The organism is Polaribacter sp. IC066, assembly GCF_007997085.1.
Classification (GTDB): Bacteria; Bacteroidota; Bacteroidia; order Flavobacteriales; family Flavobacteriaceae; genus Polaribacter.
The window spans coordinates 1-57,671 of the sequence record NZ_VORR01000022.1; the positions used below are offsets into that span (position 1 = coordinate 1).

General features: G+C 32.4%; 43 protein-coding genes (1 of these 43 running past the window's edge). 17 read left to right on the plus strand and 26 right to left on the minus strand.

Features of this window, described 5'->3' with window-relative positions; genetic code table 11:
* A partial coding sequence (locus ES044_RS19485; RefSeq protein WP_223269181.1) for a DUF6444 domain-containing protein occupies positions 1 to 209 on the minus strand: 209 nt, incomplete at its 3' end.
* A gap of 219 nt (positions 210 to 428) precedes the next feature.
* Here ES044_RS19485 and ES044_RS09115 point away from each other — a divergent pair.
* The 4 genes from ES044_RS09115 (at position 429) to ES044_RS09130 (ending at position 5,084) form a co-directional block, all read left to right on the plus strand.
* Complete coding sequence (locus ES044_RS09115) at positions 429 to 1,241, plus strand: helix-turn-helix domain-containing protein (protein WP_147120664.1); 813 nt, start codon at positions 429 to 431, stop codon at positions 1,239 to 1,241.
* Between the two features lie 455 nt (positions 1,242 to 1,696).
* A complete protein-coding gene (locus tag ES044_RS09120) occupies positions 1,697 to 2,398 on the plus strand; it encodes a pentapeptide repeat-containing protein (RefSeq protein WP_223269277.1) in 702 nt (233 codons plus the stop codon).
* 311 nt (positions 2,399 to 2,709) lie between these two features.
* Positions 2,710 to 4,479, plus strand: coding sequence for an AMP-dependent synthetase/ligase (locus ES044_RS09125; protein ID WP_147120666.1), 1,770 nt, complete (start codon positions 2,710 to 2,712; stop codon positions 4,477 to 4,479).
* 341 nt (positions 4,480 to 4,820) lie between these two features.
* On the plus strand, positions 4,821 to 5,084 hold the full coding sequence (locus ES044_RS09130; RefSeq protein ID WP_189663351.1) for an alpha/beta hydrolase: 264 nt from the start codon (positions 4,821 to 4,823) through the stop codon (positions 5,082 to 5,084).
* A 467-nt stretch (positions 5,085 to 5,551) separates the two neighbouring features.
* Here the strand turns inward: ES044_RS09130 and ES044_RS09135 are convergent, their stop codons facing one another.
* From ES044_RS09135 to ES044_RS09145, 3 genes are all read right to left on the minus strand, one after another.
* A complete protein-coding gene (locus ES044_RS09135; RefSeq protein ID WP_147187040.1) occupies positions 5,552 to 6,160 on the minus strand; it encodes a thioredoxin family protein in 609 nt (202 codons plus the stop codon).
* A 3-nt stretch (positions 6,161 to 6,163) separates the two neighbouring features.
* The gene (locus tag ES044_RS09140; protein ID WP_147119203.1) at positions 6,164 to 6,685 is read right to left on the minus strand and encodes a TlpA disulfide reductase family protein; all 522 of its coding nucleotides are present in this window, start codon (positions 6,683 to 6,685) and stop codon (positions 6,164 to 6,166) included.
* Between the two features lie 103 nt (positions 6,686 to 6,788).
* Positions 6,789 to 7,571 (minus strand): S1/P1 nuclease, encoded by a 783-nt coding sequence (locus ES044_RS09145; protein ID WP_147119201.1) that lies wholly within the window; start codon positions 7,569 to 7,571, stop codon positions 6,789 to 6,791.
* 125 nt (positions 7,572 to 7,696) lie between these two features.
* Here ES044_RS09145 and ES044_RS09150 point away from each other — a divergent pair, with 125 nt between their 5' ends.
* From ES044_RS09150 to ES044_RS09200, 12 genes are all read left to right on the plus strand, one after another.
* A complete protein-coding gene (locus ES044_RS09150; RefSeq protein WP_147119199.1) occupies positions 7,697 to 8,557 on the plus strand; it encodes an SPFH domain-containing protein in 861 nt (286 codons plus the stop codon).
* A 60-nt stretch (positions 8,558 to 8,617) separates the two neighbouring features.
* Positions 8,618 to 9,103 carry a hypothetical protein gene (locus ES044_RS09155; RefSeq protein WP_147119198.1) on the plus strand — a complete coding sequence of 162 codons (486 nt, stop codon included), beginning with the start codon at positions 8,618 to 8,620 and terminating at the stop codon, positions 9,101 to 9,103.
* Complete coding sequence (locus tag ES044_RS18530; RefSeq protein WP_189663264.1) at positions 9,104 to 9,274, plus strand: hypothetical protein; 171 nt, start codon at positions 9,104 to 9,106, stop codon at positions 9,272 to 9,274.
* A gap of 3 nt (positions 9,275 to 9,277) precedes the next feature.
* Positions 9,278 to 9,436, plus strand: a complete 159-nt coding sequence (locus ES044_RS09160) for a DUF4177 domain-containing protein (RefSeq protein WP_147119197.1) — start codon at positions 9,278 to 9,280, stop codon at positions 9,434 to 9,436.
* Position 9,437: 1 nt separating this feature from the next.
* Complete coding sequence (locus ES044_RS09165) at positions 9,438 to 9,605, plus strand: DUF4177 domain-containing protein (RefSeq protein ID WP_147187042.1); 168 nt, start codon at positions 9,438 to 9,440, stop codon at positions 9,603 to 9,605.
* 1 nt (position 9,606) lies between these two features.
* Positions 9,607 to 10,131, plus strand: a complete 525-nt coding sequence (locus tag ES044_RS09170; protein WP_147119194.1) for a hypothetical protein — start codon at positions 9,607 to 9,609, stop codon at positions 10,129 to 10,131.
* Positions 10,128 to 11,051 carry an alpha/beta hydrolase gene (locus tag ES044_RS09175; RefSeq protein WP_147119192.1) on the plus strand — a complete coding sequence of 308 codons (924 nt, stop codon included), beginning with the start codon at positions 10,128 to 10,130 and terminating at the stop codon, positions 11,049 to 11,051. Before ES044_RS09170 ends, ES044_RS09175 begins: the two co-directional genes overlap by 4 nt.
* 1 nt (position 11,052) lies before the next feature.
* Positions 11,053 to 11,217 carry an Arc family DNA-binding protein gene (locus ES044_RS09180; RefSeq protein ID WP_147119190.1) on the plus strand — a complete coding sequence of 55 codons (165 nt, stop codon included), beginning with the start codon at positions 11,053 to 11,055 and terminating at the stop codon, positions 11,215 to 11,217.
* Positions 11,218 to 11,649: 432 nt separating this feature from the next.
* Positions 11,650 to 14,904 (plus strand): WD40/YVTN/BNR-like repeat-containing protein, encoded by a 3,255-nt coding sequence (locus tag ES044_RS09185; RefSeq protein WP_147119188.1) that lies wholly within the window; start codon positions 11,650 to 11,652, stop codon positions 14,902 to 14,904.
* 46 nt (positions 14,905 to 14,950) lie between these two features.
* Positions 14,951 to 15,595 carry a DUF2490 domain-containing protein gene (locus ES044_RS09190; protein WP_223269179.1) on the plus strand — a complete coding sequence of 215 codons (645 nt, stop codon included), beginning with the start codon at positions 14,951 to 14,953 and terminating at the stop codon, positions 15,593 to 15,595.
* A gap of 2 nt (positions 15,596 to 15,597) precedes the next feature.
* Positions 15,598 to 16,902, plus strand: coding sequence for a DUF819 domain-containing protein (locus tag ES044_RS09195; RefSeq protein ID WP_147119187.1), 1,305 nt, complete (start codon positions 15,598 to 15,600; stop codon positions 16,900 to 16,902).
* A 39-nt stretch (positions 16,903 to 16,941) separates the two neighbouring features.
* Positions 16,942 to 17,649 (plus strand): DUF4369 domain-containing protein, encoded by a 708-nt coding sequence (locus tag ES044_RS09200; RefSeq protein ID WP_147119185.1) that lies wholly within the window; start codon positions 16,942 to 16,944, stop codon positions 17,647 to 17,649.
* Between the two features lies 1 nt (position 17,650).
* Here the strand turns inward: ES044_RS09200 and ES044_RS09205 are convergent, their stop codons facing one another.
* From ES044_RS09205 to ES044_RS09305, 21 genes are all read right to left on the minus strand, one after another.
* Positions 17,651 to 19,765, minus strand: a complete 2,115-nt coding sequence (locus ES044_RS09205; RefSeq protein ID WP_147119184.1) for a thioredoxin domain-containing protein — start codon at positions 19,763 to 19,765, stop codon at positions 17,651 to 17,653.
* Between the two features lie 132 nt (positions 19,766 to 19,897).
* Positions 19,898 to 21,763: a T9SS type A sorting domain-containing protein gene (locus tag ES044_RS09210; protein WP_189663263.1), complete on the minus strand. Its 1,866-nt coding sequence runs from the start codon at positions 21,761 to 21,763 to the stop codon at positions 19,898 to 19,900.
* A 255-nt stretch (positions 21,764 to 22,018) separates the two neighbouring features.
* The gene (locus ES044_RS09215) at positions 22,019 to 25,312 is read right to left on the minus strand and encodes a VCBS repeat-containing protein (RefSeq protein ID WP_147187044.1); all 3,294 of its coding nucleotides are present in this window, start codon (positions 25,310 to 25,312) and stop codon (positions 22,019 to 22,021) included.
* Positions 25,313 to 25,594: 282 nt separating this feature from the next.
* A complete protein-coding gene (locus tag ES044_RS09220; protein ID WP_147119181.1) occupies positions 25,595 to 26,536 on the minus strand; it encodes a glycosyl hydrolase family 17 protein in 942 nt (313 codons plus the stop codon).
* Between the two features lie 35 nt (positions 26,537 to 26,571).
* The gene (locus ES044_RS09225; protein ID WP_147119180.1) at positions 26,572 to 28,932 is read right to left on the minus strand and encodes an MFS transporter; all 2,361 of its coding nucleotides are present in this window, start codon (positions 28,930 to 28,932) and stop codon (positions 26,572 to 26,574) included.
* Positions 28,933 to 28,955: 23 nt separating this feature from the next.
* Positions 28,956 to 30,452: a glycoside hydrolase family 30 protein gene (locus tag ES044_RS09230; RefSeq protein WP_147119179.1), complete on the minus strand. Its 1,497-nt coding sequence runs from the start codon at positions 30,450 to 30,452 to the stop codon at positions 28,956 to 28,958.
* Between the two features lie 11 nt (positions 30,453 to 30,463).
* The gene (locus ES044_RS09235; RefSeq protein ID WP_147119178.1) at positions 30,464 to 31,480 is read right to left on the minus strand and encodes a glycoside hydrolase family 2 TIM barrel-domain containing protein; all 1,017 of its coding nucleotides are present in this window, start codon (positions 31,478 to 31,480) and stop codon (positions 30,464 to 30,466) included.
* 12 nt (positions 31,481 to 31,492) lie between these two features.
* Positions 31,493 to 32,779, minus strand: coding sequence for a glycosyl hydrolase family 17 protein (locus ES044_RS09240; protein WP_147119177.1), 1,287 nt, complete (start codon positions 32,777 to 32,779; stop codon positions 31,493 to 31,495).
* Positions 32,780 to 32,808: 29 nt separating this feature from the next.
* Complete coding sequence (locus ES044_RS09245) at positions 32,809 to 34,542, minus strand: glycoside hydrolase family 3 protein (protein WP_189663262.1); 1,734 nt, start codon at positions 34,540 to 34,542, stop codon at positions 32,809 to 32,811.
* Positions 34,543 to 34,616: 74 nt separating this feature from the next.
* Positions 34,617 to 38,072 (minus strand): hypothetical protein, encoded by a 3,456-nt coding sequence (locus tag ES044_RS09250; RefSeq protein WP_147119175.1) that lies wholly within the window; start codon positions 38,070 to 38,072, stop codon positions 34,617 to 34,619.
* Between the two features lie 253 nt (positions 38,073 to 38,325).
* Positions 38,326 to 39,156, minus strand: coding sequence for a family 16 glycosylhydrolase (locus ES044_RS09255; RefSeq protein WP_147119174.1), 831 nt, complete (start codon positions 39,154 to 39,156; stop codon positions 38,326 to 38,328).
* Positions 39,157 to 39,183: 27 nt separating this feature from the next.
* Positions 39,184 to 40,578 carry an Ig-like domain-containing protein gene (locus ES044_RS09260; protein ID WP_147119173.1) on the minus strand — a complete coding sequence of 465 codons (1,395 nt, stop codon included), beginning with the start codon at positions 40,576 to 40,578 and terminating at the stop codon, positions 39,184 to 39,186.
* 52 nt (positions 40,579 to 40,630) lie between these two features.
* Positions 40,631 to 42,031: an Ig-like domain-containing protein gene (locus ES044_RS09265; RefSeq protein WP_223269178.1), complete on the minus strand. Its 1,401-nt coding sequence runs from the start codon at positions 42,029 to 42,031 to the stop codon at positions 40,631 to 40,633.
* 13 nt (positions 42,032 to 42,044) lie between these two features.
* Positions 42,045 to 45,191, minus strand: a complete 3,147-nt coding sequence (locus ES044_RS09270) for a glycoside hydrolase family 2 TIM barrel-domain containing protein (RefSeq protein ID WP_147119172.1) — start codon at positions 45,189 to 45,191, stop codon at positions 42,045 to 42,047.
* A 470-nt stretch (positions 45,192 to 45,661) separates the two neighbouring features.
* Entirely contained in the window at positions 45,662 to 46,576 is a 915-nt protein-coding gene (locus ES044_RS09275; protein WP_147119171.1) for a glucan endo-1,3-beta-D-glucosidase, read from the minus strand.
* Positions 46,577 to 46,610: 34 nt separating this feature from the next.
* Positions 46,611 to 48,599 carry a carbohydrate binding domain-containing protein gene (locus tag ES044_RS18880; protein ID WP_223269177.1) on the minus strand — a complete coding sequence of 663 codons (1,989 nt, stop codon included), beginning with the start codon at positions 48,597 to 48,599 and terminating at the stop codon, positions 46,611 to 46,613.
* A 12-nt stretch (positions 48,600 to 48,611) separates the two neighbouring features.
* The gene (locus tag ES044_RS09285) at positions 48,612 to 50,108 is read right to left on the minus strand and encodes a RagB/SusD family nutrient uptake outer membrane protein (protein ID WP_147119170.1); all 1,497 of its coding nucleotides are present in this window, start codon (positions 50,106 to 50,108) and stop codon (positions 48,612 to 48,614) included.
* 10 nt (positions 50,109 to 50,118) lie between these two features.
* The gene (locus tag ES044_RS09290) at positions 50,119 to 53,166 is read right to left on the minus strand and encodes a SusC/RagA family TonB-linked outer membrane protein (protein WP_189663261.1); all 3,048 of its coding nucleotides are present in this window, start codon (positions 53,164 to 53,166) and stop codon (positions 50,119 to 50,121) included.
* 207 nt (positions 53,167 to 53,373) lie between these two features.
* On the minus strand, positions 53,374 to 56,181 hold the full coding sequence (locus tag ES044_RS09295; RefSeq protein ID WP_147119169.1) for a triple tyrosine motif-containing protein: 2,808 nt from the start codon (positions 56,179 to 56,181) through the stop codon (positions 53,374 to 53,376).
* Between the two features lie 190 nt (positions 56,182 to 56,371).
* Positions 56,372 to 56,674, minus strand: coding sequence for a helix-turn-helix domain-containing protein (locus ES044_RS09300; protein WP_147119168.1), 303 nt, complete (start codon positions 56,672 to 56,674; stop codon positions 56,372 to 56,374).
* Complete coding sequence (locus ES044_RS09305; RefSeq protein ID WP_223813550.1) at positions 56,661 to 57,059, minus strand: type II toxin-antitoxin system RelE/ParE family toxin; 399 nt, start codon at positions 57,057 to 57,059, stop codon at positions 56,661 to 56,663. The genes ES044_RS09300 and ES044_RS09305 overlap by 14 nt, the downstream gene beginning before the upstream one ends.
* A 197-nt stretch (positions 57,060 to 57,256) precedes the next feature.
* Here ES044_RS09305 and ES044_RS09310 point away from each other — a divergent pair, with 197 nt between their 5' ends.
* Positions 57,257 to 57,445, plus strand: coding sequence for a hypothetical protein (locus ES044_RS09310; protein ID WP_147119167.1), 189 nt, complete (start codon positions 57,257 to 57,259; stop codon positions 57,443 to 57,445).
* Between the two features lie 106 nt (positions 57,446 to 57,551).
* On the opposite strand, the gene ES044_RS09315 is transcribed toward ES044_RS09310, so the two are convergent.
* On the minus strand, positions 57,552 to 57,671 hold the 3' end of the coding sequence (locus tag ES044_RS09315; protein WP_147119166.1) for an alpha-amylase family glycosyl hydrolase. Its footprint extends 1,536 nt past the window's final position; the window shows 120 of its 1,656 coding nt (coding positions 1,537-1,656); its start codon lies beyond the right edge, outside the window; the stop codon is at positions 57,552 to 57,554.

A 57,671-nucleotide genomic window follows, 5' to 3' on the forward strand; every position in this document is an offset into this window, starting at 1 on the left:
CGTAAACTTTGGTTTTTTAAAGGTCTATTTTCATCTTTAGATGGTGGAACGGAACTATTTCGACTATTTTTACGATGCGTTAAGTCCTCGATTTTATCAAGTAGAGTCTCAATTATTGATTCTAATTGTATAATTCTTGACTCTAATTCTGCAATACGTTTTTTGTCGGAGTTCAATTTATAATGCTTTGATACAAAGGAAACAAACACAATTTAAAAGCACTAAAAATCAAACATGTAATTGTTACCTAGTAACTAACAAATGTTAACAAGAACGTTCTTTTTCCTAAAAGCAAGGATAGAATTGTTAATAACTAGCTCTTTTTTGAAATCTAGGCTGAATAGTTACCTTTTATCAATATTTTAAATAGTACATTTCACTACTTTAGAGTAGCTCTACGTAATACCCCCTAAACTAAAAGCCACAAGATGGAATTCAACTATTTAGAAAACCAAAAAGATAAAAATCATCATTTAATAGACCATTTTTATCAATTAAAAATAACAAAAGAAGACCTGCCTTTTAAATCTGTAATACTTTCTGTAGGCTTAATAAGTATTACTTGTGTTTTTGGAGAGCAACAATATGCATTGCAAAACAGCATTAAAACACCTCTTAAAGACCTAACTGTTGCAGGGCAGACCCTGGGTGGTTATCAGTATCTTATAAATGCCTCTGGATACTCTATAGCTTTCTGTCTAAAACCAAGTGCTCTTTATAAAATAATGAAAATAAATGTTTCTACAATTACCAATAAACATGTTTCTTTAAAAGAACTAAATATCGATTTGTACAACCAATTAAATCCGTTATTTTTAACGTATAAAGATGATATTTCTGCACTGATACCTTTAATTTATGAGGTATTTGACGCGATTCCTTGTATACAGGATAAAAGTTTAATTCATATTGATAAGGCTGTCGATTTAATTATCGAAAAAGAAGGTTTAATTAAAGTAAATGAATTGCTTAAAATAGTTCCTTTTAGCCAAAAATCTCTTGAAAATAAGTTTAAAATAGCAATAGGGCTAACGCCTGGGAAATACATACGTCAATATCGCTTTATGAAAATGATGCGCAAATATGAGAGTAAGCAAATGGATTTTAAAGATTTAATGTACCTGTATAACTATTACGATCTTTCGCATTTTTTAAAAGATTTTAAACTTTTTATGGGACAAACACCTAACTCCTATTTTAAAAAAGAATATCCGCTTTTAAAAAAATACCTTAAAGAATAAATACTAAATTTCATCTTGTTTAATGGGTAAAAATTATAGCGTTCTTAAATAGTTCCTTGCCATATTTTAGAAAAAATGTAATTTATACTTACCATAGTTCAAGAAGTAGTTCAAAAACGCGTAAATAATAATAATTAATCGCCCTTTTTATTTTTTTTGCCATAAAACTTACGATTTTTTACCGTTTTTATCAATACATATAGGTTAAATTTGAAGAGTTAATTATATTTACAGTTTTGGGGGAAACTAATAATTAAGTATTTTAAGAGAACTAATTTCATTTAATTAGTTCTCTTTTCTTTTTAAAAAACTGTCACAATTATATTTTTTTTAAGTCTTTAGATTAAAACCCATTAATTCTTATTAAAATGATGCTTAAATTTACTTTCTTCAGTTGTTTACTTTTATTGACAACCAGCTTCTTTGCTCAACAAAATATTGAAGCATCTGCTATTATGAAAAACATAAAAGCAGGTAAGTCTATCTCCTATCAAAATGCCACAGTAATAGGGGTACTAGACTTTACTTTTATGGATGACGCTTTAGAAAAATCACCAAAAAAGAAGAAAAATAGTTGGTGGAATAATGGCGGATCTGATAATACGATTCAAAAAATGATTGAAGTAGAAATCTCTTTTGCAAACTGTAGGTTTAAAGATGATGTTTTAGCTTATATTCCGGATGAAGATTCTGGCTATACTTTTACGGCAAGTTTTGGCGATACAGTCGTTTTTAAGAATTGCAAGTTTGAAAAAAAAGCAATGTTTAAATATTCTATTTTTGAAAAAAATGCAGATTTTTCTGGGACTATTTTTAACGATGATAGCACTTTTAAATATGCTAAATTTGATAGCAATACCAGTTTTTTAAATACTAAATTTTCTGAAACATCTACTTTTAAATATGCTGTTTTTAGTAAAAATGTAAGTTTTGCCGATTCAGTTTTTGAGGATTCTGCAATATTTAAATATACCAAATTTAAAAACGGTGTTTCTTTTAAAAACGCAAATTTTAAAGAAGATTTAAATATTAAATATATGGAGGTATCTGGTGATTTTAATATTAGTAAAATGAAGGTTGGTTTTGAGATAGACTCAAAATACACTAAAATTAATGGCCAAAGTTTTAATAAAAATCTGTTAGAAAATAGACGCTAAAATACCGCTACATTATTTAAAAAAGGATGACTTTGCGTCATTTTTTTTTTAGTTTAGAGAACTTTATACAGTTCCAAAAAATAAACGACCGATAATCATTGCCAAAAAAATACAGCGTTAAAAATAAAATGTTAGTAATCGTTTAGCAAACTAAATATTTACTCTTTTTATAGCGATCAAAAAGCTAATATGTTAAGGAAAACATAAAAAAAAGGATTAAAGCTTATATTATTCTTAAAATATCAAGTATATTAATAACTATTTGTAAAATTAAAGGATTTTTACTATTTTGCGATACAAAAATAGATTTTATGCCAACAGAAATAACTAGGATATTTGACTTTCCATATTATCAATTAGAAAAGTACAATCTTAAAAAAGCTTTTTCAACAAAATATGATGGAAAATGGGAATCTATCTCCTCTCAAGAGTATATAGACCAATCAAATCAATTAAGCAGAGGATTGTTAAAATTAGGAATACAACCTGATGATAAAATAGCCATAATTTCTACGAATAATAGAAACGAATGGAATATTTGTGATATTGGTGTTTTACAAACTGGTGCGCAAACCGTGCCGATTTATCCAACGATTTGCAAAGATGATTATGAGTATGTAATCAATCATTCTGAAGCTATCTATTGTTTTGTTTCTGATGTAGATGTTTTAGATAAACTAAATCAAATAAAAGATAAAACAAAGTTAAAAGGAGTTTATACCTTTAATGATATTAAAGGAGAAAAGAGCTGGAAAGAAATTTTAGAGTTAGGAAAGGACACAAGCAACCAGAACGAAGTAGAACAAAGAAAAGATGCCGTTAAAGCAAACGATTTGGCTACTTTAATTTATACTTCTGGCACAACAGGCACACCAAAAGGTGTTATGTTATCTCATAATAATATTGTTACAAACGTGTTATCCTCTAAAAAAAGAGTTCCCTTAAAATATGGCGATGCCAAAGCATTAAGTTTTTTACCTGTTTGTCATATTTTTGAGCGTATGATTTTGTATTTATATCAATATTGTGGTGTAGACATCTACTTTGCTGAATCTATAGAAAAACTTACCGAGAATGCACAAGATGTAAAACCAGATGTAATGACGGCAGTACCTCGTCTTTATGAAAAAATATATGATAAAATTATTTTAAAGGGCGAAGATTTATCTGGAATTAAAAAGACGTTGTTCTTTTGGGCAGTAAATTTAGGCTTAACCTATAAACCTTATGGAGAAAATGGCTGGTGGTATGAAAAGCAATTAGGCTTGGCGCGCAAACTTATCTTTTCTAAATGGCAAGCAGCTTTAGGTGGTAATTTAAAATTGATGGTTTCTGGAAGTGCAGCGCTACAACCAAGATTAACGCGTGTTTTTGCCGCAGCAGGAATGCCAATTATGGAGGGCTACGGACTTACCGAAACCTCACCAGTAATATCTGTGAATGATGTAGAAAGCGGCGGTTTTAGAGTAGGAACCGTAGGTAAGGTAATTGAAAATGTAGAAGTTATCATTGCCGAAAATGGTGAAATTTTAGTAAAAGGACCTAATGTAATGTTAGGCTATTATAAAGATGCTAAAAAAACAGCCGAAGTTCTTAAAGACGGTTATTTTTATACGGGCGATAAAGGGCAAATTGATAAAGATGGTTTTTTACATATTACAGGAAGAACTAAAGAAATGTTTAAAACCTCTGGAGGTAAATATGTAATTCCGCCTTTATTAGAAGGAGAATTAAAACAATCTTTATTTATAGAACAAATAATGGTTGTTGGTGAAAATGAAAAAATGCCTGCCGCTATTATTCAGCCAAACTTTGAATATTTAAAAGACTGGGCAAAAGACCATAATATTGTTTTTAGTTCTAATGAAGATTTAATTAAAAACGAAAAAGTAATTGCAAAAATTCAAGAAGCAGTAAACAACTGTAATTGTCAATTTGGTAATTGGGAACAGATTAAACGTTTTGAGTTAACGCCCGATGAATGGTCTATAGACGGTGGTCATTTAACACCAACCATGAAAATGAAACGTTCTATTATTAAGAAGACGTACCAAAATTTATATGATAAAATATACCGATAAATTCTTTGAATAAATAGGTTTAAAAAAGACAAATCCCAAGCTAAAACTTGGGATTTGTCTTTTTTAAAAAATTGAACTATAATTATATTGAGAAAACGAATCTCAATTAAATCATATAAAATGGCAAAGAAAAATTGACTGTTAAAAAGCTTTTAGTGCAAATTGCATCCAACTTATTTCTGAAACAAGTAACGGCATATGCTTGCAACCAATTAACAGATTCGCAAGTTAGAAAACCTCGAGAAAATGAATTCGCTGCATTCAAAAAAGCAGCGAAAGAAAAATATCTATTTAAAGATTTTGAAATTCAACTGTAAATATGGAAAGGTGGCGACAAAAAAGTGCTTTTTATTCACGGTTGGGGAGAACAGGCAGGAAATTTTTCTGATTTAATAGAAAGCCTTTTAACAAACGGGTTTACTGTCTATTCTTTTGATGCGCCATCGCACGGCTATAGCTGTAAAGGAGATACTAGCTTATTTAAATTCTCTGATTTAGTTAATGTTTTAATAAAAAAACACGACTTTAAACTTTTAGTGAGTGATTCTTTTGGAAATGTAGCAACTATTTATGCGCTTTTTAAAACCAAACATACACATTGCTAAATACGTTTTAATTACAACCCCAGACAAATTTATAGAACAAATAGATGCTGTTTCAGAAATGATTGGGATCAACGAAAAAGTAAAAACCAACTTCATAAACCGGTTAGAAAAAAAATAGGCAATGATGTAAAAAATCTAAACGTTAGCGAGTTTGTAAAGTCTATAAACGTAAAAAAAGCGCTCATAATTCGTGATATCAAGGATACAATAATTCCTATTGCGCGCGTCAAAAATGTACATTATAATTGACCAGTATCTAAATTTATAGAAATTGAAGGAACAGAACATTTTCGTGTTTTACGCACAAAAAAAAGTGACCGACAAAATCATAGATTACTTAAATAAAGAAGAAAGCTTGCGCATACAAGATGATAATATCGTTAAGTTACCAACGAACAGAATTTAACCCATAAAAAAATCTCAAGCAAAACTTGAGATTTTATTTTGTTACACAACAAACACTATAATTATAAAACCTTTATAGAACAACCAATTGCTCTTGTAGTCGTTTTTGTTGGTTTTTTCCCTGCCAATAGATAATCCACTGTATTTTCTACATATTTTTCTGAAACAGCATCAGAATTTTTAGAATTATTATCAATAGCGCCGATATATTGTACTTTCATATCATTTTTAGTTACAATATATACATGCGGAGTTTTTGTTGCTCCGAACTTCGGATACACTTTTTGTCCCTCATCAAATAAATAAGGAAAATTAAACCCTTTTTCTTCAGCTCTAGCTTTCATATCTTTAAAACTGTCGCCAGCAGATGCTTTTGGATCATTCGGGTTTATTGCAATTACTTGAAACCCTTTAGATTTGTATTTTTTATCTAACGCTATAACTCTGTCTTCATTCGCCACTGAATACGGACACATATTGCAAGTAAAAATAATAATAAAGCCTTTAGCGTCTTTATAATCGGCCAAAGAAATCATTGTATCATTTATATTTTTTAAAGAAAAATCTTCTATGGTATCTCCAACCAGGTAACCAGAATCAGTTTTGAACGTAAAAGCTGCGGTAGAGATTGCCACGACTGCTAACAATAGGATTGTTTTTATATTTTTCATAGTTTACAGTTTTAAAAAATTCTTAAGTTCGTTTTCTAAAGTTTCATACTCAAAAGATTGCTCATAAAACTTTCTGTTTTTCTTATTATAAATAAGAGTTGCTGGCAATGCGCCAGTCCAAGATTCATCAATTGCTTGTATCCAAAAATCTTCATTTGCATCATCTAATAACACAACTTCAGCTTGTAGTTTTTTCTTGTTGATAAAAGGAATTAATTTTTTATCCACTTGTTTCGGAAAATCTAAACTAACTAGTAAAACCTCTACATTTTTAGTAGCATATTCTTTCTTTATTTTTTCGAAATAAGGCAACTCAACTACACAAGGCGCACACCAAGTTGCCCAAAAATTTACAATATAAGTTGTATCATCATCCTTCTCTAATAGCGGTTTTAGTTGCTCGTAATTGTAATTTTTCACAACCTTAACGGGTTTAAAATCGTCAACAACTACTATTTTTTCAGCATTCTTTTTACAAGAAAAAAAAACTAAAAAAAAGGATAAAACTAAAATTGATTTTTTCATCGAACTAAAAATATAAAAAAACGGACTTACTGAAACCAAAATCCATCCAAAATTAACTTTTAAACTACGTTTTATTTCCTTTTGGGGGAATTAAAAGAGCTTTTTAATCATAAATTTCATTCAATACTTTTGCCAAACGAATTCCCCCTTTTTGCAATTGCATTCTTACGGTTCCAAAATGATCATAAGAGTATTGATACCGTAAATTCTCTCCCTTTTCTACAGAATTGTAAACCTCTTTTGTAATTTTATGTACTTCGTGTACCCAATCTATAATAGTTCCTTGCTCGATGGCTTTAATTTCTTCTTTAGATAGATCTGCGGCATTATTGGCCAACTCAACATAACTCATCTCCCAATCATCAATCATTTTAGAATCCCAAACGGCGTGTAAATTAGTTCCTTTTCCAAACCATTCTACCTGAACTGCATTACCCCCTTTATCTTCTTTTTGACCAATATGCATCGGTTGGTGTAAATCGCCCACAAAATGAATCAGTAATTTTAAATGAAAAGCCTTGTCTTCTTCGCTGCTTGTTTTGTCCTTTAGAATCTCGATGCAGGCGTTAATTCCGGTTACCAAATCTCCTTTAGGATTCTTCTCTGCTTCTTGATACGTTTGATCTAAATTCATATTTACATAATGCCAAGGATAATATTTACTATATTTTCTATCCGATTTTATTTCATCTGCAAACGTAGATACAAAGGCTAAACTTTGTCCTTTTAACAATTTATCAATTTGCTTTTTAGCTTTTCTTGTTAAATGCTTTTCAGCGATTTTACCAGTAACTCGATGTCCGTTTTTACCCCAAAAAACTGCTTCTTCAGATTTGGTATGCATCATTAAAAAAAAGGGTAGTAATAAAAGTAATTTAATTTTCATGGGTATGATCTTGTGTTTATTATTTTGCTAAATTATAAAATTAATTGACCAACTGTTTGTTAATTACAAAAAAAATAATATATCTTTACGATATCAATTTAATATCATTTTAAAACATCAACCAAATGAAAGTAGAAAAAATTATCAAACCCGCAAATGGGTATTTAATGTTATTCGTTGTTTTTGTGTTATTCTTTGGCGGAATTGCCATCTCTATAATTCAGGAAACAGCCCTTTATTTACCCCTTATATTTTTAAGTTTTATAGGGTTTTTCGGGTTTATTTTAGTGAACCCAAACACCTCTAAAGTTATTCTTCTTTTTGGCAAATATGTGGGCACTATTAAAGAAAACGGTTTGTTTTGGGCAAATCCTTTTTTCACTAAAAATAAAATTTCTTTAAGAGCAAGTAATTTTGATAGTGAGCGTTTAAAAGTGAATGATAAGTTAGGAAACCCAATTATGATTTCTACAATTTTGGTTTGGCGAGTTACCGATACGTACAAAGCTGCTTTTGATGTAGATAATTATGAAAACTTTGTGCGCGTACAAACGGATGCCGCCGTTAGAAAATTAGCAAGTATGTACCCTTATGATAATTTTGCAGATGAAGGCAGCGATGAAGACATCACCTTGCGTTCTAGTGTTAACGAAGTTTCTGAAGCGTTAGAAAAGGAAATTGACGAACGTTTATCGATAGCAGGTATTGAAGTTTTAGAAGCGAGAATTGGTTATTTGGCATATGCGCAAGAGATTGCATCTGCCATGTTAAAAAGACAGCAAGCTACTGCAATTGTAGCAGCAAGACATAAAATTGTACAAGGTGCTGTAGAAATGGTAGAAATGGCTTTATTCGAATTAAATAAAAGACAAATTGTGGAGTTAGATGATGAGCGGAAAGCGGCAATGGTTAGTAACTTATTGGTTATTTTATGTGGTGATAAAGAAGCTTCACCGGTTGTAAATGCGGGAACTTTGAGTCATTAAAAAAACCCACCCTAACCTTCCCGAAGGGAAGGAACTTATTGCGAATAAAAAAATATAGCATTGAAAAATACTCAAACATATCAAATAATTAATGGCGTTTTAGAAATTAACAATTCTGAAATTAAAATTAAGTATAAAAAATTTAAATATGGTTTAGAGATCTTTAAATTTTTTGCAGGGGTTGCTTTTATTTCATCTTTTATAAAAAAAATAGAAAATTATAAAAATCTACATAAAACCTACGAACTAGTACTCTTTTGGTTTTTTGGATTAGCTTCTTGTATTTTAATCTATTTCTTTATTCGCTCAATATTTAAAAAAGTTTGGACTAATACAATTGAGTTAAATGATTTAATAAAAATTGAAATTGGCTATGATCTTGAAAAAGAAATAGAAATAGATGAAGATAGTAAAATTGAAATAACACTCCTCAAGAACAACGGAAGAGAAAAAAAAATTGAATTAAAAAAAGAAAATGGCCAATTAGAAAATTTCTTGAGCGAAATTAAACAAAGAAATACGAGAATTAAAATTGAACATCCATAAATGAAAAACAAACAAATTTATGCATTTGCTATTAGTGCCGGTTTAGGAACTTCTATAGGAACAACTATTGGCGCAATCGTTAATAATGTTGCCATGGGTTTAATTTATGGCTCTTTAATTGGAACTATAATTGGAGTTATTGTTGGTCTTGTTATTTTAAAGAAAGAATAAATTATGAAAGAATATAAAGTAGTAGAACTAAAATTAGGTTTAAGAAATCGTGTTCAAAATTTTGAAGATTTGCTAAATCAATACGGAAGAGAAGGTTGGAAATATGTTGAAGTTCCTCCTGGTTGGAATTCTGTAGTTTTCGAAAGAGATAAAAACCGATAAAATGAAAGAATATAAATTTTTAAAACAGAAAATGACTTGGTCTAAAAGTCAAGATAATTTTGAAGACGAAATCAATTCGCATGCAAAACAGGGTTGGCGCGTAGTTAATGTCTACGCAAATACCAGCGGGGGCGTTTATGCGTTGTTAGAAAAAGATAAAAATAGGTAACATGAAAGTTTTTAAAGAGGAGCAACGTTTTACACAAACTTGGTTAATTCTCATTCTAATAATTGCACTTATCGTTCCACTAGGAATTGGTATTTATGGGATTATTCAACAACTAATTTATAGCATACCATTTGGAGATAAACCAATGTCAGATTTAGGATTAATAAGCTTTACAATTGGTATGTTTTTGTTAACACTGCTTACTTTCTTTATAAAGTTGGTAACAAGAATTGACGAAAAAGGAATTCATTATCAATTTTTTCCTTTTCATTTTTCTATGAAAACAATTTCTTGGAATGAAATTTCTAAAATAGGTGTTAGAACCTATTTGCCAATAAGCGAATTTGGTGGTTGGGGATTAAGAGGCGGCTTTTTTTTCAATAAAGGAAAAGAAAAGGCAGTAAATATTTCTGGTAATATTGGTATTCAACTGATTTTTAAAAATAATAAAAAATTATTAATAGGAACGCAACAAAAAACAGCTGTAGAAAGCGTGCTTAAAACCTATCAACATAAAATACAATGATCAAATTTATTACATACCTTATCATTAGCATTTTCGGAATAACAATTTCTTTCGCGCAAGTAAAATCCGAAGAAATAATTATCAAAAACCAAGCAATTCAATTGGCTGGAACGCTCACTTATGTGGCACAGGAATCACCTTTAATTATTTGGGTACATGGTTCTGGCCCAGTTGATAGAAACGGAAACCAACCTGCACAAAATATAAAAGCGAATTACATTAAACAATTTAGGGAGGCAGTAAATGCAGAAGATATTGCTTTTTTTAGTTATGATAAACGCACCGCAAATTCTAAAAACATTGCTTTATTAAAAGATGTTCTAATAACTGATTTTATCACAGACCTTGAACAAGTTATACATCATTTTAAAAACGACACAGGCTTTTCAGAAATTATTTTAGCCGGCCATAGTCAAGGTTCATTAATTGCCATGATGGCCTTAGAAAATGTTGATAAATACATTTCTATTGCAGGTGCAGGAGAAACGATCGATCAAACATTAATCAGACAAATAACAGCACAAAATCCACCATTTGGAAAATTGACAGAAGGTTATTTAAAAGAACTGAAAGAAACAGGAGAAATTAAGCAAGTAGATCCTAATTTAGCATCACTTTTTGCAAAACAAAATCAAGCTTTTTTAGCTTCTTGGATCGCAATAGATCCGTTAAAAGAAATTAAAAAAATTACAATCCCTGCGCTACTTTTAAATGGTGACAAAGATGTACAAGTTGAAGTTTCTAATGCACAAAATTTAAAAAAAGCAAAACCCGATGCAAAATTAGTAATCATTAAAAACATGAACCATGTTTTAAAAGATATTCAGAAAGATGAAGACAACATGAAATCTTATTATTCATCTGAATACCCAATATCAAAACAACTAATCCAAACAATCCTCGAATTTGTAAAACAATAAAATGGCGAAGAAAAAAGCTTTCGCGTTGCGAGTTAATGAAGAGATGATCAAAGCTATTGAAAAATGGGCTGCTGATGAGTTTCGTTCTACAAACGGGCAAATAGAATGGATGTTGATGCAGGCTTTAAAAGATGCCAAACGCGAGCCTAAAAAGAAAGAAGAGTAAGTTTATCTCCTGCAAGGTTTTCGAAACCTTGTAGGTTTATTTTTAGTATAATATTTTTCTATCATTCAAAATCATTCTTGTCCGATAAAAGACTCAAGATTGCTACGCTTTTAGAACCAAGACTTAATCCTAACTACCTGACAAACAAGCATAAATTGAAATAAAATTGTTTACTTTACTTTTATAAAATTATTTTTAAAAAAGTAAGGTGTCATTTAAAAAATTCGCTATATCCATTATTTAAGAAGGTTTATCAAACTAAAGCTAATTTTAATCGGACACCAATGATTCAAAATACCGACAAGGTTAAAAAGAAACCTTGCAGGATTAGGATTTTAAAAAACAAAACTGTTAAATTAAACACTCAATTTTTATTGAGTGTTTTCTATTTTGTATATTGTTCGCGTTTAATAAACCCAACAAATTTTTATCATGAGAAAACTACTAAGCATTTTATTTTTATGCGCTGCTACCCTATCCTTTTCACAAGAGTTTTCAATGGATTTAGTCAAAAACATGAAACCAAGAAACATTGGACCTGGCGGAATGTCTGGACGTGTAACGGCTATTGATGTTGTAGAAAACAATCCAGAAATTATGTACGTCGGTACTGCCTCTGGTGGTATTTGGAAATCGACTTCTGGCGGTATCAAATGGGAACCTATTTTCGAGAAAGAATTAACAGCTTCTATCGGTGCTGTTGCCATTCAGCAATCGAATCCAAGTGTAATTTGGGCAGGAACTGGTGAAGGGAATCCAAGAAATAGTTTAAACGGTGGTTTCGGAATTTACAAATCTTTAGATGCAGGTAAAACTTGGAAGTCTATGGGTTTAGAAAAAACACGACATATTCATAGAGTCGTTATCGACCCAACAAATCCTGATGTGGTGTATGTTGGCGCGATTGGTTCTCCTTGGGGAGAACATAAAGAACGTGGTGTTTATAAAACGACAGATGGTGGAAAAACTTGGAAACAAATTTTATTTACGAACATAAGATCTGGAGCTGCAGATTTAATTATGGATCCATCAAATCCGAATAAATTAATCGCTTCTATGTGGGAGCACAAGCGCGATCCTTGGTTTTTTAAATCTGGAGGAACAGGCAGCGGTGTTTATATTACGCATGATGGTGGTGAAAATTGGAAACAAATTACAGAGAAAGAAGGTTTCCCAGCGGGTGAATTAGGTAGAATTGGCGTTGCAATTGCACCTAGCAACCCAGATATTATTTATGCATTGGTAGAAGCAAAAAAGAACGCATTGTATAAAAGTGAAGACGGTGGCTTTGCATGGAAAAAAATAAATGATAAACCAGGTATTGGCAATCGTCCTTTTTATTATTCAGAAATATATGTAGATCCGCAGAATGAAAATAGGTTATATACTGTTTTTACATACATCAATGTTTCACAAGATGGAGGAAAATCGTTCAAAGAATTAATGCCTGCGTATGGTGTTGATAATGGTGTGCATCCAGATCATCATGCTTGGTGGATTCACCCGAAGAATGGTAAATTTATGATTGATGGCAATGATGGCGGCTTAAATATTACTCGAGACGGAGGTAAATCTTGGCGCTTTATTGGCAATATACCTGTTGCTCAATTTTATCATATTAATGTAGATAATGAATTTCCTTACAATGTTTATGGCGGCATGCAAGACAATGGTTCTTGGAGAGGCCCTGCCTATGTTTGGAAAGCGCAAGGAATTAGAAACTCTTATTGGCAAGAAATTAGCTTTGGTGATGGTTTCGATGTAATACCCGATAAAGATGATTCTCGCTTCGGTTGGTCTATGAGTCAGCAAGGTTCTGTTTTAAGATATGATCATATTACAGGAAATAATTATTCTGTAAAACCAACCCATAAAGATGCCAATGTACAGTTGCGTTTCAATTGGAATGCAGCCATTAATATGGACCCTTTTGATAATAATACCTTGTATTTCGGAAGTCAGTTTGTGCATAAATCAACAGATAAAGGACTGACTTGGTCTGTGATTTCGCCAGATTTATCAACCAATAATCCAGAAAAATTAAAGCAATCAGAAAGTGGTGGTCTCACGATGGATGCAACCGGTGCAGAAAATCATTGTACCGTTTTAGTGGTAGAACCCTCTTCTTTAGAAAAAGATGTTTTATGGGCTGCGACAGATGATGGACAAGTTCACCTTACAAAAAACGGTGGCGAAAGCTGGACAAATGTTGCAAAAAACATCAAAGGATTGCCCGAGTTTAGTTGGATTACACAAATAAAAGCGTCCAACAAAAATAAAGGAGAAGCACTTTTAATTGCTAACGATTACAGACGTTTTAACTATACACCTTATGCCTACAGAACAAAAAACTACGGTAAATCTTGGGAACGGATTGTTGATGAAAATGACGTAGAAAGCTATACACTGTGTATTGTAGAAGACCCAGAAAATGCAAATTTATTATTTTTAGGGACTGATGATGGTTTGTATATTTCTATAAATGCAGGCGAGAAATGGACAAAATGGACGGAAGGTTTTCCTACAGTTCCCGTAAAAGATTTGGTAATTCACCCAAGAGAGCATGATTTAGTAATTGGTACTTTTGGTCGTGCCGCTTGGATTTTAGATGATATTCGTCCGTTAAGAGCCATGGCAAAACAAAACATCATTAAAGAAAAACTTGTTTTATTTGCACCGCCAACAGCCTATCAAGCAGCAACGCAGCAACCAACAGGAAGCAGGTTTGGCGGAGATGCCTTATATCAAGGAGAAAACAGAAAAGGGGGTGCTCTTATTTCTTATTATATTGATAAACCAGAAGTTGATGAAAAAGATGTAAAGGGAGACACGAAACAGGAAGATAATGAGGATAAGGATGATATCGATGAAGAGGATGGTATAAATGAGACCCTGAAACAAGTTCAGGGTGAGAGCAAAAATGTTGTTAAATATGATTCTATTCAACTAGAAATTTTTGATGGGGAAAGACAAATAAGAACTTTAAAGTTTAAAACTCCGAAAGAAAGCGGAATTCATAAAACAACTTGGTATTTAAGAGAAAAAGGAGTTGCAAGAGCTTCTAGAAGCATCAGCAAATCTAAAAGAGAGCCAAGTGGTACAGAAGTAAAACCGGGTGTTTATAAATTAAAAATGACCTTTGGTAATGCAGTGTCTGAACAAACTATAAAAGTTGAATTTGACCCAAGATTACAGATTTCTGATGAAGCCATCAATCAAAAATACAAGGCGAGCAAAGAGCTTGAATCCTATCAAGAAAAAATTGCAGGCATTGTAGAACAATTGGTTGAAAGTAAAAATGCAGTAACTTCAATTAAAGCAGATTTGTCAAAAGAAGATAAAGTAAAGTATAAAGCTGAAATAAAATCATCTACGGTTATTCATAAAAAAATTGATACATTAATAGCTTCCTATTTGGGTTCTATAGATAAAAGACAAGGAATTACTAGAAATAAAGAAATTACCGTAAACCAACGTTTTGGACAAGCAAGTTCCTATATTCGTTCTCGTTTTGGAACGCAAACTGAAACCGAAAAAATATTAATGAGTCAATTTGTTGAAGAGTTTAAAAAAGCAGTTTCAAAAACAAATACGTTCTTTAATACGGATTGGATTGCCTATAAAAAAGCTATAGAAAGCATTAAAATTCCTCCTTTTAAAGAAACTAAAATTTATTCTATTGACTAAAAAAAAATGGATTAATAAAAGAATACTTTTTTTGTGCTTGAGTTTTATGATCTATCAAACTCAAGCACAAAAATCTGCAGAAAACCAACTAGGAACCTGGTATATGTATAATGGTTCTCATAAATTATCAGAAAAATATGCCTTAAAAACAATGGCACATTTTAGATATTTTGAGTTGGTGTCAGAGTTTCAGCAAGAGATTTATAGACTAGGCATCAATTATAGGTTCACAAAAAAAATAGATTTAACTTTAGGAGCTAGTTACTCTACAGGAGATTTAGCTTATGATATGCCTTCGCCTCACCTCTACGAATGGCGATTGTACGAAGATTTAAATATAAAATCTAATTGGGGAAAATTTAATGCGCGTCATCGTTTTCGATTAGAACACCGATTTATCCATAAAAATATTGTGACAGACGAAACTAGAAACTGGTTTCGATATGATTTAACCGTAAACTATCCGCTTTCAAAAAAATGGAGCGTTTATGCCTTTAACGAACTATTTTTAAATATTGATACATCAAAAAGATTTGCTCAAAACTGGTCAGGTGCCGGGCTCTTGCATCAATTAAACGAGCAAGTAAAATTAAAAATGGGTTATTTTCAGATAAAATTACCCAATAGAGTTTTAAAAAGAATACAATTAGGGATTATTTTAAATACAGACTTTTCACAGAAAACAATATAAGTATGCAACCAATATTTACAAATGATGCAATCGTTTTTGGTATCTTAATGACCTCATTAGGATTCGTTTTTTATACAGAAAGCATTAAAACTGGCTTTTGGGCTAAATTTTATAAATATGTTCCGGGTCTTTTTATGGCCTATTTTATTCCTGCGCTTTTTACAACTTTCAGAATAATAGCCCCAGAATGGGAAACTGAAAATACTTTAGGTGAAGTTGTTAAAAATAAATCGCAATTGTATTTTGTAGCAAGTCGATTTTTATTGCCCGCTGCGCTCGTTTTAATGACTTTAAGCATCGATTTAAAAGCAATTTTTAATCTAGGCTCTAAAGCCCTAATTATGTTTTTTACAGGAACTATTGGTATTGTGATCGGTGGACCGATTGCTATTTTATTAATCTCAATTTTTTCTCCAGAAACTGTTGGCGGTTCAGATTTTGATGCGGTTTGGCGTGGACTTTCTACATTAGCTGGAAGTTGGATTGGTGGTGGTGCCAACCAAACTGCGATGCTTGAAATTTACAAATACAACCCTTCAAAATATGGAGGCATGGTTATCGTAGATATTGTGGTCGCCAATATTTGGATGGCTATTTTATTAATCGGAATTGGTAAAAAAGATAAAATAAATAAGTGGCTGAAAGCAGATACTTCTGCCATTGAAAAGTTAAAAGAAAAAGTGATTCATTTTTCTAAAAAGGTAAAGAAAAATCCGACATTAACAGATTATATGATTATGCTTGCTATCGCATTTGGAACGGTTGGTTTTGGTCATTTTGCCTCAAAATATTTAAGTGCTTTTTCGGCAAGTTTTATTGCGTCTATGGAGTCGCAAAGTTGGCGAAATATATTTTCTTTTTTAGGCTCTAGCTTTTTCTGGTTGATTAGTGTTTCTACTATAATTGCCATCATTTTATCGTACACAAAAGCAAAAAATTACGAAGGTGCAGGTGCTAGTAAATTAGGAAGTATTTTTATTTATATTTTAGTTGCTACTATTGGTATGAAAATGGATTTAAATCAGGCTCTTGAAAATCCTGGTTTAATGATTATTGGTTTAGTTTGGATGACCATTCATGCAGTATTATTAATTATAGTTGCTAAAATTATTAGAGCTCCGTATTTCTTTTTAGCAGTCGGTAGCCAAGCAAATGTTGGTGGCGCAGCTTCTGCCCCGATTGTTGCGCAAGCATTTCATCCTTCATTGGCCAGTGTAGGGGTTTTACTTGCTGTTTTTGGGTATGCCATTGGTACCGTAGCGGCTATTGCTTGTACAATTTTAATGGAATTATCAGCTACCTTTTAAAAAAAATCAGCATATTTGCAAACCTAAATTTTAATCAAAATGAAAAAAATTCTTTCTATTCTAATACTTTCTATTGTATTACATTCTTGTTCTTCTAAAAAAGAAGGAAATATGATTGTTCAAGGACAAATTAAAGGTTTGAAAAAAGGAAAATTATACCTTCAAAAAATGGTAGATACTGTTTTAGTTTCTGTAGATTCGGTTACTCTATTAGGCAAAGACACTTTTACTTTGACGGATAATGTTGATTCGCCTGTTTTGTATTACTTAACTTTAGATGGAAACACGATCGATAAAAGAATTTTATTTTTTGCTGAAGCAGGTATTATTACCATTAATGATCAAGTTGATCAATTTGGGTTTAATCCAAAAATTACGGGCTCTAAAAATCAAGAAATTTTAGATCGATATAATGTTATTAGCAAAAGATTTCAAGATGAGCGATTAGACTTTATCAAAAAAGATTTTGAAGCAAAACAATCTAAAGACACTGACTTGATTGAAAAAGTACAAACAGATTATAAAAGAATGGTGCGAAAAAGAGTTTTATATACGACCAATTTTGCACTGACCAATGCAGATTTAGAAGTTGCTCCTTATCTTGCACTTACCGAAATGTATGATGCTAGCTTAAAAATGCTTGATACTGTAAATAGTAAATTATCGCCAAAAGTTAAAAACTCTATTTACGGCCAACGTTTTCAAGAATATTTAGAAACTATTAAAAAAGCAGAAGCAGCAAAATAAGTTATTTTTGAATGCTGTTGATGGCTTTTGTAACCGCTGTTTGAGGTAGTTTACAAGTGCCATTTACGCAAACATATATAAAAGTTTCGTCTTCATTAAACTTATTAGCAAGCAAAGGAATCATAGAATTGTCTTTGGTTGCGCCAGCAATAATGATATTTGGTAGGTATTTATTTATTAAAATAGCATTTACCTCATGCGCATTTTTACCAGCTACTACAACTTCATAAAACGGTTTTGTATAATTGGTCATTACTTGTAACCAATTAGTATAATTATAAGGATTCATTTTAATCGTATCCTTTAAATTATTCAGCATTTGTTCTGAAGTCTTCAAATACGTATTATCCGCAAAATAATGACCTAATTTAAAAAGATTATTTGCCATCATTGAATTAGATGATGGTATAACGCCATCTATAATCTCATATTTTTTTGCGATTAAACCTTCGTCTTCATCCGAAGTAAAAAAGAATAGACCGCTTTTTTTATCGTAAAAGTGTAGTAATAAGTAATTGGTCATTTTTTTTGCATTGAACAGCCACTTCTCATCCAAAGTAACCTCATATAGAGAAATAAAAGACTTAATTACAGTCGCATAATCTTCTGAATAGGCATTTATAGTGCTTTTGTTATTTTTAAAATTCCGAAACAATCTACCTTTAGTATTCAATTGTTTTTCTAGAATAAAATTAGCGTTCTTTAAAGCAATCTCTAAATACTCTTTAGTCTCAAAAGACTTGTAAGCGTCTACATAACCCTGTATCATTAAAGCATTCCAAGAAGTTAAAACTTTATCATCTAAATTTGGTTTGCTTCTTGTATTTCTAGCAGTATTTAGCGTTTTTTTCCAATATTTTATTTTTGAGTTCAACGCTTCTAATTCAATTTCATGCTGTTTTGAAAAGGCTTGCTTTGACGTATTTTTAATCAAAACATACTTTTCGTTTTCCCAGAAACCGAACGAATTTATATTATAAAATTCTTTAAATAAACTATAATCAGTACCTAGTAATTTTATAAGTTCTTCTTCTGTCCATTCATAAAATGCACCTTCTTCTCTTTCACCTACTTTATTTGTACTATCTGCGTCTAATGAAGAATAAAAAGCACCATTATTGGCGGTTAATTCACTTTTAATAAAACCTAAAGTCTCTGTGACCGTCGTTTTATACAACTCGTTTTTATTTTCTGCATAGGCTTTTGAATATAAACTTACCAATTGAGCATTATCGTAAAGCATTTTTTCAAAATGTGGTATGTGCCATTTTTCGTCTACAGAATATCTCGAAAATCCGCCGCCCAGATGATCGTAAATACCGCCGAAAGCAATTTTAGTTAACGTCGTTTCAACATAACTACCAATTAAGGAATCCTTAAATTGATAACTATACCTTAACAAAAATTCTAATGAATTTGGCATTGGGAATTTTGGAGCACCTTTGGTGCCTCCATAAAGCGTATCTAGCTGCTCTTTTAAGATATCTACAGATGTTATGATATCTGTATCCAAAAAAATGGGAACCTCTTTATTTACCGTGATTAATTGAGATTCTTGAATTCCTTTTGTTAAATTTTCTGCAAACTCAATGACTTTTTCTGGTTCTTCTTTATAAAGTTTAGAAATACTACTTAAAACTTTAGACCATTGTTCTTTGGTAAAATACGTTCCGCCATAAATTGGTCTTCCATCTGGCAATGCAATACAGTTTAAAGGCCAACCACCGCTCCCTGTCATTAATTGCACAGCATTCATATATACTTTGTCTACATCGGGTCTTTCTTCTCTATCTACTTTTATATTGATAAAATTAGCGTTCATAATTTTAGCAATAGAATCGTTTTCAAAACTTTCCTCTTCCATCACATGACACCAATGACAGGCGGAGTAGCCTACAGAAATAATAATTAGTTTATTTTCTTTCTTAGCTAAAGCCAATGTTTTAGGATTCCATGCTTTCCAATCTACAGGATTGTAGGCATGTTGCAATAAGTAAGGACTCGTTTCATGAATTAATTCATTACTTTTTTTAGAATTCGTGTTTTCTTTTTGAGCACAACTAGCAAGAAAGTTGATACATAAAATAAAACTAAAAATTTTACAGATAGATTTCAAATGGAATAATATTTAAGAATTAAAGATATCAATTTTTAACTGATAACATCTGCAAATACTTAAAACTTTAGCGCACAAAAAAACGCTCAAAAACTAATTTGAGCGTTTTAATTTTTAAAGAATTAAATTTGTTTATTCTTTTACAAATTTAGCAGTACCAACAGCACCATTTGATTGATATTTAATTAAATAAATACCAGAAGATAAACTTGAAACATCAATAGACTCGCTATTTTTGTTAATATTTAAACTCATTACTTCTTTACCTAATACGTTAAAAATTTGAGCATTTTGAATCGTTTCTTTCGCTGAAATATTTAAGATGTTAGATGTTGGGTTTGGATACATAGAGAAACCTAATAACTCGTTGCTGTTTGCGCTAAGAGTAGAAGCTTTATAAAAATATAAATTATCAAAATAACCTAATTGTGTACGTATATCCGATTGAGCACCAATTTTAAATTGAAGAAAATTCGTTGCATCAAATCCTTTCCCTACGAAAGTTGCTAATGGAATATCAATACTCTGCCAAGCGTCAAAAACTACAACTTCATCAATAACACCAGAATCTGCACCACCTACAGTTGTACCAAATCCATAAAAAGCTTCTGTATTGCCACCGTTAGTTTGAGAAATTAAATCTAAATAAAATTGATGACCATTACTGCCTGCCTCTACACTACTAGGTATAAAGTAATCAATATGAACAGTATCATATTCAGAAACGTCTGTTAGAACATCAGCATTATTGCCATCTTTAGCACCGCCTCCCCAGCCAATTTTTAAATTGATTCTAGCAGCAATATTTACACCATCAGTTTCATCTAAGTCTAGCAATTGTGGAGCCTCTCCAAAAGTATAAGTAGTATTCCAAAAATTTGTAAATGTACCTGTATCTGTTAAACCATCAAGCAAAGCTAAATGAGTACCATAAGATGAAGGAGTAGCAGAAGCTGTTGTTGGAATAGAGGTATCTGCTGGAGGTGTAACTCTAATTCCTTTAATATTGTCAGCATAAATAACTCTTGCAATAGCTGGATCTATAAAACCGTTGTCCCAAAGATAATAAATAACAAATTGTGAATAAACGCCTTCAGCCGTATCATCACCATTTGAACCGGTGTTAAAGGTTATTGTTAATGTTTCCCATCCACTACCAGTATGAGAAACTACTGCTGTAGATACCGGAGCTCCATCCAATCCACCCTGAACTCTAGGCGCAATTGTAACAGCTTCATTAGAATAGATATCTATTTCCATTGTTTTATCAGTAGTTAATCTAACATTACTTGTCATATTAACATTAAGCCCCTGCCAAACGTTACCTGTTGCAGAAGATATTAGTTTTGCTACTTGACCTCTTGTTCCTCCAGTTTCTGGATCTGCTACAATTTCTGCTGCTGCACCACCAAATGGCTCTCCAAGACCTTCTGTTCCTGTTTCAAAATCTTGCACTAATTGCTTCTCTACAATTCCTGTAATATTATCAGCATAAATAACTCTTGCAATAGCCGGGTCTATAAAACCGTTATCCCAAAGATAATAAATAACAAATTGTGAATAAACGCCATTAGCCGTATCATCACCATTTGAACCTGTATTGAAGGTTATTGTTAAAGTTTCCCATCCACTACCAGTATGAGAAACTACTGCTGTAGACACAGGAGCTCCATCCAAGCCACCCTGAACTCTAGGCGCAATTGTGACAGCTTCATTAGAATAAATGTCTATTTGCATTGTTTTATCAGTAATTAATACAACATTACTCGTCATATTCACATTAAGTCCCTGCCAAACGTTACCTGTTGCGGAAGAAATTAGTTTTGCAACTTGACCTCTGGTTCCTGCAGTTTCTGGATCTGCTGCAATTTCTGCTGCTGCCCCGCCAAATGGCTCTCCAAGACCCTCTGTTCCTGTTTCAAAATCTTGCACCAAAGATTGCTGTGCATATCCAATTGACATTGCAAGCAAGAAAATAAATAAAGTAATTTTTTTCATGATTAAATATTTTATACGATTAGTTAACAATATTAATCTTAATCTGTCGAATATTAACATTTAAGACCCAAACATGATACATACAGCTTGTTAAATCTTGTCAAATAGCTTCAATGCCTTTAATTATATGATTTAAACAGAGGTTAAATTTTTACTAGAAAAAAAGTAATTCAATTAAAAATTAATTATGTAGTGGGATTGTTGTGTTGATTTATCTTAATGTATTGGATACTTAACAAACTCTTCTTCTGAAATTTAGTTTTTTGTAAACAAAAACAAGGAGTCATTATTGTTGGTAATAATTAATGATTCCTTATTACGAATTTTAATACCCTTTATATTTCGTGTATCTTTTGGTATGTAAAACCCGCTTTCGGATGGAGAAATATATTTAAAGTTATTCTTTCCATCTCCAATTAACACAGCACCAAAACCAGCGTCATATCTTACCGTTTCAACTTCCACTCCATAATGATTACCCACAAGAATAATATCTTTGAATCCGTCTGAATTTACATCTTTTACAATACTACTTTTTATTGGGCTAATTTGCGCCTGTATTGGTAAAGGTGAAGACGCCAACTTACCTTTATTATTGATTAAAATAATACTTTCAAAATTACTAATTTCATAAATCACTGCACTTTTCACTTTTTCTTCTGGCAAAATCTCTAATAATGTTGATGAAGCAAAACTATGATAACTTTTAAATTTTTCGCTAACGTAAGGCATTTGCTGACTAGTGCATTCTTTTCCTCTAACGGGAACATAATTGTCTTTATAAAACTTTGCTAACACAACATCATTTGTTCCGTTATTATCAAAATCATTAGCATACACTTTAAAGGGGTGCTCTTTGGTTGCTTTAAATTTATTGTTTTCCCCTAAATTTCCTATTATGTAATCGTCATCACCATCATTGTCTAAATCTTCCGCTGTAATAGACCACCAAAATCCTCTGCTGTCTTTAGAAATGCCAAATTCTACTGAACTGTCTTTAAAAATTCCATTTTGATTTTCAAACACTTTAATATGCATCCATTCACCAACTAAAAGTAAATCATGATCCCCATCTTTATCTATATCAGAAAAAACAGCATCGGTGACCATTCCTAAATTTTCTAAATCAGGAGCTATACTGTTCGCCGATTTTTTAAACACTCCATTTTCATTTATCAATAGATAGCTACTAGCCGGAAAAGCATATTTACCTGAAATAAGCCGAACTCCTATAAATAAATCTAAATCACCATCATTATCAATATCTGATGATTTAACAGTTTGTGTACTTTCTAAAATATCAGGAATTGCCTTTGAATCTTTTATAAAATTACCTAAACCATCGTTTATATATAATCTGTCTTTTAATAATTTGCTTCCTTGTTTAAATTCAGAGCCTCCGCTTGTAACATAAAGATCTAAATCATTATCATTATCTACATCCACAAATAATGCTCCCAAATCTTCAGATTCTTTGTCCTTAACCCATGGCTGCGTATTGCTTTTAGTAAAATTTCCTTGATTATTCTGGAGGTATAAAACTCCCTCTTGATCTGCAGAACCTCCTATAAATAGATCTTCAAAACCATCTTTATTTACATCGGCAACAGCTGAAAAAGGTCCATTATTTGATAATTTATGAGGCAATAAAACTTCTTCTTTAAATTCATCAAATTCATTTTCTCGATGTTTGTAGTCTAATCCAAAATTTTCTGGGTTTGCTTTAGTAAACAGTTGTTTACTAAAAGTACTTTCTTCTTTTTTATTTACCGCTTCAGAATACTGAATTTCAAGAGTTTGATTGACATCAATATTTTCTAAATAGCTAACTTTTTTATTATTCCAAAGAACTTCAATTTTGTCAACTTTTTTATCGTTCGCTAAACCAAATAAAAGACCATTTTCTACGGAAGAAAAATAACCTCTCGTTGTTGTGTTTTCTAAAATTTGCTGTTTTTTATTGTGATATATTTTAACTTTAGCTCCGATACCAAATTTATTTTTTTCTGAGCCTATTAATTTAATTTTTAAAAAATTTGCTGTTGCCTTATTTTTATAAACAAAAGCTTTACCATCTATATTATTAACCACAATATCTAAATCGCCATCATTATCTAAATCTGCATAAGCCATACCATTAGAAAAACTTGGAGTATTAAAATTCCATTTTTTACTTACGTTTGTAAACTTAAAATCTCCATTATTTTTAAAGGCATAATTCCCTACGGGATTAGATGGTGTATTTTGGCTATATTTAAATAATTCTTTATAGGTTATATCTTTAGAGTTTTCGCTAACTTCTTTTTTATAATCATTATTATCAATATCTTTTTTGATACCATTTGTAACTAATAAATCTTTAAACCCGTCATTATCTATATCAACTAATAGACTTGCCCAGCTCCAATCTGTATTTGCAACACCCGCTATATTTGCGATGTCAGAAAACATACCAAGACCTGTATTAATTTGCAAAGTATTTGTCATGTACTGATAACTATCGGTTGCTTTAACCATCTCCTGAAATGTATCAGAATTCATAGATGCCATATTCATTTTAGATCTGTAATGATCATTTGGCGTCATATCTGTTGTTACTAAATCGATAAAACCATCATTATTAATATCTCCTGTGTCGGATCCCATACTATATTGGGAGAAATGCTTCAGCTTTTCTTTGGTTACATTTCTAAAAGTACCATCACCATTATTATAATACATGAAATCTGGAGCAGCATAATCGTTTGAAACATACAAATCTATAAACCCATCGTTATTAAAATCTGATGCATTCACACTTAAACCATACCCTAGATCTCTAGAAATACCAACCTCCTCTGAAACATCTTCAAATTTGTTATTTGTATTTCTATATATTTTATCTTTAAAGGATTCATAATCTTTGGGTGATACTTTGTTAACTAAAAGTACTTTATTGTCTGCTGGCTGATTTACTTGATACATGTCTAAATCGCCATCATTATCCATATCAAAAAAAACTGCCTGTGAAGAAAAACCGGTATCAGCTAAACCATAAGCAATAGCAGATTCGGTAAAAGTGAGGTCTTTATTGTTGATAAAAAGCATATTTCTTCTCTTTGTAAGTTCTAGAGAATTACCGTTTCTACTCACATAAATATCTAAATAACCATCTGCATTTACATCTGCCATGGTAACGCCCCAAGACCATCCTGGGCTTCTAGCAATTTTTGAAGATTTAGAAATATCGTCAAATTTAAAATTACCTTTATTAAGGTAAAGTCTATCTCCTACTTGATTTCCACCAAAAAAGACATCTGGTAAACCATCATTATCAAGATCTCCAATAGCCACCCCAGAACCTACATATATTTGACCAAAAAAATAATGATTGAGATATTCTGATTCTTTTATTGAATTATTAAAATCTATACCTGTTTCATCAGAAGCTAGAAGCTGCAAACCTCCCAATAATTCTTTAGGATTTATATCTCTTTTAGAATTATTACAAGAAAAAAGTAAGAAGTTTAAAAGCGCTAGAAAAACAATATATAAATTAGGTTTGAACATATATTTTTAAGATTACCGGCTATTAAAAGAGCCTACAATTTATAGTAAGATAACAAATCAAATTTATTGATTTTTAACTTAAAATCGTAAAATTTATTCATAAAAGAGGGTTTCTAAAATTTAGAAACCCTCTTTTTAATTGTTTTACCTGTAATGAACAACCTCGAGGCAGAGCCATCGAGGTATCAAGCTGAAAAAAACCTTATTTTTAGTTTGATAAAAACCCAGGTTTTCAAACTTTCCTCTTGACCACCGACGCAGAGCGTCGGGGAATTCTATCGATTAAAACTTCAATTTCTCATGTTTATCCCATAATCCCCAATAAGCACCAACGACTCCTTCGGCTCCTACTTTCCAAGATTCATCAAAAGAAGAAAAATAGAAAATTTCCACATTATCTTTAGCGGCCCATGCCTGTGAGTTAATAAAGTATTTCATAGCATTCTCTTCTGTAGAATGTGCTCCTCTTAAACTTTCTCCTTTACTTGGCCAACCAGTTTCTGTAATAATTACTTTTTTTCCGTTTCCGGCGTCTGAAGCTTGTCCAAACATTTGTTGCATATGGCTTAATGAATGTTCGATACTACAACCTTCCCAATAAGGATAGCAATTAGATAATATTACGTCGCAAGCTTCTGTAATTTTTGGTCTGTGTGAAAATTCGTAATAGGCGTCTACGTAACCCACAGGAATATCCATTCCTTTTAAAGCATCTTTAACCCTGTGAATGTATGCTAACAATTGCTCTTCTGTTAAATCTTTACGATACATCACTTCATTACCAACCGCGGCAATATCTACACAGCCTTCTTTCGCTAATTCTATTAAACTTTCTATTTCTAGTTCATTTTTCTCTAAATCATCACCTAACCAAGCACCCACTAAATTTTTAATTCCGTGTTTTTTTGCCATTCTAGGAATATGCTCATTTCCTTCAATACAAGAAAAAGAACGAATCCATTTTGTGTATGGTTTTAAAATCTTAACTCTTCTTTCTACTTGTTCTTGGGTAATGGTGTCTCCTGGTTCTTGCCCATCTTCATATAAACTAAAACAAATTCCGTGCATACCTTGTTCTAAAGTATCTCTCCATAGCGCTACTAAATTTTCTGTAGCCTTATATTCACTAAAATCTACTCCTTTACTTTCACTAAAATTAGACTTTTCTAATGAAGCCTTGCGTTCTTCGTTTAATGAAAACTTACGTTCTTCCCTATATGACATTTTTTACTTTTTTAATATTGATTACGCTACTGCTTTTATGAATTATATTTTAATTTTTCATCTTTATCCCATATTCCCCATCTTGCACCTAATTCTCCTTCTGTTTTAACTTTCCATGATTCATCAAAAGATGAGAAGTGGAACATTTCTACCCCTTCTTTATTCGCCCATTCTTGTGTTTGAATAAAATATTTCATGGCATTTAGTTTCGTTGGGTCTGCTTTTTGAACAGCCTCTCCTTGACTTGGCCAACCCGTTTCTGTAATAATTATTCTTTTACCGTTTGCCGCTTTTAGCGTTATTGCATGTATTTGTCTTAATTGAATTAAAGAGTTTTCGATGCTTGAACCTTCCCAGAATGGATAACAATTTGTTAGAATAATATCTGATATTTCTACCAATTTAGGGCGTTTAGAATACTCATAATAGGTATCTACATAACCAACAGGAATGTTAAAATCCTTTAATTCATGTTTTACTCTAATGATATAGGCTATTACTTCTTTTTCTGATAAATCTCCTCTTAATAATACCTCATTACCAACGGCAGCAATATCTACAAAACCAGATTTTGCCAAACGAATTAATCCTTCAATTTCTTTTTCATTCCGTTTTTTGTCACTACTTATCCAAGCACCCACCAACGTTTTTAGTCCTTTCTGTTTTGCTATTTGCGGAATTAATTCATTACCATTTGTACAAGAAAATGAACGAACAGATTCTGTATACGGATTAATAATATCCATTCTACGACTAATTTGAAGCTCACTTAAAACATCATTTGCATCTTGCCCCTCCACGTAAGGACTAAAACATAAACCTCTTAATCCATTATGTAAAGTTTTAGCAAACAAACTAGTAATTGCTATTTCGTCAAGATTAGATAAATTTACACCAGCATATTCTTTTAAAGTGATTGTATTTGCCAACGGAAACAAATTGCCAGCACCATACCCTGATGATGTTGTAGGCGCGTTTCTTATTTCTTTTCTTCTTGCTAACTCTGCACTAATCTCTAAAGCTCTTTCTTCTGTTAAACTATAATCTCTCATAATCCACATAGCCACAAGTGTACCCACTATTGGTAAACCAGAATAAAATAAACGTATCCCTGTAATTGACGCCTCTGTATTTATGGTATCTGGCACAAAACCAACTAAAGACATAATAGCACCCGTTAGTAACCCTGCAATTGCGAAACCAAATTTTACCATCAACCAATAAATAGCTCCAAAAACGCCTTCTCTTCTTTTGCCTGTATTTAGTTCATCGATATCAATAACATCTGAAGTCATAGACATCATTAAGGTGAACAAACTACCGATACCAAAAGAGAAAAATGGCAACGCGAATAAAAACATATACGGTTTTCCTGGAATAAATAAGAACCAAAGCATTACATATCCTAAAACGGATATTCCTTGCGAAACTATAAAGGCTTTCTTTTTACCAATAGTTTTAGACATTCTTGCCACTATCGGGATAACTAAAAAGGTAGTTGCCAATGCACCAATACTGCCCAATAATGTTGGCCAAAGACCTGCAGCCCCAGCATCCCCATTAAATAAATAATAAACTACAATAAAAAATGAAAAACCAGCAACAACATTAAAAGCGTTAAAAATTAAAAATGTTGAAAAACACAATTTTCTAAACTGTTCTATTTTAAAAGCTTCTTTAAAATTTTCTACAATCTGTTTTAAGCTTCCTCCAATCGTTTTAATCGTTAAAGGGGTTAAACTTTCATCGTCTATCGTTGACTTACTTTTGATAAAAAAAGCAGGTACCATTGCTAAAATAGCGCAAATAACCGCCACCCAAACACCTAAAGTTCTTGTAGTTTCTGTTGTATCTCCAAACCAATCTTCATCATACATCACAACCCAAAACCACGGCGCAATCACCCAAGCCCACTGACCAATCCATTGGGCAGTTGCCATAATATTTGTACGTTCATGAAAATCATCACTCATTTCATAACCCATCGCCACATAAGGCACACCAAAAATGGTAAGCCCCAAATAAAAAGCTAAAGACCAACCTAAAAAGTATATGAAATTATAAGTTACGCCATTATCTACATAAAGTTGCCACAACAAAGCAAAAGAAACTCCCATGATGATAGCGCCTAAAAGCACGTATTGCTTGCGTCTGCCCCAAATAGACCTTGTATTGTCTGAAATAAACCCCATGATTGGGTCTGTTATTGAATCGAAAATACGCGGAAGAAAAAATAGAATTCCCCACAACGATGTTGAGAAACCATAATCTTGAATTAACACCACCATAAAAATACCCATTGCTGCTGGAAACATCTGATTTGCAAGCATTCCTAATCCGAATGCAATCTTTTGTCCCAATGGAACTTTGCTAGAACTTGTTTGATTATTACTCATAGTTTATGGTTAAGTTTGGTTTGTTAGTTCGGAATTATAACAGTCTGTATAGCCTGGCCTTGTATTTTTATCTTGACACTTTTATCCTTTAGTGATACGTTTATCGTTTTAGCAATCGTCCCTTCATTAAATACAACAACAGCAATTGTACCATCTAAATTTTCTGCGGCGGTTACCATTAATTCTGTATCAGAATTTTCTAAATTAATAACTTTAGCTTCTGGTCTTATATATTTGCTAAAATGTGCCAATGTATAATATAGTGGTGTTAAATAAATTTCGTCTTTTTCAGGATCTACAATTACAGGCGCAACACACCAATTTTTAAACCAATTTGGTCCTCCTTGGGTGTCTAAAACCATGTTCCAGTCTATCCAACCATCCACATAATTATTTAAACAACCAATAATATCTCTAGCATATCTATTTACAGGCGCATATTTTGGGTGCAAATGTTTGTCTTTTTCTGGTGCCCAATCCCAACCCCAATCGGTTGCTTCTTTTCTCCAATACCAAGCATCATCTTTCCATTTCGGAATTTCTGAATCTACACAAGCTTCTGACTGAATTAAGTATTTGTTGGGTGCTTTTTTGTGCGCGTATTGCAATTCTTCGGGAAAATAATCATAGGTACTTGCATACCAATGAATGGCTGTGCCATCAAAATATTTTGAAGTTTCTTCGTTTTTAAATTGCGAATCTACCCATTCTTTTAAATGTTCTCTATTTTGATCGTAGCCTAAAATTTTAGTTTCGTGACCATCGGCTTCTAACTTTGGCCCTAAATGATGTTGTACAAAATTGGTCATTTCATCGGGCGTATAATGCATGCTTTCCCAATTATTACCATTTCCTAAAGGTTCGTTTTCTACTGTAAAACCCCAAATATCGATTCCTTCAGCTTTATAAGCAGTGGCATATTTTGAGAAAAATAACGCCCAAGTATCATAATATTTTGGCAATAATTTACCACCAACCCATTCATTATTATCTTTCATCCACGGAGAAGCCGTCCAGGGTGATGACAAAATTTTAAATCCGTCTTTAGATACCGCCATGGCATCTTTTATGAACGGAATAATATCATCTTTATCTTCTTCAATTGTAAAGTGTTCTAATGCCATATCTCCTGCTATAGGAGCATACGAATATTGACTTAAAGAAAAATCGCAAGAATTCATATGCGTTCTCGTTAAAGAATATTTTGCACCGCTTTCGCCAAAATATGCTTCAATAATAGAATCTCTATTTTTTTTACTGATTTTATTTAATAAATACGCAGATGATTCTGTAAAAGAGCCTCCAAAACCTGTAATTGTTTGTTTGGTTTGAGCTGGTAATAATTTTATTTGTACAATTTCTTCTTGACTTGCATCCGAAGAAAAATTATCTAATTTGGTTAAGCTATTTCCACTGGCAGAAGTTTCATACACTTCTACAGCTAACTGTTCTTTATTTTCTGTGCAACTCATGGCCATTAAAACTAAAAAAAGATAGGTGCTATATTTAAATGTCTTCATGCTGTATCTTTTTAATTACTTTGTTTATTTAAATTCAAATAGTGCTCTTTTACAACCGTATAAGCTTCTTTCTTTTTTCTATCGATATCTACAATTCCCCAAAACTCTTCATTTGGCGTTCCGTCATAAGGAACACCAGAACTATTTGGCGCCCAACCACCCATATCTTGAGTAGTATTGCTTCCTGATTTCCACCATCCATCCGTAAATGAAAACAATGTTACCCCCGAATTGATCTCTGTATTCCCAAAAGATTTCTGTAAAATTTTTAGAGTAGCAGCAGCTTGTGCTTTTTCATTAATTCCTTTTTCAAAACCTGCTTTTGTAATTGTCATATAACTATCACCACCAGCTTCCGATAAATACATTGGTTTATTACTAATGGCTTTCCATTCAGAAAAAATTCCTTCAGGATTGTCCCATCGATATACATTCATTCCCCAAACATCAATATTCTGACTCATAGAAAGTACTAGCGCATCTGGTAATTCTCCGTGTGCAGTTGTTGTGGGATGATTTTTGTCATTTTCATGAATTAAACCTGCCGCATTGTTCATGGCTTTATACCAATTCTTAATATCGCCATCAAACCATTCTGGATGGTAATTATATTCATTGCCCAACTCCCACATCAAAATTGCTTTATGACTCTTAAATGTATTTACATAGTTGATAAAGGTGCCTGAAAGAATATCATTTTTACCAGCTTGATTATATCCAAAACCAATAATTACTTTTATCCCTGCATCGTTTATTTCATCTAAAACTTTCACGTCTTCTATAGGAGCATAAACTCTAATAGTATTGATACCAGCTTCAATCATCAACGCCAAATCTTGCGTAAGATTTGTAAAATCTACAGAATCGCTTCCTATTGGTACTGGATGATAACAGATTCCTTTAATGATATAAGGTGTTTCATTTACCAGTATTTTTCTACCAGAAACCGACACAAAATCATTTTTTAGCTCGCTTTTACAAGAAGTAAAAACGAGCGCAAAAAGTACGAGTGTAATACATTGTTTCATCTTGACTATTTTTTATCTTGGATACTCTGTATTTGGCACCAAAACGGCCTTCATCAAAGCCTCTTTGTCTCCATTAAAAGTTTTGGTAATAATTTTACCATCTCTCTTTAAATCTTTGAAAGCGCCGTTATCAACCAAGTTCCAAATAGGATATTTAGCTTCCCCTTTTAAGGTAAATAACCCAAAATGATTTTCAGAACCATTCGGGTTTGCAGCATCTTTCCATTGCTCATCAAACGCTTCAAAATAGAAACAAGAAATACCTGCTTTTTTTGTCCATTCTCTTAAATGTTTATAATACAAACCTTGCTTATACTCATCTGTAGCTCTAGATCCGTTTTCGCCGTAATGACCACTAGACGTTGTTGCCCAACCTGTTTCACCAATATGAACTGTCTTTGTAGCATCGACACTTTTAACGTATTTAGAGACTTCTTTGTATTGTGTTTTTGCAAAATTTACAGCGCGCGCCATGGCATGATCAATTTTTTCTAAATCTGATAAACCTTTTTCATGCGCTGGTACTTTCCAAAATGCAGGATTGTAATGAGAATTATGATATGCGTATGTGTGCATAGAAACATAATCTACTGCCTTTATAATATCTTCTAAATCTTTAACTCTATAACTTGGATCTCCGCCACCCCAAGATGCAAAATCATCTGAACAAGTAACCCATAAGTCTTTAGATAATGCACCTGTTTTCTTTAAATCTTGTAAATGGTTTACCCATTTTAAAATAACATTTGGTCTTACAAAGTAACTCGTTGCCCAACGAATCATCGCTTCATTACCAACCGCAATTACTTTTACAATATCTGGATATTTATTTGCCAACGCCACAGCCCTTGCAATTTCACCTTTATTTTGAGCACTTTCTACTTCATGGTTCGGTGTTTTCTCTGTCCAAGCATTTAAACAATCTATCCAAGCACCCAACATTACATACATTTCAAAACTTGCATCTTCATTTTTAAGTTGATGAATTGCTTCTAAAACATTGGCAGCATGCGGTAATTCTGGCTGTACATTATAAGTTCTAATAATGCGAATACCCATGGCATGCATCAATTTTAAATCGTCTTTTAATTGTGCAATTGTTGGTTGTTCTGCTCTTAATTTTTCTCTATAACCACCATAAGAAATAGCTACATAATCTGGATTTCCTAGAATATCTTTCGCTGTTAATTCTTTCTTCATTTCTGTCTTAACTTCTGTTTTATTTTCTTTTTTTGAACTGCACCCAAAAACAACAATCAATGCTAAAATGGTCACTATATTTTTTATTTTTGATGTCATTTTTATTAATTTTAAAACTGTTCTTTTTCTTAATATGTTAATCCGTACCCAAATTTGAATAGTGGTTCTTTACTCTGATCCCAAAAATTAGGACCATATTTACTTTGATAATCTTTTACGCCTTTGGGCCAAGAGTGCGGTAATGTACCTGAAAAATTAAAATCTCCGAAAAGCACTTCTGCAACACCCTCACCTTCTGACCCTAATAACCAAGCGGCTATAAAAGCATCTGATTTTTCTATTTGATTTGTAACCACCAATGGTCTTCCGGAAACTAAAACTACCACCGTTTTTATTCCTTTTTCTTGATAGGTTTTTATATATTTTTGATGTGCTTCAGTTACTGTTAATTTAAGTTGATTTGATTCGTGACCAATATCTCCAAAAAACTCTGCATAAGGTATTTCACCAATAACAATGATAGCGACATCTGCATCAAAATGTTTTTGAGTTGCATCTTTATCGTACACAACTTCTCCTTTAGACTGCTTTTTAATTCCGTCTAAAATAGTCGACGCCCCTTTATAATTTTCTTTAGTTCCTTGCCAATTCACTGTCCATCCGCCAGATTGTAATCCAGAAGAATTTGCATGTTCGCCAACCACCACTATTTTTTTTATTTCTTTTGATAAAGGCAAAACATTCTTTTCATTTTTTAATAAAACTAGAGACTCTCTTACAGCTTGCCTGGCAATATCTCGATGCGCTTTACTTCCTATTTCTGAAATTAAACTTGCGTCTGGAAAAGGATTTTCAAAAAGTCCTAATCTAAATTTCTGTCTTAATATTCTTTTTACAGCATCATCAATTCTAGCTATTTTAACAGTTTGGTCTTGAATTCCTGCTTTTACGCCTTCCTGAAAACCTTCTAAATCGCCATCAACAGCCATTACCACATCAATACCAGCATTGATAATATCGTTTTTTCCAAAACGAGAATATCCTTTCCAATCAGAAACTACGATACCATCAAAGTTCATCCCAACTTTTAAAGTATCTGTAATTAAAGCTTTGTGCGCATGCATAGAAATACCTGTAACTGTATTAAAAGAAGCCATTACAGCGCCAATGTTTTCTTTCACTGCAATTTTATAGGGTGCTAATAATCGCTCTTGAATTTGTTCTGAATTTAAAGATGTTTCTCCGCCTTCAATTCCGAAATCTGTAGCGCCATCGCCTATAAAATGTTTTGCGGTTGCCATGACTGTAGTTGCTTCAGACAAAGCACCTTGATACCCGTTTACAGCTGCTTTTGTAAGTTTTTCAGTAAGTTCTGTACTTTCAGAAAAAGCTTCATAAACTCTACCCCACTTTTCGTTAAAAGGAATCGCAATACAAGGCGCAAACACCCAATTAAAACCTGTTGCCTGACTTTCTAAAGCTGTAATTGCAGCAATTTGTTTGACCAATTCTGCATTTTGAGTTGCTCCTAAACCTATATTATGCGGAAAAATAGTAGCACCTTCAAAAGTATTTTGACCATGAACGGCGTCTACCGCAAACAACAAAGGAATGCCCAATCTTGTAGACAATGCTTTATGTTGCAACTCTGTAAACCTTTTTTGCCATCCTAAAGCGGTTTTACCGGGGTTTGGGCCCTGTGTATGAATAACAGAACCTATAAACTTTGTTGTAATATGCACATCGGCATCCTCTTCAAAATGTCTTATTTGAGACATCTGTCCGATTTTTTCTTCTAAAGTCATTAACTTTAGAAGAGCATCTACCTTTTGTTCTATTTGAGCTTCTTTACTTGTTTTCATTTCATTTTTACAGGAAAAGCCAATCAACAAAAAACAACAAACTACATATTTAAAATAGCTGTTTTTCATCAATTTTATTTTATAATGGATACTTTTATATGCTTAATTTCATTGCTTCTATCAAACATTTTTTCGCTTGTTACCGTATCTAACATTAATGTATTAAATAGTGTGTTTGAGCCATCCTTAAAAAATACCTCTACTTTTTCTTCTGCAGCAATATTATAAATGATTGGCACTTGGCAATATGTGTAACATAGCTGGCCTTTATCTATATTTAAATATTGTTTCTCGTTAGTAAGATCGATATACTCAAATACTTTTGACTCTTTTAAAAATTCTGAAGATCTTAACAAACGCGGTCTAAAAACAACTTTACCCGCTTCTACAAAAACACCTAACTCACCAAGTCTGCTTAACAAATCTTCTTTTACTTGCCCTGTCATTCCTGGTTGCTGTGCTCCTTTTGTAGCGGGTGTATGAGAATATGCATCTGTAGGAAAAGCACCGTATAATTCTGGCGATTTATGTAAACCAACACCTGCATATATCTCGTAATAATGGTCTAAAAGTTTACCAATAACCACTTCACTTTCGTCTGCATTTATAGCTAATAAGCAATTTTCTTGCACTGCCAATAGCAGTTTAGAAACCATGTGCCAATAAATAGAGCCTAAACCTTCATAACCGAAGAAAGTTCCTGAACGCCCTGTAAAAGATTTATGATCAAAAATTTCTTCGAAGATTACTAAAACAGCATCTGATTCTTTTGCTACTAAAGACTGATACTCCTCTTTAAGAGATTGCAAAGCCGCTTGTACACTTTTAGCATTGTTAAAGTTACCATTAAAATGGTACTGTCCTAAAATATCTTTTTCTACAATACTTCTATTTCCTTCTTTTACTAATTTTTGTAATAATTCAGAATTTTCAACTTTTTCTGAAGGGATATTATTTTTATCGGTAAATCTTGGTAAATTTTTATTCGGATATAAAATATAACTATATTGATCGGGTCTAAACAAAGCAGAAGCTTTTAAACCATCTAATAAATCTAGTGCTTGTTGAGACGTTAAATAACCAGAGCTTAATACAGATACTTGCCCTTCTAACATTTCTGACAAGTAAGAAATAGAAACTTCTTCCTTATTCTCAATCGTCATTAAATTGTATGCATGATACATATTATCAGAACGTTTGTTTGCTCTAATACTATGATCTAAATAATTTTTAGTGATGGCAAAAAAGTGTAGTAATGATGATTTTGTAACCGCAGTTTTATGTGTCGAAAATCCGTTTTGATAAATAAACGCTCTATACTCACTTGCAGGATTTCCTAAACCGTCTAAAACAGTTTTTCTATCTTTATCGGATACTTTTTTAGATAAAATAGTGGCATTTGCATCTAATATTTTTAAGATTTTGCTGAACAAAGAAGCAACTTCATCAGAAATTTCGATGTCGTTTATATCAGAATTTTCTACAATATCTTCAAAGAAATTAATAAAACGTCTTAAATAATACAACGTTACCATAGATACTCCGTTTCCTACCAAAGCATTGTTCGCATCGTTCCATTCTGGTCTTTGTGTGTTTAACCAAATGCCGCCTTCAGGAATAAAGTTCGCTACTTTTGCCAAAACGGTTACTAATAATTTCTCAATAAGATTTACTTTATAAACCTTGTCGTTTTTATCCATTAATAAAGAACCATCAGCACCCATTTTTTCTCTTCTTTCGTCAATTTTTGAATTTAATTGATGATCAAAATCGATGGTGTCTTTTGGATTCTTTAAAATTTCTTCGTAAGATTTTATTTTATAAGGCACATTTGCGTACACAAAAATATCATCATTAAATAATGCTGCTAATTTAGACGGATAATGCTTTTCTATAAACTCTAAAAACTTTAATAAATAAATAATCTGGTGATCTCCCCAATAACCGATGTAAGACCAAGGGTCATGTTCTTCTATAATTTCCCAATCAAACCCGTCTTTTGTTACTCTGTAAGGATTATAACCTTCAAAGGTTGTTGCATTCAAAAACTTATGAATCATACTCTCAATAAATTGAGGATACGAATGTGCTAGCGTTTCCCAGTTCTGAAAAATATCTCTCCAGTTCCCTTCATAATCTAATATTTTAGAACCATCAACCTCGCTTTTTGTATTGATAGAAAACTTGTTCCAAGGTCTACTCGGGTCTCCGTGTCTTCTACTAAATTTTAAAGGTAAATATTCTAAACACAATCTTTTAAAGTCTTTATCTGCATCTTTATCAGCTAAATCTTTGATAAACTCTAATGTAAATTGGTTCGGTAAATTTTGCAAAGAGCCTTTCATCTTTACAAATAAGTCTTTATTTGCTTTTGATAAATAGGTGATAAAATCTTCTTTACCAATTGCATAATTATCATCAAAAATACCACCTCTCATAATATTGAAAAGTGTATTTGAAAAATGTCTGGTGTTTACTAATTCATCATTTGATAACTGTAAACCGTCTGAAGATGCCACTAAATTGATTAATTTTTTAGTTCCCTTTTCTATACTTTTATGCAAGGTATCTTCTAAATGATCCTTCTTTTTAATCAATTCTGATATTCTTGTCACATCAGAGACTGTTTGATTTACATCGGCAACCTGAATCCAAGTTTTTTCTTGATGAGAAGGCACATTTATAATTGCCTTTACAAAATATGCTCCTTTTTCTGCTTTTATATCTACTTCTTGGATTACTTCAATACCTCTTCTAAAATTATTTAATTGCAAAGAAGAGAGCAAATAAGTAGGATTTTCGAGCCCTAGAGACCAAACTAAATTTGCTTTTAAAGCTTCACTTGGTTCTGCTTTATCAACTATAATTGCACTTAATGCATAAATTCCTAAACCAGAATCTGCTTCTAGTTCACATTTTTTATAAGCATCAACCAAATTACTTCTTATGCCTTGTATGTCTGAACCTACGCCATATGGTAACAAATTTTGCAATCCGTCTACCATAGAAATCACCAATTCTTCATCAGAATTATTAACTAGAGTAGCTTTTCTAACAAAACCAAACTCGTCACTAGAACTCCATTGGTATTTAAAGGTAATGTTTAGATCTTCATTTATTTCTTCAAAAACAATTTTATTGCCGAAAATGTTCTTATACAAATTTCTTTTGATGCTGTAAAGGCCTGCTTGTCTTTCTGAAAAAGGCTCCCACAAATGGTTTTTACCATTTTGTTGAATTCTAAAAATTGATTTACAACCCGTGGTTTCTGCTAATTCCGTTATTTTATCGTCTGTGTAATAAGGAAAAATAGCAAATTCAGCATTCTTTCTTCCCGCTGTCAATCCGCCATTACTAGAAATAAACATCCAATGATTTGAATCTGATACAATACTCATAAAAAATGGACGCATTGCATGGCTATTTGAAATTTTGTAATACGATTCATTTTGATAATTTACTAACTCACCAGTAATCTCTTTATTACCTTTAGAGGCTAAATTGTCTTTAATAGAAACAGTTTTACTCATATACTTTATCTTAAATTTATTTATTTTATTTTCGATCTATTTTATAAAATTTATGCCGCCTTTCATCGATTCATTTCTATTTAAAATAAAACAACAACGATTGCGGTTTTCTAAATTTATAAACTATTTTTTATTGAAGAATTAAGTTTGATACTTTGAAGTAAATCTTAAACAAAAATTTTAAGCGAAAATATTTTTTTATACTACAACATCAGTAATTAAAATTACCGATATTCTATTCTATATTGATCTTTTATTGATACACCTTTACATAATCTACCAACATTGTTTGCGGGAATACAGTTTCATCATTCGGCGCACCAACAAAGGTACCACCAACGGCTAAATTTAAAATGATATAAAATTGATTATCATTAAAAACCCACTCTGCACCTTCTGGCAAATCTGCAGGCGTAATTTGATTATACAAAACATCATCTACATAATAATTAATATAATTTTCTCCCCATTCTATACCAAATATATGAAAATCGGTATCAAAACGATCATTTTCTAATTCATAACTTTTTGTAATAGCATCTCCTGCAGAATAACCCGGTCCATGAATACTGCCGTGTGTTATTGTTGGTTCTTGACCTCTACCTTCCATAATATCGATTTCACCAATTTGTGGCCAAATAACAGTTCCGTTAGCATCGTCTCCTAACAACCAAAACGCAGGCCATAAACCTTTACCCCAAGGCAATTTAATTCTCGCCTCATAACGACCGTATGTATTTTGATAAATTCCTTTCGTTAATAATTTTGCTGATGAATACGTAGAACCCATATAAGACTCTTTTAAAGCTGTAATATGCAGCATCCCGTCTTTTACCTGAATGTTTTCAGGACGATCTGAATAATATTGCAATTCGTTATTACCCCAACCATTTTGACCTGTACCAATATCATAGGTCCATTTACTTGAATCTAGAGCACCATCTGTGTTAAACTCATCTGCCCAAACTAAATTCTCTAAAGTTGTGACGGTTTGGGTTTCATTAGTATCACAACTGTAAATGCCAAAAAGTGCAACTACTGCAAAATACTTACTTAACGATTTAAATTTATTTTTGAAATTCATCTTTCAATGTTTTAAAGTTTTAGAATATTATTTATAAAAATAGATGTTGTCTAAAATAAAATCAGGACCACCAACTAAAATAATAGCACCTAAATTATTTTTTTGATTTCTTATATTTCCTGTTAATGGAATATCAAAAGAAGTCCATTCACCTGCTCTTAATCTAGAAGCATTAAATCTAAGGTCTCTATCATCAACTATCGGGTTACCACCTCCGTCGGATTCAATCATTTGATTAGCACCAACATCTCTAATTTGAAAACCAACAGATGATCCCTCAATTAAAGTAAATACATCTACATGAAACATTGTAAATGTTGAGGCATTTATTGTTGAATTAAAAAGAATACCTGTAAAGTTATTACTAGTGTAAGATTGTAAATTATCTCCATTAGTTGTTGTTAAACTTGATTGAGTTGTTGATCCTCCAAATCCTGGGTTAAAATTACTTTCAGTAGCATTTATGTATGCATCACTAAAAATTGAAAGCACATTATTACTGTCTTGTGCTGGAACTGGTGATTTTGGAAAATCTCCTAAAGAATTAATAGTTAATGATCCTTGAGTATCTACACCGTTTAATGCGCCAGTTATAATAGCAGAACCTTGACTTATAACTGTTATTAAACCTTTTGAATCTACGGTGGCTACCGATGTATCCGAACTATTAAACGTAAAGTAACTAGCAGCAACATTTGTTGTTACATCTTCACCGCTACCTACATTGAGTGTTTGCGTTAAACCGGTTGTTGCTATTCTACTTCCGTTAAAAGTTGTTGTTGAATTTTCTGTTCCATTAAAGATTAAAGGACGCGGTTGTGCTATATTTCCTAGTTTCTCATATCTTAATTCATCTATCCAAAAAGTGTTTACAACATTATCGGTTGCACTTCTAGCACCTTCTGCATACCAGAATAAACCTGTTTCTGCAGTCAATGGTGTAGCATCTGGAATTGGAATTATATACTTTCTCCATTGCGTTGTAATTGGCATATTGTTTCTAGTAACTTGATACTTGTTATTATTATCACCATTTATACCAAAGCCTATCTCATTAATATCACCTGGTGTTAAAGATTTTGCCCAAAAAGTAAGGGCATCATAACCAGATATATTTCTTGGAGAACTTACAGGGAAGTTTGCACCACCATAACCAATGCCAAATGCAGGTATATCGAATCTCATTGAAGATGATCCTAAATATTTAACATCTGTATCTACACTAAAAGCCTCTTGAAAAGAATCTCCAAAAGGCTGATACTCTAGACCCCCAGTAAAACCGTCAATAAAAACTTCTGGACTTGTATCAAAAGTAGCTACCTGCGCATCATCAGAAAGTTCTCTTTCACAACTTGTTATTAGTATAAAAATCAATCCTAATAAAAAGGTTGTTTTCGGATTCATAAATTTCATTTTTTTCATTTTTTCATTTTTTTATATTATTCCTATATGCTTACATACATCATAATAATGATTACTCATAAAAATAAATATTATCTAAATAGATATTTCTCAATGATGAAAAATTAATATTTTCAAAGATAATTTGCCCTATGTTGGTTCTATTTGTTGCATTTAAAGGGAACTCAATAGTAAGCCATGTATTCGCAACAATCTTTGCTGATTTTCTGACAAATAATTGTTGTCTAGTATCATCACCACCGCCACCAACTTGGTCAGGTCCAAAATCTAAAATCGTAACTAAAAAGTCGAAATTTGCCGGCACCTCTCCAGGTATATACAGATTAAAATGTAAATTAGACTTTTCGGTTATGTCTACTGTTGGATTAGAAAATTGAATACCCACAAAGTTAAAATTAGTGTAATTTAAAATATGATCTCCATTAATATTGAAATCAGCAGACAACGTAGTTTGATAAGGTTGCCAATATCCATTGAAAAAATCTACAGGCGTATTGGTGTAATGATCACTAAAAATAGAAGTTACCTTGTTAGTATCCCTTACCGGTGTTGGCGGTAATACAAAAATACCACCTGATTTTATGGTTAATGAACCCGCCGCTTCTAAACCCCCTAAACTTGCCGTGATCACGGCTGTTCCTTGAGAAATAACAGTTACCAAACCAAACACATCTACAGTGGCTACAGCAGCATCTGAAGAAGAAAAATCAAAATAATTAGGAGCTACAGTTATTGTTTGATTGACCCCAGAAGCTAAATTAAAAGTTTGTACTAAATCTGCAACTTTTACATTTACCCCAATAAAAGAAGCTGTAATAATATCTTTACCATTTTGAATAGCTGGCCTTGGTTGTGCAATGGTTCCTAATTTTTCATATTTTAATTCATCTATCCAAAAAGAATAACCATCTCCGTCTTCTGGTCCTTCTGCAAACCACATCATACCGCTTTCTTTCGTAAGCTTCGATGCCATTGGAATAGGAATAATATATTTTACCCAATTCGTAGTCAATAAAAGCCCTTGTTTGCTTACTTGGAATTTATTTTCACCAAAATCTTGACCAAACCCAATATCATTAATAGTTGCCGTTTTTGTTGATTTTGCCCAAAAAGTAAGCGCATCATAACCCGATAAATTTCTTCCTCCGTTATCATCTCTAAAAATTGCACCCGCATACGCCCCTTCTGGGTCGCCAAAATTTGGCACATCAAAACGCATAGAAGCTGCTCCTTGATATTTAGTTTCTGTATCCACAGAAAAAGCAGTGAATTTAGAATCTGCGAAAGGATAATATTCTAATCCTCCGCTAAAACCATCTAAAAACACTTCTGCCGATGCAGAAAAAGTAGCAACTGTTGCGTCTTCCGAAATTTCTCTTTCGCAACTGATTATGGCTATCATCAACATTGCTAAAAATGTGATTTTTTTGAATTGGTTTGCTGTTGTTTTCATTAAAGGCAAATTTCTATTTTCCAATATTGATATGAATATATGTTCTAATTTCCCATTCAGAGCCGTTTGCGAAACCTACCGGACTTAAGGCGGGTTGTGTAGCAAATGCACTGGCAGTTTGCGTTGGTGTATATCTTGGAGAGAATTCATTTAAAGATCTCCAAGTACCTCTAAGACCAATTTTAGTATCTGGTAAAACATACCAATCTGGTTTGCCAACAGATGTTGATACATCTAACATTAATTGCGCCGGATATGTTAAGTTAAAATCTCTATGATAATCAAAAGGGCCCCAATCATTAAATTTGGCCATTCCGGTAACTTTCATTTTATTGTAAATCATTCTAACATCGCCACCAAATCGTTTAATTAATCTTTCGTCGCTACCTCTTGCTTGTCCAGTACCATAGTAGAAATTAGCAATTAAACCTAAATCTGGATTCACTTTTGAAACCATTCTAGAATTTACTTCCCATAAATCTTCTGCAGGCGCAGAATTTGGAAATGCAAATGAAGTACGGTTTGCCAAGAAACCTATCCAAGCATCTTGGGTTGTAGGTAAATGACGAAATACAAAACCTAAATTCATTGCAAACTTTGCATCTTCTGCTTTGTCATTATCCCACTCATACATAAAAGTTCCTGGTGTTGGATCGAAAGTTAGTAAAAGTTCTCCCGCCGTTGTTTCTCTATTTCCTCTAACTGCAAAAGGATCATCGACAATATTTCTTAATCTTCCAGGAGCACCAACATCATTAGGAATTGCACCTACCAAAGGTTTTTGCCATAAAAAATTTGGCGCTATTTGAAAATTGCCTGTATTGTATGTAAAACCAGTTAAAAAATTCGTTTGATTTCCGCTACCAGAATCTTTTAATTGCCATCCTGTAAAAGTCATTGTTTGATCAAATCCTCCGTTGGCCACTAACCCCATCACTGCAGATTGTGCGTACCAATTAAAAGTTCCGTTTTGATACGTAACCTTCATTTTACCACCCCAATTATCAGTCGCTTTTATTTCATCGTTATAAACGGTATAGTTTCCAGCCGATCCTGTAACATCTTGATACGCTCTGCCAATTAAAGGCTGACCACCCCATATTGCACCTGCTTGTATACCAAAGCGCTCTCCTTTTCTTTCTATAGCCAACGTTACCCTTCTTGTTTTTGGCATCGGAATAAACCCTGATGTTTGCGCATCTGTGTTTTTAGCTATATCTTCATGAAACATTCCTGTAAAAGTATAATGCCCAAGTTCTTTTCTGTATTTTAACAAAATAGCAGGGTTTGCTCCCCACCATAATTGCGGACCAAATGCAGCTTTTAATCCTTTTAAAGCTCCTTTACCGTCTACCTCAACACCCATAATTTCTCCATTATAAATATCAAGATTAGGACCATAATTTGCTTCTGGATATAAACCGAAAAAATCGCCTTCATCACCCCAATGGTAATGGCCTACTCTGTAAAAACCTCTTACATCGGCGTTTTTAGCATTCCACTCAAAAGAAGCATTGTACACCCGTAACCTATTATTATCTGTTAAAATAATGTCTCCATTATCTGAACCAACTGTTATAGGTCTCCCTACATTTTCATAAAAAATATCATCTATTGGGTTTCCGGCAATATTTCCTAAAATATTAAAGTTTACCTCTGCTTTCATATTTGGCGAAGCTTGACCTTGAACACCTATATAATAGGACGCCATATGATCGAAACCTGTTCTGTCTGGGAACGTTTGACCCGTTGGATCATTTAAAGATTCTGTTGTTAAAAGTGAACCCCCTGTATTAAAAGTGGTAAATTCTGCTCTTAAACTACTCAAACTAACTTTCTCATTTCCTCCAATAGCTGCTTTGTCTCCTCTAGCTCTTAACACAGCATCCATTAAATTAATTTTAGAGAAGTGATCATTTACAAATTCTGCATTTATACCTTCACCATAAGGATTTAAACTGTGTGCTTGCTTTAGTGCGTAATAAGCAGCTCTTGGATATAATGTGTATAATCCTCTTGAATTAGTTGGTCCTTTGGCACAAATACCAAACCATTCTTCATTCATATTATTTGCGCCGGGATAAGCGATATCTAACGCATATCCGCCGCCACTCCAAGTAGCTTCTGTTTGTTGTGAGTCTGCGTCTTTTCTATCATCAAAACCAGCTTTCCACCAGCCATCAGAAAATTGAAATGTAAAACCACCAATAGAGTTTTGTACTTTTCCTAAACCAGCAGCATTTGCATAAATCTCTTTCCAATTTTCTACCATGTAAAAAGCTTGCATTTTTTGATCTTCTTGGTTTTCAATAGCATTGTATGCATCCGCTCCAAACTCTGTAAACATAATTGGAATGTTTAACTTCTCTTTTACGACCTGAAACATGTCTCCAAAAGACTTTCCTCTATAAGTGTTTGTGCCGTAAATATCAATGTCTTTACATTCTTCTGCAATAATATCTATGAATAATACATCTCCATTACAAATGGCAACTGGGTGAGAGGAATCTATTCCCTTCATTATTTTAGCGGCCTCGTTCATTAATTTATACATAGGTCTCCCACGATTTTCACCTACAGCATCAATTTGTTCTTGACCTTCAGGAAAATCTTCAGTTTCTGCACCCGCCCAAAAAAGACCGTAATTATTTTCGTTTCCTAATAGATACATTAAAATACCTGGGGTATCTTTATATTGTTTTACTAAATCTGCTACCTCTTTTAAAAGAAATTTTTGAGTTCTTGCCTCTCCATATTTTGTTACTGGAGTCCAAACACCCTCTAAAGTTAATCCATAACGACCAAATGAATGATTTAACATGGTATAAATACCATAATTTTCATACATATAACGTATCCACTTTGCTGGCACTCCTGTATATTGTCTTACCGTATTCACACCCATATTTTGAAGTAAAGACATTTCTGAATCTAATGCTGCTTTGATAATATCGTCAGATTTTTTCCAAAAATTAGCATTTACAGTATTTGTACCAATCGGAATATAATCCCAGTTCATGCCATTTACCATAAAGGCTTTTCCGTTTACGGTAAGTTTCATTCCTTGCTCATTATTTACAACAGCAACTTTATCTGTCATTTGAGCAAATAAACTTGCCGTGCACAAGAAAAGTAAAAATCTTAAAAAAGTGTTTTTCATAATTTTCTTTTTAGTCTTAAAATTGTGCTTTCTAGGAAATAGCTTCGGAAAGCAAAATCAGTTAAATTAATTGAAATAATATATTTTCATAAAATTAGCGTATTTTTTTTATCAAATTGTTAAAATTTACCGCAACAAAAGGCATACATTATTAAATTCATTGAAATTTATTGAAAATAAAGGATTTACAAAAGAAAAAAAAACTTTAGTTGAGATGCTAAATAAGGTCATGTTGTGGTGTTGTATTGTAAAAAACAAATACAATATTGTGAAATTTAGATTATTATTTTAATTTTAAGCAGTAAGTAGTGCATAAAAATCGAGAAGTTTAAGATAAATAAAACACAATCCTTTGTGTTTTATTTAACACTTTATGAATCTCAAAACTTTTTTATGCCGATACTTTTATCCATAAAAAAAAGGTAAGCTATTAATAGCTTACCTTTTTTTTATCAATTAATATATAAGTTTTACTCTGATACGATAATAAACCACCAATCAAACTCTGGTGTACCGTCTGTAGTTCTTACAATCATTTCATTCGGTGTTTCTCTTTCAAAGATCTCGTATTGATGATTACCACCTGAATAGTACCCAATAAAAGCGTTACCTGATAAACTAATTATTTCTACTCCTCCAGGAGCAGTCAATGTATAGCTTTCGGTATAATCTGCAAAAGCATAATTTTCTATATCTGCTCCGTTTGCACTTCCGGCTGTATTAGGACCTAAATCATTTACAATATGAGGACTTCTTCCAAAAATATCACCATTTGTTACGTATGTAAACGTACCGTCTGAACTAAATACAAAACGATCATCATACATGCCTACACCTGCTTTTTCTTCTATACCTGCACTATACCATTCCGTTGGTGTTGACCCGCCTATTGGACCTAATCCAAAATGACCTGCTTTTACCGATTGAATTTTCCATGTTCTTGAAGTTACAGCATTTGGCGTTGCTGGATCATAACCATACAATTTAGAAATTAATGCTTCTGGTGGTGCATAGGTTGATAATACATCTACCTGAATTGACTTCGTAGACGAAACACCTGCAGTTCCGGCAGCAACAACAGTTATTGTGTATGAATTTAAGCCTAATGAACTAAAACTTATTGAAGTTTCTCCAGAAAGCGCAACCGTTTCTACACCGTCAAAAACATACTTATAAGAAATGGTGTTGTCTGCAGTTGCCTTAAAGTTTACCACTCCACTGCCATCTCCATTAGGATTTGCATCATCTGCACCCACGATTTCTGCAGTAATTTGAATATTTGATGGTGCTATTATTTCGCCGAACGTATAATCATTCTCTTGACAGCCTAAAAAAGCTAACACTGCTAAAAGAAACGTCGCTTTTAAATATTTTGCTATTTTCATTTTATTTGTTTTTTATATTTTATTAGTTCAACAATTAGTTTATTGACAACACAACATCATCAATATTAACCATCCCATTTTCTCCATTTAAATCAAATAGCACACGAGCATCTAAAGCTCCAAAATTTTCTGAAGATAAAATTAACGTATAAGTTGCTCTTACTGTTGTAATATCGACTGGTTTTGAATCATTAGAGAAATCTCCTCCGCTTAAACCAATTCCGCCAATTATAGCTCTATTGACATCTGACCAAGCATCAAAAGTTAATGTGTACGTATTTCCTTCAACAATTTCAAGTTTTTGACTCACATTTACAAGGTAAGGCTCACTTGGGTTTGCATTTGTTACGTTTCTAGAGTAGTATGTATTACCACCGTCTGTTACCACTGGTGCCGCACTAGTATCATCAACACCTACAAGCCAAGAAGCACTTCCGTTTTGGAAATCTCCGTTGGTTAATAAGTTATCTACCTTTAAATTTAACGAAACATTATCGATATTCACTAGCCCATTTTCTCCGTTTAAATCAAATAACACTCGAGCATCTGCAGCCCCAAAAGAACCTGAAGATAGTGTTAATGTATAGGTTGCTCTTACTGTTGTAATATCTACTGGTTTTGAATCATTAGAAAAATCGCCTCCACTTAAACCAATTCCACCAATAATAGCTCTATTTACATCTGACCAAGCATCAAAAGTTAACGTGTACGTATTTCCTGCAACTATTTCAAGTTTTTGGCTCACATTTACAAGGTAAGGCTCACTTGGGTTTGCATTTGTTACGTTCACGGAATAGTACGTATTACCCGCATTTGTTACTACTGGTGCAGCGCTATTATCATCAACACCTACAAGCCAAGAATCACTTCCGTTTTCGAAATCTCCGTTGGTTAATAATCCGTCGTTAAAATTTGAGATTACACTTACTTTATAGAAGTATAAATTATCGATAAAAACACTACCTGAACCAACAATTTTAAATTGTTTCAAATTCGTTACTGCTAAACCTTGATCTGTAAAATCTGACATCGGAATATCAAAACTATTCCATTGATTTGGTACTAATTCTTTGGTTACAAATTTTTCATCTGCTGCAGCAATACCATTTGGTAATGGAAAAATGTCTATCGTTGTAGCATCTGGCGTCCAAATATCAATATGAAGAAACTCCATTGCAGAAGCATCTACCTCTTCACCAATATCGATATCTTGATAATTTAGGTTGTTGTATTGCAACATCGCATCCCCATTTAAATCAAAAGCAGTAAATAGTGTTGTTTGACCCCGGTTTGGATAAAAATCTGTGTCAGCAATATCTGTGTAAGCATCGCTAAAAATAGAGATCACGTCATTTGCTTCTCTATTTGGTGGTGATGGTGCTGAAGAAATAGGCGCTAAAATTTCTGTTACTTCGAATTCTACTGCGAATTCTGTGGTTTCAATTGCACCACCTCTTGCTATTACTTTTACTGAATACGTTCCTGCAGTTTCATATTGATATGAAATAGTTGTACCAATATTACCAGATACAACAGGCTGTGTTACCCCAGTTTCACCTGAAACAAAATCAAACATAGCAGCAAAATCTGCGTTTGCAGTAATATTTACTTTCCTTGAGATTGCAGCATCATTTTCTATTACAGCAACCAAATTTTGAGGTGCTTGAAAAGAAACTACTAATTGTTGAATAGTCTCAACAATGTCTCCGCTTAAATTTAAAGCTTCTACTTTTACTTCATAAGTTCCTTCTGCGTAGATATGGTTTACACTTTCTCCTTGATTAATACTTGCTGGTTCTGCTGTTGCATCACCAAAATAAATATTAAAACTAACCGCACCACTAGCAGTTGGAGTTATAGTTACTGCACCTGTATTATCTTGTGTTATCTCGTAAAGAGCTGTTACATCTGTTGGCAATGCCATGTTGTCAGCAAAAGAGATATCTCTTAAATTATCTGTACACGCTGTTACGATTAGTAACAGCATGATAGAAATTTTATAAATATTTTTCATTTTTTTCATTATCATTATTTTTTAATAATTTGAATTTTGTGTCCAACGGTCTCCTGCCAACTGAATTTCTATTTCAGGAATCGGAAAAACTTCATGTTTACCTGCAACAAAACCAGTAATTGCTTGCGCTGCTTTGCCAGTTCTTACTAAATCAAAAAAGCGATGCCCTTCACCAACTAACTCTACTCTTCTTTCTTGAAAAATATTTTCTGTTAACGTTGCACCAGTAGCTGTAATATTATTTGAAGTATTACCAAAAGCTCTTGCTCTTACTCTGTTTAAATACTCTTGCGCTTTTGCGTCATTTGGCGCAGTACTTCTATTAAACGCTTCGGCTGCCATTAATAAAACATCTGCATACCGAATTGCTCTGTAGTTGTTAGGGTTTGTTAAGTTTCTGTCTCCTTGTGCATTTATAGCTCTAACTCTAGGAATGTATTTTCTATTAAAATAACCTGTATGCTCATAACCTACTCCAAAAGTTGCTCCTGTACTTGCAGCCCAAGCATCAATATCTAATATGGCAACATCTCTTCTTAAGTCTCCTGTTTGAAATGCATCATATACTTCTTGTACGGGTACATTAAAACTAAAACCTGAAGAAAAAATATCTCCTGCTGAACCTGGAGTTGCGGCATAATTTCTAATTCCACTAAAACCAACAGCAACATTACCCTCACTACATTGTAAACAGCCAAAGCCTGCTCCTTCTGCCTCTGAATATTGAACTTCAAAAACGGATTCTATATTATTTTCTCCTTCTGCTTCAAAAATAGTGCTATAATCTGTTACCAAACTATGAGGACCATTTAGAATAAGATTATCTAAAACAGTTGCAGCTTCTGCAAATTTATCCTGAAATAAATACGCTTTACCTAACAATGCTTGCGCTGCACCCTTGGTAACTCTGCCAGGTACGCTTTGGGTATACGGAAGATTAGCCGCAGCATATATTAAATCTGCCTCAATTTGTGCGTATACATCTGCTTTCGGAGCTCTATCGATTTCAAACTGTTCTCCAAAAAGAATTCTCTTGTCTACAATTAAAGGAACATCACCAAACCATTTTACTAACTCAAAATAATAATAAGCTCTTAAAAATCTAGTTTGAGCTAGTACTTGCTCTTTCCCTGCAAAGTCTATATTATCCTTAAATTCCATAATATAATTAGCCCTGTTTACGCCAGAAAACATCCAACCCCAAATATCTCTTAATTGAGCATTTAAAGGTGTGTGTATCATATCGTCTACTTCTTGAATACCAACTACATCGGTAGCACTCTCACCACCCGCTAATGTATTGTCTGATGCAATTTCACCTAACATTACATTTAAATAGGTAGATTGTAACAAGTCATAAGCACCAATAAGTGCATCTTGATAATCTTGCTCTGTTTTGAAAAAATCTTCAGAGTTTTTTGCATTTGATTTCACATCCACAAAATCATCACTACAAGAATAAATTCCTAGAGTAAGTATGAATAATGCTACTATTTTATTTATGTTTATTTTTTTCATTATCTATCTTTTAAAAATTAACATTCATTCCAAATAAAAATGTTTTTGGATTTGGATAAAATCCTTGATCTATACCTGCTCCGATTGCATTACCATTTGAAGTAGTTGGATCAAAACCTCTATATTTTGTGAGTGTTAATAAGTTACTTCCAGTAATATAAAATCTTACTTTCTCAAATTCAAGTCTCTTTAATTTATCACTATTTAAAGTATACCCTATCTGTACATTTTGTAATCTAACAAAAGAACCATCTTCTACAAAGAAATCTGAAAATAAGATGTTTCCGTTAGCACCTGTTGTTACTCTTGGAAAAGAATCACTTGTACCTGGCCCTGTCCATCTATCTAAAAAATAAGAGGGTCTGTTTGTTAGCGGTAAGTTTCTTTCGTAATTTCTAACCAACTCATTCCCAATTGATGCAAAAGCGTAGGCATTAAAATCGAAATTCTTGTAGTTAAGAGAAATATTTAATCCCATAGTCATATCTGCAATTGGGTCACCAATATACGTTCTATCATCACCATCAATTATACCATCGCCATTATTGTCTACAAATCTTAAATCACCTGGTGCTGCATTTAACTGTGTTGCATGTGCATTGACATCTGCTTGTGTTTGAAAAATACCATCTGTTTGATATCCGTAAAAATAACCAATAGGCAAACCAGCTTCCATTCTTGATGGTGGCTCTTGGCCAACTCCAAAAGAACCTCCTTGTAAAATACCAGTAGAATTACCTACAAATAAAACATTGTTTTCTAATGTTGTGAAATTATAATTTGCACTAAACCTCAAATCACTAGAAATTTGTTCTTTATACCCTATAGAAAATTCAAAACCTTTATTTTCTACTGTACCTGCGTTTACCAGTGGTGAACCAGAACCGGGAGCAGAAACACCTAGCAACCCTGATGCTTGTGGTTGCACTAATAAATCTTCTGTCTTTTTATTAAAATAATCTGCAGTAATATTTATTTTATTAAATAATTCTACATCCACCCCAATATTTAAAGGAATTTGTTTTTCCCATCTTATTTCTGGATTAGAAATTCTACCAAAAGCTGCATTTCCTTGTACAATTTCGTCATTAAATACATAAGCTCCTTCGCCATCTAATAAAGAAACAAATCCAAAAGCAGGAATTCTATCATTTCCTAAAATACCATAACTTGCTCTAAATTTCAAAAAGTTTAAAACATCAGAATCCTTTAAAAAATCCTCTTCTGATGCTACCCAACCCAAAGATGCTGTTGGGAAAATACCAAATTTATTTGCAGGTCCGAATTTTGAAGAACCATCTCTTCTAATTACAGCCGAAAAAAGATATTTACTGTCATAACTATATTGCATTCTTGAGAAGTAAGACAATAAACGATCATCGTATCTTAAATTTAAACCGTTATTTCTACCTCTAAAAATCTCTAAAAAATCTCCATTCTCTGCAAGTCCGTTAATAGTTACATCATTAATATTGGTTCCGTCAGCAAAACTTAATTGATTTCTAATTATATTACCTTGCGTTCTAAAAACAGAGGTACCCAGCATAACTTTAACATCATGCACATCATTAAAAACCCTTTCATAATTTACAAAAGCATCAAAAGTATAATCTTTGTTATGTTCTTCATACTCTGAAAAAGTACTTTCAAAAATATTAAAAACGTTTGATGGTCCATAAATAAACTCGGGTGCAAAACTATTAGAGTTCACTACAGAATAGTTGAATTGTATTCTTGATTCTGCTGTAAAATATTCTAAAAACTTATAATTTAAACCATAGCTTCCTGCAATTTTATTTACCCAAGTTCTATTTTCAGAATTCTCTACTTGCGCTAACGGATTGGCTACTTCAATACCTGTACCAATTGCTGGTGGTGTAGAGAAATCTCCGTTTGCATCAAAAACACTTGTAGTAGATGGCATATTCAAAGCATTAAACAATACAGAACCTAAAGTGTTCTCTACTAGATTCTGCTTATTTGTATTTGTATAAATAGTAGAAGATGTAAACTTTAAATTATCTAATATATCTGTACTAAAATTAAATCTTGCAGTGGTTCTATTAAAATTAGATTTACTGCCCCCTATAATTCCGTCTTGATCTAAAAGAGAGATTCCGAAGGCCATAGCAGATTTTTCTGTTCCTTTACTACCAGAATAGTCAATACTTCTAATTGGTGCTGTTTCAAAAACCTCATTTTGCCAATTGGTACCTTGTCCTAAACCACTTACATTAGAAAATGGCAATACTTCTCCGTTTGCTGCAAAAGCCTCATTTGCTAAAAGTGCATATTCAATAGCATTTAAAAGTGGAATTTTTCTTGTTGTTTGTTGAAAACCATAGGTCATATTTAAGTTAGACTTTAAATCGGTGTTTTTTCTACCGCCTTTAGTCGTTATTAAAATAACTCCGTTTGCCCCACGAACTCCATAGATACCAGCTGTTGCATCTTTTAAGATATTCATCGATTCCACATCATTAGGATTCACAACACTTAAATCTTCAATAACGTTACCATCTAATAAAATTAAAGGTCTACCATCTCCGTTTGTAGAAACCCCTCTAATTTGAATATTTAAACCAGCACCTGGTGAACCAGAGCTTGATGTAATATTAACACCAGCAACCTGACCTTGCAAAGCCTGATCTATTCTTGTTGGTTTTAAATCGTCTATCGCTGCGCTAGAAACTACAGAAACAGCGCCTGTAACTTCTTTTTTTCTTTGAGTACCATACCCAATTACAACAATTTCATCTAAAGCCACTGCCGATTGATCTAGAGAAACATTCATGGTTTCTCCGTTTACAATAACTTCTTTTGGTTTGTATCCCAAATAGTTAAAGACCAATACAACACCTTTCTGTACTTTATTGAAACTGAACAAACCATCAAAATCGGTTTGTGTTCCGCTTACAGTCCCTTTAATTATAATACTTACACCGGGTAAAACATCGCCAGTAGCAGCATCTTTAACGACTCCTTTTACATCCACAGTTTGTGCACTTGCAAAAACCGATCCTAATGCAAAGAGTAGCATCATCATTTTTTTTCTCATAAAAAAAGTTTTAAATTATAGTTTAAACAAAAATAGTGGTAATTATTTGTTAAAGTTGCAAAAAAAGCCGCAACAATAAACATACACTACAAAAAAACATATAAAACAGGCTAAACCACTTATTTTTAAAAATTTAAAAAATGAACATTTACTTTATAAATAAGAAATGTTGTGTTTATGTATGGTTAAATCTCCCTGTTTATAGAACTAAATCTCTATTATGTAATTCGTTAAATTGGCATCGTGTGGTAAATTCATTTTTTTACGAAGTCGATATCGTTTTACTTCTACGCTTCTAGGTGAGATATTTAAGAGAGGCGCTATTTCTTTTGAAGATAAATTTAATCGAAGATATGCACATAATCTTAAATCATTTGGCGTTAATTCTGGATGCTTTGATTTTATCTTTTTAAGAAAATTTTTATCTGCATTATTAAATGCTTCTTGAAACAATTTCCAATCATCTGTATTGTTTAAGTTTTGGTCAATTATTTTAACAACTTTATCAATTCCTTCTTTTCCCTTAATAGTGAGCTCTGTTTTTATCGTATTTAAAAATTCATTCTTCTTAATAATACTCATGGTAGAAGTGGCTAACTCTCTGTTTTTGCTTTCTATATCACTTCTTAATTTATCATTATTTAGTTTGATAATTTTTTGTGAACTCTCAAGCTCTTTTAGTTCTAGATCTCTCTGTGTTTTTTCTAATAAGTTTACTCTTTGTCTTTTATAAAAGGTTTTTGTAATGATGTGTAGCGTAAAAAATAGAATACAGAATACAACAACATAAATAAAAACCAATACGTTAGATAAATACCAAGGCTTCGCTATTTTAAAATTGTATGCTGCAACATTCTGACTTAATTTATTGTCAATTGACGCTCTTACTTTAAAAGTATATTCGCCAAAGGGCAAATTTTCAAACAAAAAAGAATTGTTTTTAGATAGTTTACTCCATTTCTCATTAAGCCCATCTAACATATATTGATACTTAATAGAAGCCGTTTTATTATAATTCGAAACGCTATGAACAAAACCAATATTATTTTCATCTACTGTAAAAACTCCTTTTTCTTTTAAGCTTACGTTATTTTGCAAGCCATCAATTTCATTATAAAAAATTCTATTGATGTTTATGGTAAAATCTTTGGGTTCGAAAACACTATTTAAATCGATCAATAAATAACCATCAGACGTACCTATTAAATACTTTTTATCTTCTAAATGAATAATGTTTTCATAACCAGAAGCACCTTTATAGATAGCTCCTTTTATTGGAATAATTTCTAAATCTGGTTTTGCACTTAATTTACCTGGTGCAAAATAACGAATATCATCTTTTGTAAATGACCATAGTTTATTAGCAGCATCATCAAACAATAATTTAGCAGAAAGAAATTTGCCCTCTGGTATTAATTTACTGTAAACGGTATCTATTTTAAAACTATCTTTCTCATTATCATACCTATACACACCTTTTTTACAAGCATAAAAAATAGCATTATTATATCTTATTAAACTAGAATGAATCCCTTTAGCAACCGATACATCTTTACTTATGTTGGTTACGTTCTTAAATTCTTTGTCTATTTCTAATTTAAAAACACCTTTATATTCATGATTTACAAAAACCCTATGATCGTCTTTTAAAATAAAATATTTACTAGAATTAGAGAATCCCTTAATCTTATTTCTTAATTTCCAAGATTCCCCATTTTTTGATAAAATATACAAGCCATCATAACTTCCTTGAATTAAAGTATTATCATCTATTTTTTTAACTCCCCAGGTTCCGTCTGTACCTTCAATAAGGCTTGCTATCTTATTTTTTATGATAAATGTGCCCGAATCATGACTACAGAAAAGAACCCCATCAATTTCTTGTATATTCCAAACTTGACCTTGAGTGTTGGTAATAAACTTAAAATCATCATCAGAATTCTTTTTCTTATAATACAACCCTTGATTGGTACCTAAATATAAATTGTCTTTGTGCACAATAGAAGCATAAATTGTTCCCCAATAGCTTGTTTTGTTGACAAAAAGCTTAAAGGGAGATGATAAATTTACCACGTTAATTCCGTTATCTAAACCTAGCCATATATTTTTATCTACATCCTCAAAAATTGCCAAAACGGTATTATTACTCAAGCCCAAACCTTGGGTTATTTGGTAATTAATTTCTCCGTTTTCATATAATTTAATAAATCCGTTAGAAATTGTACCTAGCACAATATCTCCGTTTTCTAATTGCTTAGCGCTGTAGATAGTTTTAGTTAATAAAGACGCGTCTGCACTTATATTCCACTTTTTCAACTCTTTACCTTCTAAAAAGAAAAAACCTTTTTTCTGTGTCGCAAAAAATAGTTTGTCGTTTTTTAAAAATATTTCTACAATTTTATTTTCTTTTAATATTTGATTATCAGAAACCAATTTAGGAATTCCGTTTTCTATCATAAACACCCCTTTCCCTAAATCATGAAAATAGATAACATTTTCTACTTTCGATAATTTTGTAATGCTTTTTGACGCCTCAATTACTTTAAAGGTTTTAGTCGCTGTGTTGTACAGATAAATTCTTTGTAGCGATTTAAAAAGTAGCCAACCATCTAATTCAAATATTTCCCAAATTTGCTCGTCTTCGAGCATTTCTATATTATTTTCTTCTACAATTGAAGTATAATCTAAAAGACCAAAATCATTTTTTACCCAATAGCCAAAATCCATATAAAAACCAGTATAAACTTTATCGTTTAAACATTTAACAGAACGCATAATGGTTTCGTTGGGTGTTGGGTACAATTGCCAGTTTGCGCCATTAAACTCTAGCAAGCCTTTATTATTTGCAACGTAAATAAAATTGTTAGCGTCTTGAGAAATTGCCCAATTTTGGTTTTCAGCTCCATAATCTTCGGTAGAAAATATGTTTATTGGAGGGACTTCTTGAGAAAAAAGACCAAAAACAAAAAAATACATGACAAAAATAATCGAACTTTTTAAGCTAGTAAATAACATATATATTGATGTTTGGTTTTCAATATTACGCAAATTACTTACAACGTTTTTGTATAAGCTTTGTTGCGTTGGTTAGGAAGTAAAGTTAGTAAATAATTGCTGACAAAGAAAGTCCGCGAGGACTTTCGTAAGTAAGCGATTACCAGCAATAAAGTTTATACGGTGTTGCCATTAGTACTTCTTTCCGATTCTAAATGTCAAGCGATAGTTTTAAACTTCCACCTAATCCTTCTCGGATTATTCTCATTAAAGTCGAAAGTCGAATATCACTCGCATTATTTTCAATTCTCGAAATGTAATTTTTGGTTGTTCCTACTTTTTCCGCTAATTGTTGTTGTGTCAGTTTCTGTCTTTTCCTTGCTTCTTGAATTAAAGCTCCGATTCGAAAAGTCTCGAATTCTTCCTCGAATTTTTCTCGGCTTTCAGTTCCTTTGTCGCCGTATTTATTATTAATATGTTCTTTCCAACTTTTAGGATTTTCACTTGTTTTCATAATATTTCTTTTTTAACGTTTCCGCTTTTTTGATTTGCTTTTTTGGTGTTTTTTGAGTTTTTTTCTGAAATCCGCTTAATAACATAATGACATTTCCTTTGTCGAAAAAACAAAATACTCTGAAAATATTATTTCCAGTTTTTACTCGTATTTCCCAAAGTCCATCCGTTCCAGTCATATGATCGAAATATTGTTTGGGAACTATTTTTGTTCTTTCAATAAGTGAAATTGTCCAATCAAACTTGTTTTTGACTTTCGGTTCAAGTTTATTATAAAAATCCCAAAAGTGATTTTCATACGGGATTATTTCTCTTTCAAATTCAGCCAATTCTATATGTGTTTTTAATTCCGAAACAAAGTTACCTAAAAAGACAACATTTTCCAAATTATTTAACAAATTTCATTATGAAGTCGAGATTTTTTTTGTATTAATGGCAACTAACAAATTACAAAACTTGTGTATGGCTTTTTAATAAAGGTGTATCACTAAAAAAAAAGAATAAAAGCCTAATAAATAAGATTTTAAACCACTGTATCTTCTAAAAAAAAATTGAGTAACTTTACCAAATATTTAACATCTATATGAATTTAATAAAAAAATTAGGAGTTTCTAACTTTTTAATATTGGCCCTGTGTATTGCAATTATACTTGTTGCTGAATATCTTTTTTTAACCGGAGACCAACTACACGGTATTTTTATTGGGCTTTGGGCACCAACGCTGCTAGGATTTATGATTTACCTTAAACTCATCGGGAATGAGCGCAAATGATATCATAATTTATTTTTCGATTTTTGTAGTATTATGCGTTGTCATTTGGGCTTATATTATGATTAATGAGTACAATAAGGTGGGTAAAAATTAACTTTTTGATTTATTATTGTTTCTTTTCTAATAAAACAATATCAAAGTCAGAGTCTATAATTGCCTTTCCGTCTTTTACAACGCCGCGTGTATTGGAATAGAAATCATGAAATTCTTCTCCGTTTTTAAAAAT

Excerpts from the sequence above, each read along its gene's own strand:
- ES044_RS09135 (WP_147187040.1), bottom strand. The coding sequence starts at position 6,160 with ATGAAAAATATAAAAACAATCCTATTGTTAGCAGTCGTGGCAATCTCT.
- ES044_RS09190 (WP_223269179.1), top strand. The coding sequence starts at position 14,951 with ATGATCTATCAAACTCAAGCACAAAAATCTGCAGAAAACCAACTAGGA.
- ES044_RS09230 (WP_147119179.1), bottom strand. The coding sequence starts at position 30,452 with ATGAAGACATTTAAATATAGCACCTATCTTTTTTTAGTTTTAATGGCC.
- ES044_RS09185 (WP_147119188.1), top strand. The coding sequence starts at position 11,650 with ATGAGAAAACTACTAAGCATTTTATTTTTATGCGCTGCTACCCTATCC.
- ES044_RS09250 (WP_147119175.1), bottom strand. The coding sequence starts at position 38,072 with ATGAGTAAAACTGTTTCTATTAAAGACAATTTAGCCTCTAAAGGTAAT.
- ES044_RS09285 (WP_147119170.1), bottom strand. The coding sequence starts at position 50,108 with ATGAAAAAAATAAACATAAATAAAATAGTAGCATTATTCATACTTACT.
- ES044_RS09235 (WP_147119178.1), bottom strand. The coding sequence starts at position 31,480 with ATGAAACAATGTATTACACTCGTACTTTTTGCGCTCGTTTTTACTTCT.
- ES044_RS18530 (WP_189663264.1), top strand. The coding sequence starts at position 9,104 with ATGAAAAACAAACAAATTTATGCATTTGCTATTAGTGCCGGTTTAGGA.
- ES044_RS09245 (WP_189663262.1), bottom strand. The coding sequence starts at position 34,542 with ATGAAAACAAGTAAAGAAGCTCAAATAGAACAAAAGGTAGATGCTCTT.
- ES044_RS09120 (WP_223269277.1), top strand. The coding sequence starts at position 1,697 with ATGAAAAACATAAAAGCAGGTAAGTCTATCTCCTATCAAAATGCCACA.
- ES044_RS09145 (WP_147119201.1), bottom strand. The coding sequence starts at position 7,571 with ATGAAAATTAAATTACTTTTATTACTACCCTTTTTTTTAATGATGCAT.
- ES044_RS09265 (WP_223269178.1), bottom strand. The coding sequence starts at position 42,031 with ATGAAAACAACAGCAAACCAATTCAAAAAAATCACATTTTTAGCAATG.
- ES044_RS09240 (WP_147119177.1), bottom strand. The coding sequence starts at position 32,779 with ATGACATCAAAAATAAAAAATATAGTGACCATTTTAGCATTGATTGTT.
- ES044_RS09200 (WP_147119185.1), top strand. The coding sequence starts at position 16,942 with ATGAAAAAAATTCTTTCTATTCTAATACTTTCTATTGTATTACATTCT.
- ES044_RS09125 (WP_147120666.1), top strand. The coding sequence starts at position 2,710 with ATGCCAACAGAAATAACTAGGATATTTGACTTTCCATATTATCAATTA.
- ES044_RS09140 (WP_147119203.1), bottom strand. The coding sequence starts at position 6,685 with ATGAAAAAATCAATTTTAGTTTTATCCTTTTTTTTAGTTTTTTTTTCT.
- ES044_RS09295 (WP_147119169.1), bottom strand. The coding sequence starts at position 56,181 with ATGTTATTTACTAGCTTAAAAAGTTCGATTATTTTTGTCATGTATTTT.
- ES044_RS09175 (WP_147119192.1), top strand. The coding sequence starts at position 10,128 with ATGATCAAATTTATTACATACCTTATCATTAGCATTTTCGGAATAACA.
- ES044_RS09255 (WP_147119174.1), bottom strand. The coding sequence starts at position 39,156 with ATGAATTTCAAAAATAAATTTAAATCGTTAAGTAAGTATTTTGCAGTA.
- ES044_RS09210 (WP_189663263.1), bottom strand. The coding sequence starts at position 21,763 with ATGAAAAAAATTACTTTATTTATTTTCTTGCTTGCAATGTCAATTGGA.
- ES044_RS09160 (WP_147119197.1), top strand. The coding sequence starts at position 9,278 with ATGAAAGAATATAAAGTAGTAGAACTAAAATTAGGTTTAAGAAATCGT.
- ES044_RS09220 (WP_147119181.1), bottom strand. The coding sequence starts at position 26,536 with ATGTCATATAGGGAAGAACGTAAGTTTTCATTAAACGAAGAACGCAAG.
- ES044_RS09260 (WP_147119173.1), bottom strand. The coding sequence starts at position 40,578 with ATGAAAAAAATGAAATTTATGAATCCGAAAACAACCTTTTTATTAGGA.
- ES044_RS09215 (WP_147187044.1), bottom strand. The coding sequence starts at position 25,312 with ATGTTCAAACCTAATTTATATATTGTTTTTCTAGCGCTTTTAAACTTC.
- ES044_RS09310 (WP_147119167.1), top strand. The coding sequence starts at position 57,257 with ATGAATTTAATAAAAAAATTAGGAGTTTCTAACTTTTTAATATTGGCC.
- ES044_RS09275 (WP_147119171.1), bottom strand. The coding sequence starts at position 46,576 with ATGAAAATAGCAAAATATTTAAAAGCGACGTTTCTTTTAGCAGTGTTA.
- ES044_RS09270 (WP_147119172.1), bottom strand. The coding sequence starts at position 45,191 with ATGAAAAACACTTTTTTAAGATTTTTACTTTTCTTGTGCACGGCAAGT.
- ES044_RS09170 (WP_147119194.1), top strand. The coding sequence starts at position 9,607 with ATGAAAGTTTTTAAAGAGGAGCAACGTTTTACACAAACTTGGTTAATT.
- ES044_RS09300 (WP_147119168.1), bottom strand. The coding sequence starts at position 56,674 with ATGAAAACAAGTGAAAATCCTAAAAGTTGGAAAGAACATATTAATAAT.
- ES044_RS18880 (WP_223269177.1), bottom strand. The coding sequence starts at position 48,599 with ATGAAAAAAATGAAAAATATTTATAAAATTTCTATCATGCTGTTACTA.
- ES044_RS09150 (WP_147119199.1), top strand. The coding sequence starts at position 7,697 with ATGAAAGTAGAAAAAATTATCAAACCCGCAAATGGGTATTTAATGTTA.
- ES044_RS09180 (WP_147119190.1), top strand. The coding sequence starts at position 11,053 with ATGGCGAAGAAAAAAGCTTTCGCGTTGCGAGTTAATGAAGAGATGATC.
- ES044_RS09225 (WP_147119180.1), bottom strand. The coding sequence starts at position 28,932 with ATGAGTAATAATCAAACAAGTTCTAGCAAAGTTCCATTGGGACAAAAG.
- ES044_RS09115 (WP_147120664.1), top strand. The coding sequence starts at position 429 with ATGGAATTCAACTATTTAGAAAACCAAAAAGATAAAAATCATCATTTA.
- ES044_RS09290 (WP_189663261.1), bottom strand. The coding sequence starts at position 53,166 with ATGAGAAAAAAAATGATGATGCTACTCTTTGCATTAGGATCGGTTTTT.
- ES044_RS09195 (WP_147119187.1), top strand. The coding sequence starts at position 15,598 with ATGCAACCAATATTTACAAATGATGCAATCGTTTTTGGTATCTTAATG.
- ES044_RS09165 (WP_147187042.1), top strand. The coding sequence starts at position 9,438 with ATGAAAGAATATAAATTTTTAAAACAGAAAATGACTTGGTCTAAAAGT.